The sequence below is a fragment of the Streptomyces sp. NPDC001502 genome (assembly GCF_042894785.1).
Lineage (GTDB): Bacteria > Actinomycetota > Actinomycetes > Streptomycetales > Streptomycetaceae > Streptomyces > Streptomyces kutzneri.
Map to the genome: position 1 here is coordinate 136,118 of NZ_JBIAVW010000005.1, position 53,143 is coordinate 189,260.

A 53,143-nucleotide genomic window follows, 5' to 3' on the forward strand; every position below is an offset into this window, starting at 1 on the left:
AATCGGTGTCACGCCATTGCCAAATTGGGGGTTCATGAGAGGACTTTAAGGAGCTACATTGAGCCACTCGCGTTCACCTGACAGCCGGTTGCCTTTCACTCGTGTTTTGCACGGGGGGCGACGTCATGGACGCAGACTGTGCAACCACCCCACCGCCCAGAAGGACCGAAGGCTCCGTGCCCGTACCCGTACACCTCGCGGGCCGCACCGTGCGGCTCGAGCCCCTCGCCCCCCACCACACCGAGGCTCTGGCCGTGGCCGGGGCCGAGGATCGTACGACTTACGCCTTCACTCCCGTTCCCCACGGGGTGCAGGCGTCACACGAGTACATCGAACGTGCCCTCGCCGATCAGGCAGCGGGTCGATCGCTCCCGTTCGCGGTGGTCAGAGCCACCGACGGGCGGGTCGTCGGTTCGACCCGGTTCCTGGAACTCGACTACTGGCAGGGGCCCCTGATCTGGCCCGCCGTGCCAGGGGTCCCGTTCGGCGATCCGGCGACGGCGATCCCCGATGCCGCCGAGATCGGCAATACCTGGCTGTCCCCGGGCGCCCAGGGAACCGGCATCAACACCGAGGCGAAGCTGCTCATGCTCCGCCATGCCTTCGAGACCTGGGGGGTACGGCGTATCTCGCTGCGCGCTGACGCGCGCAACGGCCGGTCGCGGGCCGCCATGGAACGTCTGGGCTTCACCTGCGAGGGGGTCCGCCGGGCCCATTCGCGGGGACTGGACGGCGCCGTCCGAAGTACGGCCTTCTACTCGATCCTCGACGAGGAGTGGCCGACCGTGCGGTCGGTCATCGAGCTGAGGCTGTCGGCGGGCGCGCAGCGCAAGCGGCGCCGCAAGACCCTGATCCCCGCGTAACCGCCCCGGCCGGACGGAAAAGCGGAAAAACGGTCCTGCCCCGGCGCTCGACCCGGCCCTCGCCGCTGCCTCCTCAGCCGAGGAAGGCCGGGGCGAGGGCCGAGTCCATGAGCCGGGCCGGAGCGCCGCTCCCGTCGGCCGGTACGGCGTACAGGTCGGCGCCGAAGTCCCCCGGCAAGGCGTAGACGACGGTCCGGTCGTCGGTCCACACCGCCTGGTCGTCCACGCTGCGCTCCTCGGCGAGCGGGGTTTCGGCTCCGGAGGCCAGGTCCAGGGCGTACAGCCGCCACGGCGCCTCGGCCGGCAGGCCCGGCACGCGCTTCTTGAAGACCACCCGGGTCCCGTCCGGTGACAGCGACGGGCACTCCGCGTTCTCGCGCAGGGTGGTCACGGTGCGCCGGCCCAGGTCCCCGCGGACCAGGTGGGTCCGGCCGCCGGTGGCGAGGGTCGCGTAGAAGGTCCGCTCGTCGGCGGCGAAGGTGACCCCCCAGAAGTTGACGTCGGCGCTGCGGTACGGCTTGCCGTCCTTCAGGATCGTGAAGTCCTCCAGCGAGGCGTCGAGCGTGCCGGTGCGCAGGTCGAGCACCGAGGTCCGCGTCGAGAAATTCGTCCCTGCGTACGAGTCCCCGCCGACGAAGACGGTCCAGGCGGCGAGGTGCCCGCCCGGCGAGACCCGGGCCCGGGTCGGGAGGCCGCCCAGCGGATGTGCGGAGACCTCCTTCAGGCGGGCGTCGAGTACGACGGCCCGGTAGCCCTCCTGGACCCCGCCGCGGTCCGCCTGGAGGCAGATCCCGGTGCCCTGGGCTGCATGGAAGCGCAGGCAGCTCACCCCGGACGCGGTACGGGCCCCCTCCGGCGCGGCGGCCGCGACCGTGGCGAGCTCGTCCCGGTGCGGCCCCCAGGCCATGTTGCGGAACACGATCCGCCGGCCGCCGTCGCCCGGCGCCAGCGAGACCGTGCCCGGACCGACCTGCGGGCCGCCCGCCCGGGCGTGGTCCTTCTCGTCGGCGCGGGAGGAGGCCCGTACGACGGCGAGTACGCCCACGGCCGCGAGCAGGGCCACGGCGGTGGCGAGGATCAGGATCCGGCGCTGGAGCGTCATGGCATGACTCCGGGGCGGGGTGGGGTTCCGGGGGCGGCGCGGGGGCACCATACCCAGCGGCCTGCACAAGAGCCAGGCATGGACGGGGGCGGGTCCGTGAACTCCACCGGGCGTACGGGCGCCAGGCAATGGCCTCCCCCAGGGCACCCCAAGAGTAGGAAAAATGCGGAACCCTGACATGCTTTCGTTCATCCTTCGAACGGAAGGACCCAGCAGTCAGACCACCCCGCCCCTCTGGGGGCAGCAGCAGCCGGAGAGCCACCGCACATGTCGTACGCACCCGACGGGCAGCAGTACCAGCCGTACCGGCCGGAAGGACAGATACCGCAGCCGCCCCAAGGCGACCAGTACGGCCGGCCGTACGGACAGCAGCCGCCGCCCGGCCGCCCCCCGCAGCCGTACGGGCAGCAGGAGCAGTACGGGCAGCAGTCGCAGTACGCACCGCAGGACCAGTACGGACAGCAGCCGCAGTACGGGCAGCAGGGGCAGTACCAGGAGCCCGAGCCGCCGCGGCGCAGGTCGCGGGGGCGCCGCTGGCTGATCGCGGGCGCCTCGGTGCTCGCACTCGCCGGCATAGCCGCGCTCGTGCTGAACCACTACGAGATACCCCCGTTCACCGACAAGGGCTCCTCGGTGTCCTTCGGGCAGACGCCCGCCGGTGGCGGCAAGAAGAACGACGCTCCGCCGCCGAACTCCAAGATGCTCATGCCGACCGGGCCGGCCTCCGAGTTCAAGAACACGATGACCCTCCCCGACGGCACGCACGTGGCCGTCACCACGCTGGACGGCAAGAAGTCCGGCTTCAAGGGCAAGGTCTGGGTCTGGGCCCCCAAGGAGTACAACGACCCGAAGTTCGCCAAGAGCGGCTTCCCGGTCATGATCGCCCTGCCGGGCGGCGCCGGTTACCCGAGCAACTACTGGATGGGCACCGACCTCGGCCTCCAGACCAGCATCAGCAAGTGGTACGCGGAGGGCAAGAGCAAGCCCTTCATCCTGGCCATGCCGGTCCTCAACCCGGGGCCGGACGACAAGGGCGTCTACTGGGACGGCTCCGACATCCCCGGCCAGCCCAAGATGGGCACCTGGCTGACCGAGGACGTCCCGGACCTGATGAAGGCGAACTTCCGCACCGTCAAGTCCCGTGACGGCTGGGCCTTCATGGGCTCCTCCACCGGCGGTTTCGCGGGTCTGAAGGCCGTGCTGAAGCACCCGGACAAGTTCAAGGCCGTGATCGCCTCCGGCCCGGACATCGTCCCGGACTCCTCCCTGTGGAAGGGCCACGACAAGGAGAAGGCAGAGAACAACCCGGAGCTGCTGGCGAAGCAGCTGATCGACACCAAGGGTCCGGAGGTCTACCTCGCCTTCCAGGTCGGCGACAGCGAGAACAACAAGAAGACACTGCCCGACGTGCAGAAGTTCATCGCCACCTACGGCAACAAGGGCCCCATCCACTCCGAGTTGAAGGTCATCAAGGGCGGCCAGCACAACGCCAAGACCTATGTGCCGAACATGGGCGAGGGGCCGGTCCAGTTCATCAGCAAGGTCATGGAAGGGCCCGTCGAGTAACGACCGGCTCCCCCGCACCATCGAGCTCCGGCCCGCCGAACACCTTCGGCGGGCCGTCGCCGTTCCAGGCCGCCCAGCCCGGATCGCCCGTCACCGCGAACCGCACCCAGGCCGCGTGCATCTCGTCCGCCAGCGCCTGCGGGGTGTGCGGCCCGGCCAGCCAGGCGGCCTCCGGTACCGTGAGCGTGTCGAACACGAAGCCCAGCTCCAGGGCGTGGCAGGAGCCGAGGCCCGGAACGCCGGAGGGCCAGGCGAACTCGTACAGGAAGCTCGGCGCCGCCCGCCGGGCCCCGGCGAGCCTGCGCAGCGGGTCGCGCAGCAGCCGGTCGGTGAGCAGCTGTCCGGCGAGTTCGGCAGGGCCCGCCGCGGGCAGCGCGGCGCGCAGCGCCCGTACGGCCGCCCGGTCCTTGCCGGAACGGGCGCGGGCCAGCGCCACGGCGAGCGGGCCGAGCCGGTCCAGCAGCCGCATCCCGCCGGTGGGGGCGAGCCACAGCCGGTACTCGTCACGGGTCCAGCCGAGGAGCAGCGGCACCCCGGCGGAGGCGGCCTGGGCGCAGAGGGTGTCGAGGGGGTCGGCCGGGACCGTGTCCGGGTCGGTGACCAGGCCGAAGGCGGGCCCGCCGACGAGCGGGCCGGATCGGCGCAGGACGGCCGCCTGCGCGGCGAGCAGGTCGGGCAGCGCGGTGGCCGTGAAGGCCGCGGCGGTGGCGTCCACCTTGAGCAGCGAGGCCATCCGCCGGACCATGGCGCGGACCCTGGGGCGCGGCAGGACCTCGGGGGCTCCGCTCTGCAGGACGGCCCGGGTGAAGAGCCCGGCGGCGCGCGGGACGGCCAGGAGGGCGCCGGTGCTGATGGCCCCGGCGGATTCGCCGAAGACGGTGACCCGGTCGGGGTCCCCTCCGAAGGCACCGATGTTGTCGCGGACCCATTCCAGGGCGGCGATCTGGTCCAGCAGGCCGCGGTTGGCGGGGGCGTCGGGGAAGAGGCCGTAACCGAGGACGCCGAGGCGGAAGTTGAAGGAGACGAGCACGACCCCGTCGCGGGCGAAGGCGGAGCCGTCGTAGACGGGGACGGCCGAGGAGCCACGGGTGTGGGCCCCGCCGTGGATCCAGACCATGACGGGCAGCCGGGCCCCGGGCGCCGGGTCGGGGGTCCACACGTTCAGGTTCAGGCAGTCGTCCCCGGGGATCACCGGGTCGGGGAGCAGGGCGGCGAAGGTGTCCGGGTAGGGCACCTTGGGCGCGGTCGGCCCGTGGGCGGCGGCATCGCGTACGCCGTCCCAGGCGGCCGGGGGCGCGGGCGCCGCGAAGCGCAGGGCTCCGACGGGCGGGGCCGCGTACGGGATGCCCAGGAAGACGGCGGTCCCCCCGGGCCCGGTCCGGCCCTCGACGACGCCGGCCGCCGTCCTGGCCTGCGGGCGGCGGCGGCCGTCGGCTGCGCCCTCTGCGCTCATCTCGTCCTCCTGCGATGCCGGTGCCGGTGCCGGTGCCGGTGCCGGTCGCACCGTCGCACAGCCGTCCAACGGGTGACAAGGCGTGACCGGGTCCGGGCCCGGCCCGGTTGGACGGGCATGCGATTCCTGCGTATCCACCATGCCGTGCCCGTCGCCCTGCTGCTCGCGGGGGCCACGCTCGTTTCCGGCCCGGCCCTGGCCGCCGGCCCGGACTTCCAGTACGTCGGCCAGGACGACCGGGTCCACGGCCTCACCGCGCCGAGGGGGTGCGTCGCGGCGGAGGGCGGCGGCGCCCGGGCGGTGACCAACGGGACCCGGAGCCCGGCGACCCTCTACGAGGGCCCCGGGTGCTCCGGCCGGGCCCTGCGGGTCCTGCGGCCCGGAGAGGTCGGCCAGGTGCGGCCGTACTTCGCCTCCGTCCGGTTTTCCGTCACCAGGTAGGCGCACGGGCCGTGACCCCTTGGCCTCCCCCGCGTTGTATGCCATGTCAAATGCCACAGGTTGTGTGGCGCCCCACATATCTCATGAGGAGATCTTGATGTCGCGTATCGCGAAGGCATTCGCCATCACCGCTGTCACCGGCAGCGCCGTGGTCGCCGGTGCGGGTCTGGCTGTCGCCGATGCCGGAGCGCACGGTGCGGCGGTCGGCTCCCCCGGTGTCCTGTCGGGCAACCTGCTCCAGGTTCCGGTGCACGTCCCGGTCAACGTCTGCGGCAACACCGTGAACGTGATCGCCCTGCTGAACCCGGCGTTCGGCAACACCTGCGTCAACGTCTCCGGCGGCGGCGACCACCACACCGAGGGTGGCGACTACGGCCACTGATCGCCTGATCGGCTGATCCACGGAAGGGCCCCCGCCACCCGGCGGGGGTCCTTTCCCGTGTGTCCCCGCGTCGCGGAGTGCGCGAACGGCAGGTACGCACGGGCCGCGCGCGTCATTCGTAGCGGTACAGGCCCTGGTGGCCGGACATCTCGCGCGGGGTGATGTTCCACGGCGGCATCGGCTCGTCGAGGGCGATCACCCGGCCGCGCTGGAGGTCGCCGACGGCGAGCGGGGCGGCGGGCAGGTAGCCGGAGCCGGGGTGCTTCTGCTGCCAGCGGTCCCAGATCAGATCGACGAAGGCGTGGTGCAGCCAGAACGCCGGGTCGTTGGGCGCCGTACCGCCGGTCATGTGGCCACCGATCCACTGGTGGACCTTGTTGTGGTTGCGCCAGCGCTCGCTCTTGGGGGCCGACCAGCCCTCCAGCTTGTTGCGGAAGCCGCCCGCGGTGGCCGTGGAGTCCCAGGGGGAGACGTCGTACGTCGGGTCGTCGATCGCCCACTGGAGCTCGGCCGCGGTGGGCAGGGTGATCGGATTCTGCGGCCGGCCGAGGTTGCGGGTGAGGAAGGCGGACTCGGTGATGCCCACGGTCACCGTCCAGTTGCCCGTGTCGTAGGCGAACGGCCCGGTCATCACCTTGCGGTCGCTCGCCCGGCCGGTGCCGCCGAGGAAGTCGTCGGCCCAGAGGGAGGAGACCGGGCTGGTGTCGGTGGTCCAGTCCCAGTACGGGACGCTCACGCCCGGGTCGATCTCCTGCAACCGCCGCTCGAACTCCAGCAGATAGCGCCGGTGCCACGGGAAGAACGACGGGGACATGTGCCCGACGCGCAGCTTGCGGTCGCGGTCGGGCACGAAGTACTTGTCGTGGGTGCGCACGAGGGCGTCGTAGGCGCCGTCGCGCTTGAGCTCCAGCACCGCCGCGGTGAACCGCTTCTTCTGGGCGCTGGTGAGGTTCTTCTGGTTCTGCCGGGTGTGCAATGCGGGGCTCCTCCCGTTCCCGTGCGTCAGTCAGCCGTGGTGCGGGGCCGCGAAGGCGAGCTGGGCGGTGCCCAGTTCGTCGACCGCGGCCCGGGCCAGTTCCAGTGGCGTGGAGTAGGACTGGAAGTGGTTGATCCCGCTGAGGTAGCTGCCGTCGGCCCGGCGCATCACGTGCAGCGGGCGGCCGTCGATCCGGACCCCGGCGACGTCGACGGCGATGTGCCGGCCGCGATAGGACTCCTCCTCGGCGAGCGGCGCCGGGGTGAGGGTCTGCCGGGGACGGCGGGCGCGCAGTACGGGGGCCAGGGCCGCGGCCGTGCCGGCGAGCACGGCCGCGGTGAAGGCCGTACGCAAGGCCGCACGGCGGGTCAGTGGTGCGGCGGGCGATGCTGTGGACATACGGTCTCCCTCGCTCGGTGGCCGGCGGCTACGGGTCTAACGCCGCGCGGCGGGCGAGGTCACCCGTGGGCGTCGCGGAGCTGCTTGTAGAAGAGGGTCGTGGGGTGGAGCCGGCCCGCCGGGTCGGTGGCGTAGTCGGGGATGGTGCCGGCCTCCGTCCAGCCCGCGGAACGGTAGACCCGCTCGGCTCCGCCGCCGGTCTCGGTGTCCAGGAACAGCAGCACCACCCCGGCCCGGGAGGCGGCCGACTCGGCTTCGGCGAGCAGGGCCCGGGCGGTGCCCCGGCCCCGGGCGGCCGGGTGGACCATGAGTTTGCGCAGCTCGGCGCGGTGACGGCCGTTCGCCTTGGTCTCCCGGTACCAGCTGACGGTGCCGTCGATCCGGCCCTCGCCGCCGGTGCGGGAGACCCACAGCGCGAGGGAGCCGTCCTCGACGGCGGGCAACAGGGAGTCCCACCAGGCGGCGGCGCCCTGGTGGTCGAGGCCGGTGAGGAAGCCGAGGGACGATCCGCCGTCGACCACGGCGAGCAGCAGGGCGGCGAGTTCGTCGCAGTGGGCGCGGAGTCCGGTGGCGGAGAGCGCGGTGATGGTGGCCGTCATGGGGCGAGGATAGGGATCAGCGCGGAGCCCGCCCGAGGCGGGGCAGGTGCAGGTGCAGGTCGGTGCCGCACCCCGCGCCGCGCCCGCACTCGGCCGTTCGGCCATGTCCCCGGCCGGCCCGGTGCGGGGCCGGCCGGCACCGGGGCCAGGGGGTGTCTTGTCGATCGGGGCGGATCAGGGAGCGGTGGCCGGTGCCATGGGGTCTCCCCAGGCCCGCCAGGACCGGGGGGAAGGATCGCACGGCGGACGAGGGAGGCGACGCGGAGCGTCGCCGGCCGAGGACGACGCGGCGAGGCGCGGTGCCGGCGCCGCGAGCCCGCCCTGACCGGCACGACACCCCCTACGGCGCGGGGAGTTCCGCGAAGTCCGCGACCAGGCCGCGGTGGTGGCCCGCCGTGCCGAGGGCCAGGGAGTCGGCCTTGGCCCGCTTGAGGTAGAGGTGGGCCGGGTGTTCCCAGGTCATGCCGATGCCGCCGTGCAGCTGTACGCACTCCTCGGCCGCGCGGACGGCCACGCCCGAGCAGTAGGCCTGGGCCACGGCGACCGTCAGCGGGGCGTCGGGGGCCGCGGTGGCCAGGGCGTCGGCCGCGGCCCTCGCCGCCGCGCGCGCGGACGCCACGTCGAGCCAGAGCCGGGCGAGGCGGTGCTTGAGGGCCTGGAAGGAGCCGACGGGCCGGTTGAACTGGTGCCGGCCCCGGACGTGGCCGACCGTCTCCGTCAGGCACCACTCGGCGAGCCCGAGCTGCTCGGAGGCGAGCAGTCCGGCCCCGGAGAGCAGGGCTCCGGCGACGGCCGCCCGGGCCGTTCCGGCATCGGCGAGACGGGTGCCGGCCGCGGCCTCCAGGGTGACGGTGGCGAGCGGGCGGGTCAGGTCCAGCGGGACCTGCGGGGTCAGGCGGGCCGAGGCGGCCGGGACGGCGTAGAGCCCGGTGTCGGCCAGGACCAGCAGGACGCCGGCGGCCACCGCGTCCGCCACGGAGGTGACCGTGCCGGTCAGGCTCCCGTCGCCGAGGTCCCGGACGGGGGCCGGCAGGGGCGCGCCCGGGGCGAGGGTCAGCGGCACGGCCGGGACGCACACCGTGCTGCCCGAGGCCAGCTCCCGCAGCAGCGGGGCGGCTTCCGCGGTGTCGCAGGCGAGCAGGATCTCCGTGGCGAGCACGGCGCTCGTCAGGTACGGGACGGGCGCCACGGCCCGGCCCAGCTCCTCCAGAACCACGGCCGCCTCGCGGTGGCTCGCGCCCTGTCCGCCCAGCTTCTCGGGCACGAGGAGACCGGCCGCGCCGATCTCGACGGCGAGGGTGTGCCAGAGCGCCGGGTCGTGCGGCCGGCCCGTCTCGGCCCGGTCGAGGACGCTCTTCGCGTCGCAGCGGTCGGTGAGCAGCGCGCGTACGGCGGAGCGGAGCTCCTCCTCGGTCCCGGAGTAGAGCAGGTCGGTCGGTGCCGCCGTGGTGGTCATCGGTTGAGGTCCTTCCAGGCGAGGTCCTTGTCGTCGCGCGGCTCGGGGGGCAGGCCGAGGACGCGTTCGGCGACGATGTTGAGGAGGATTTCGCTGGTGCCGCCCTCAATGCTGTTGCCCTTGGCGCGCAGATAGCGGTAGCCGGCCTCGCGGCCGGTGAAGTCGACGCCTTCGGGCCGGCGCATGGTCCAGTCGTCGTACAGCAGGCCCTCCTCCGCGAGGAGTTCGACCTCCAGCGCGCTGATCTCCTGGTTGAGCCGGGCGAAGGTGAGCTTCATGCCCGATCCTTCGGGGCCGGGCGCGCCGGCGACGAGCTGCTGGCGCAGCCGTTCCCCGGTGAGGCGGGCGACCTCGGCCTCGACCCACAGTTCCAGGAGCCGCTGGTGGAGGGCGTGGGTGCGCAGCTCGGGGCGTTCGCGCCAGGCGGCGGCGACGGGGGCGATCATGCCGCCCTCGCGCGGGATGCGCATGCCGCCGATGGAGACCCGCTCGTTCATCAGGGTGGTGCGGGCGACCGCCCAGCCCTCGCCGACGGCGCCGAGGCGGTGGGAGTCGGGGATGCGGACGCCGGTGAGGAAGACCTCGTTGAACTCGGCCTCGCCGGTGATCTGGCGCAGCGGCCGGACCTCGACGCCCGGGGCGTGCATGTCGCAGAGGAAGTAGGTGATGCCCTGGTGCTTGGGGAGCCCGGGGTCGGTGCGGGCGATCAGGATGGCCCAGCGGGCGGTGTGGGCGCTGGAGGTCCACACCTTCTGGCCGTCGACGATCCAGTCGCCGGAGCCCGTCTCGCGGACCGCGCGGGTGCCGAGGGCGGCCAGGTCGGATCCGGCGCCGGGCTCGCTGAAGAGCTGGCACCAGACCTCCTCGCCGGCCCACAGGGGTCGCAGGAAGCGCCGCTTCTGCTCCTCGGTGCCGTACGCGAGGATCGTGGGCGCGGCCATGCCGAGGCCGATGCCGATCCGGCGCGGGTCGTTGTCGGGTGCGCCGGCGGCTTCCAGTTCGGCGTCGACGACGGCCTGGAGGGAGCGGGGGGCGCCGAGGCCGCCGAGGCCCTCGGGGTAGTGGACCCAGGCGAGTCCGGCGTCGAAGCGGGCGCGCAGGAATGCGGCGCGGTCGGTGTCGGCGGGCGGGTGGGCGCGGAGCAGGTCCCGTACGCGCGCCACCAGTTCCTCGGTGGTGGTCATCGCGGGTCCCCTCCGTCCAGGGCCGGTACGACGACCAGCCGGCCGGTGGTGGTGCCGTCGGCGAGGCGCTGTACGGCGTCGGCGACGGCGGTCAGCGGGATGCGTTCGCTGATCAGTGGCCTGACGGCGCCTTCTGCGGCGAGCCGGGTGAGTTCGGTGTGGCAGGCGGCGATGGCGGCGGGGTCCTTGGTGGCGTACAGGCCCCAGTGCAGGCCGAGTACGGCGTAGTTCTTGACGAGGGCGTGGTTGAGGGCGGGCGCGGGGATGGTGCCGCTCGCGAATCCGACGACGACGATGCGGCCCTCGAAGGCCACGCACTTGGCGGAGGCGGTGTACGAGTCGCCGCCGACGGGGTCGTAGACCACGTCGGCGCCGCGCCCGCCGGTGAACTCCTTCACCCGGGTGACGACGTCCTCGGCCGTACGGTCGATCACCAGGTCGCAGCCGAGTTCCTCGGCGGTGCGCGCCTTGGCCTTGCCGCCGACGACCCCGATGACGGTGGCTCCGGCGGCCTTGCCGAGCTGGACGGCGGCGCTGCCGACCCCGCCGGCGGCGGCGTGCACGAGCAGGGTCTCGCCCGGCTGGAGGCGCGCCCGGCGGTGCAGGCCGAACCAGCCGGTCTGGTAGCCGATGTGCAGGGCCGCGGCCTCGGCGTCGTCGAGGCTCTCGGGGGCCGGGAGCAGGGCCCGTTCGGACGCGACCACGTACTCGGCGAAGCCGCCGTGGGGCAGGCTCGGGGTGGCGATGACGCGGCGGCCGTCGTCGGTGCGGCCGCAGATCTCGACACCGGGGGTGAAGGGCAGCGGCGGGCGGATCTGGTACTGGCCGCGGACGAGCAGCGCGTCGGGGAAGTTGAGGTTCGCCGCGAGGACCCGCAGCCGCACCTCGCCCTCGCCGGGTACCGGTTCGGGAATCTCTTCGAGGCGAAGGGCCTCTCGGGGTTCGCCGGGGGTATGTACTCGCCATGCCTGCATCCGGGGCCTCCAGCCGCCGTCGAGGAACCACGCTCCGCGGGCATACTAAGCAGTCGCTTGCCTCCCTGGGAACCACCGGTCAGGGTGGAGAACCCTCCGGAGCGCACCAACACGCGTCATTCAGGCCACACCCGCACCAAGATCAGGCAACATGTGGCGTGCACGTGTCATGACTCAACGGGGAACAGCACCTGTCCAGGGGGGACAACCACATGAGAAGAAGCATGTCCGCGGCCGGAGCCGCCATCGTTCTGGCGGGCCTGATCACCGCGGCCGGCCCGGCCGCGGCGGCCGACGCGAAGTGCGCACCGAAGATCCAGGTGCTCGGCTCGATCGGGGACGAGTCGTACGTCCGCGACATCCCGCCCAGCCAGGGTGTCTTCGGCCTCGGGACGGGCAACCTCGCCGTCGGCGTCTCCGGCCGCAAGCCCGTCTACTGGACCGGCACCACCGTGCACCGGGTCCCGCTGAGCGATCCGGACCAGACCGGGCAGGTGATCGCCGTCAACGCGCACGGCCTGATGGTGGGCGTCGTCCACGGGGTCGACCTCCACTCCCTGTTCACGTACCGGGTGGGCGACGCCGCGATCACCCTGCTGCCGGACAGCTACGGCCACGGCACCGAGGCCGACGTCAACGACGCCGGGTACGTGGTCTCCCGCTCCGACGGCGGGGTCGCCACCGTCTGGAAGGACGGCCGGAAGGTCCGCGAGCTGCCCCTCCCGGCCGAGGCCGGTCCGGGGTCCCGGATCGAGATGGTCACCGGCATCAACAACCGGGGCGACATCCTCGGCATGGCCGCCCAGGACTACGAGGTCCCCGAGACCGGGCAGCACCTGGAGGGCACCCACCCGGTGCTGTGGCCGGGAGACGGCTCCGCCGCCCGGCTGCTGGCCCCCACGGCGAACGACAGCTACGTCCAGGACATCGACGAGAGCGGCCGGGTCGTCGGCTACGACTGGTCCGGACCGTGGTACGAGTACACTCCGCTCGTCTGGGAACCCCCGCTCACCGGGAACCCCACCTCCCCGGTCGTGCTGAGCACGCACCCGTACGCCACGTTCGAGGCGATCAGTGCGACGACGAACCTCACCGTCGGCACGGCCAAGTTCCACCCGGACATGCTGACCCTGCCGGACCAGGCACTCCTGCGGTCCGGCTCCGGCCCGGTCAAGGCCCTGCCGCGGCTGGCTGCGGGCGGGGCGAGCATGGCCGAAGCGGTCTCGGACACCGACCGGGTCGGCGGCTCGGCCGTGAACGCGAAGGGCAAGCTCAAGCCGGTCGTCTGGACCTGCGCGACCAAGCAGGCGTACAACCCGGGGAGCTAGCGCTGTGACCGGCGAGGTTTGCCGGTCACAGCACGAGGGCGTGTCTTTCGGATCGCGCCGGGCCCGCACGGCCCGGGCCGCCCGGGGATGGTGATCTGAGCGCCCGCACGCTATCGATGGGCGCATGGAGAACCCTCTGCGCGGGCTGCCCGCGCCACCGGCGCTCGGCGCCGCCGCCCTGCCCCCCGGGACCTACGCGGGGCAGGTGGTCCTCGTGACCGGCGGCGGCACCGGGCTGGGCAAGGCCATCGCCGCCGAGTTCGCCCGGCTCGGCGCCGATCTGGTGATCGCGAGCCGGCGCGCCGAGCAGCTCAAGGCGGCGCGGGAGGAGTTGGCGGCCGTCCCCGGCGCGGGCGGGGTGACGGCCGCCGTCTGCGACATCAGGGATCCCGAACGGGTCGCCGAGGTCTTCGACGCCGCGCAGGCGGCCTTCGGCCTGCCGGACGTGCTGGTCAACAACGCGGCCGCGAACTTCCCCTCCCCCGCGGAGGACCTCTCGCCGAACGCCTGGCGGGCGGTCGTCGACATCACGCTGACGGGCACCTGGCTGATGACCCGCGAGTTCGGCCGCCGCCACCTCGCCGCGGGCACCGGCGGCTCGATCGTGAACATCGGTGCCTCGTACGCCTGGACGGGCGGGCCGGGCTTCGCCCACAGCGCCGCGGCCAAGGCGGGGGTGAAGAGCCTGGTGGAGACGCTCGCCGTCGAATGGGGCCCGTACGGCATCCAGATCAACGGGCTCGTCCCCGGGCTGTTCCCGCACGCCGACATGACCGAGGACATCCGGGGCGGCCTGGAGCGCGCCGCGCCCGGCGCGAAGGACGCCCGGCAGCCCGCTCTGCGGGTCGGCGCGCCGCGTGAACTGGGCTGGGCCGCCACCTTCCTGGCATCGCCGTACGCCCGGTTCATCACCGGGCACACGCTGGTGGTGGACGGCGCGAACTGGCAGCGCCGGTCGGTGGTCAGCCCCGAGGTGGTCCCGGTCCGCACCCAGCTGGGCCGCGGCCCCTTCACCCCCTCCCCCTGAACGCCGGTTGTCGGTGGGTGGTGCGAGGATCGGAGCATGTCTCTCGCCGAACTGACCCTTGACCGCTGGCGCTCGCTCAAGCCGGCCGCCGCCGAACGCCTCGCCCACGAGGCCGCCGGACAGGTGGGCGGCCGGGTGGTGCTGTTCGACGCCGTCGGACACCTGGGCGGGCCGCTGCACCGCGTACGCATCGAGCGCGAGGGGCGGGAGTTCGCGCTCGTACCGGGCGGCACGGTGCGGCTGGGGTTCGACCTGGACGCCTGGGAGCCGACGCCCGCACAGGCCGCCGACTTCGCGGCCGGCGTGGACGAGGGGTACGGGTACGGGCACGAGGACCTCAAGTCCTATCTCGCCGACGTGCTCAGCCCGCCGCGCACCGCGGCGCTGGCCACCGTGTTCATGGCCGTGGAGGACGAGGCCCTGACCGAGCCGGCGGCCGACATGCCGGCCGCGCTCGCGGCACACGGGCTGCGGATACCCGGCGCCGACGAGTGGGAGCACGCGTGCGGGGCCGGGGCGGGCACCCTGTTCCGGTGGGGGAACGAATGCCCCCTGGACGAGCCGTCGTACGGGAGCGGCCGCCTGCGCCACGAGCCGAACGCCTTCGGGCTGCACATCGCCTACGACAGCTACGGCACGGAGCTGAGCGGCGACCCGTCCGCGGTGCACGGCGGTGACGGCGGGGAGGCCGTCTGCGGCGGGTACGGCGATCTGCTCGGCTGGCTGCCGCTGGCCACCGCCAACCGCAATCCGTACGCGGCCGAGTTCACGTACGGCCCGGACGGCGAGGGCATGTACGAGGAGTTCTCGACCCGGCCGGTGCTCAGCCTCCGGTGAAGCGCGGGGGCCTGCGGGCCGCCTTGGCGGTGTAACCCTCCCGGCAGTCCTCCGAGGTGAGGGTGAGGGCGGCGGTCATCGCCACCCGGTCGAGGGCGGCGGGGAGGGCGGCATCGGCGTAGCCGTCGATCGCGCGCTTGATGCCCTGGACGGCGAGCGGCGCGTTGGCGGCGATCTCCTGCGCCACGGCGCGGGCGGCGGCCTCCAGGTCCTCGCCGGGGACGACCAGCTGGACGAGGTTGAGCCGCTGCGCCGTCGCGGCGTCGACGCGCCGGCCCGTCAGGGCCAGGTACTTGGCCCAGCCCGCACCCGCCTCGCGGGCGACGCGCAGGTCGCCGCCCGCGTCCACCGCCACACCGAGCCCGGCTTCCGGGAGCGCGAAGACGGCGTCCTCGGCCGCCACCCGGACATCGGCCATCAGCGCCAGCTCGAAGCCGAAGCCGAGGCAGTAGCCCTGGACGGCGGCCACCACCGGCTGGGGGAGGCGGGCGAGGACCGCGAACCGCTCGTGCACCCAGCGGATGCCCTCGTAGTAGTTGCGGGTGCGCTCGGCCGGGGTGGCGCCCGTGATGGCGCCGCCCGGGGCGCTCACGTCGATGCCCGCGCAGAAGGCCCGGCCCTCGGCCCGCAGCAGCACCGCCCGTACGGACGCGTCGAAGCGGATCCGGTCCGCGAGCAGGCCGAGCTGGCGGGTGGACTCCCAGCTCCAGCCGTTGAGCCGGTCCGGGCGGCACAGGGTGAGGACCGCGAGACCGTCCGCGACCTCCAGCCTGATCCGCTCCTCACCCTCCGCGATCTCCGTGGAGATGGTGTCGATCACCGTGTCCCGCACCCCCGGCCCGATGGCTGACGACCCGCCGAACTGACGGATCGTCAGACTAGAGGTGGCCGGTCAGCGGGGGAAGACCTCGAACGCCACGGCCGGACGCCCGCCGAACCGGGCCGCGGCCTGCTGGGCGTTCCCGGTGAGGAAGGTGCGGACGTACTCCTCGGGGTCCTGGTCCGTGAGCACCTCGATGTACGCCTTGTGCTCCAGGAGGGAGGCGATCGAACGCTCCAGCCCGGGGCCGGCGTCGACCGCGTGCGTCGGGGTGGCGGATCCGGCCACCGCGACCCAGCGCACGCCGTTCCACGGCTCCAGCCCCTGCTCGGTCAGCTCGGGGAAGATCCAGCGGTTCCCGGCATCACCGGCCGCGTCCAGCACGGCCCGGCCGACGGCCTTGTGGTCGGGGGTGTTCCAGTAGCCGCCGCCCTGCGCACCGCCCCACGTGTCACGGTGGTTGAGGGTGACGATCAGCTCGGGCCGGTGCCGCCTGATGGCGGCGGCGATGTCCCGGCGCAGGCCGAGGCCGTACTCGACGACGCCGTCGTGGTAGTCCAGGAACTCCACCTCGGACACGCCGACGACCGCCGCGCTCGCCCGCTGCTCCGCCTCGCGCAGGGGACCGCAGTCGGCGGGGGCGATGCTGTCGATGCCCGCCTCGCCGCGCGTGGCGAGCAGGTAGACGAACTCCCGGCCCCCGTCCGTCCAGTGCGCGATCGCCGCGGCGCACCCGTACTCGAGGTCGTCGGGGTGCGCGACCACCGCGAGGGCGCGCGTCCAGTCGGTGGGCATGGGCTGCAAGGCGGGCTGCTGATCAGGCTGTTCGGTCATGTCTCGCACAATAGGCGAATGGACCGACACGGGCAGGTGGTGGCGCTGCTCGACGCCACGGGGATCTTCTTCGAGCCGGCCCGTACCGCCTTCCCGGGGGCGAGCGAGGCGGCGTGGGAGCGGGCCGGCCGGCTGGATCCGGGCGCGATCGGGCCGGACGGGAGCTGGGCGCTCGATTTCCGGTGCTTCGCGATCGCCCGGCCCGGCGGCCGCTGGGTGCTGGTGGACGCCGGGGTCGGGCCGGCGGGGTCCCCCGCCGCCGCCTGGGCGCCGGTCCCGGGGCGGCTGCCGGACGCCCTCGCTGCGGCCGGCATCGCTCCGGCCGACGTGGAGGCCGTGGCCCTGACCCATCTTCACGAGGACAACGCGGGCTGGTCGTCGGGGTCCGACGGGGAGCCGTTCTTCCCGGCGGCCCGGTACGTGGTGCAGCGCGCGGAGGTGGCCGGGCTGGACCGGGCGGACCCGGTGTGGGACTGGACGGTGGCGCCGCTGCGGGCGAGCGGGCAGCTGCACGAGGTGGACGGGATCCATCGGATGGCCCCCGGCATCACCCTGCTGCCGACGCCCGGGCACACCCCGGGGCACCAGTCGGTGCTGGTGGACCAGGGCGCCGGGGCCCGGGACGTGGTGGTCACCGGGGACGTACTGGTGCATGCGGTGCAGCTGGGCGACCCGACGGTGCCGTACTCCCACGAGCGAGACCGGGAGACCGCCCGGGCCTCCCGGGAGGACCTGCTGGCGCGGGCCCGGCGGCGCGGCGCCCTGCTGGCCACCGCGCACCTGACCCGCGCGTTCGTGGAGCCGCCCCCGGAAACGACAGTGGGCCGGCGCCCCTGAACGGGGACGCCGGCCCGGCGCGTCGAGGTGAGATCAGCCGACCGGCCGCGGGGTCGCGTCGATCCCGGTGACCGTCGCCCGGAACCAGACGGCCTTGCCGTCGGCTCCGACGGCGGCCAGGTCGGCCCGCCCGTCGCGGTCGAAGTCGCCCGCCGAGACCAAGGTCGGGTACGCCGTCCGGCCGAGGCCCGAGCCGATCTTCACGCGCTGCGCCGTGCCCCAGCTCGTGGGGTCGAGGTGCCCGGCGGCGTTCTTGGTCCCCTTCACGGCGAACAGGTCGCCCGAGGCGTCGTCGCGCACCCACAGGTCGGCCGCGCCGTCGCCGTCGGTGTCGCCCGGGACGAGGACCGAGACGGTGTCCCAGCCGCCGTTGCCGACGAGGACCGGGCCGCCGCTCATGTCGAGGTAGCCGGAGCGGCTGCCCATGTACGCCCAGAGTCGCGCGCCCTGCTTGACCAGCAGGTCGGGCTCGCCGTCGCCGTTCAGGTCACCCGCGTCGGCGGTGTCCTCGGCCTGGGACCAGTGGTCGTCTCCGGTCCACGCCGGGTCGTCGTTGACGCACCCCGCGTCCGGATCCGCGACCGGGCAGAAGACGCTCAGCACGATGCCGTCGTGCGGACGGACGCTGCCGAGGCCGTCGTTGGGGAGGATCCGGAGCTGCTTGGCCCCCAGCCCTTCGACCCGCTCCAGGACCAGCAGGTCGTTGTAGCCGTCCTCGCCCCAGTCCCCGCCGGCGGCGATCCGGGTTCCCGGGGTGAAGGACGCCCCGCCGTCGGTGGCCGGGGCGAAGGTGCCGTCGGCCCGGCCGGCCGAGAAGCGGAGCCTGCCGGCCGCGTCCAGGGTCCACAGGTCGCGCAGGCCGTCGCCGTTCAGGTCACCGGCGGCGTCGCGGACCCCACCGTTGCCGAGGGCCCAGATCTGGTATGCGGCCTGGTCGGAGCGGTATCCGGCCTGGTCGACGCTGTAGGCGTAGATCGTGTGGGGGCCGGAGCCGGTCGGCGTGATCACGACCGCGGCGCCCGGCGCCACGGTGACCTGGCGGGAGTCGAAGTCCGACCAGTAGACGATCTTTTCGAGGTTGGCGGCGCCACCGGTGCCGAAGGTGAAGGTGCCGGGGGTGCGGGCCTTGCCGGTGCCGGCGGGGGCGCCGTTCGAGGCGTCGGGGAACTCAGGGGAGCCGATCACCGGCGGCACGGGGCGGCCGATGGTGGTCTCCAGCTTCGCGCTGGCCGGGGCGAAGCGCTTCCAGGCCGAGGAGTCGGACTCGTTCGAGGCGAACAGACCGACGGTGACGGAGGCCTGGGACCTGGCCGCCGCCTCCTTCACCAACGCGGTGGCGTCGAAGACGAGGTCGCCCGCCGCGCAGCCCTCACGGCCCTTGGCGTCCGTGACCGTCGCCAGCCGCACACCCTTGACGGGCTGGTTCTTCCACGTGGTCTTCGCCGAGACGGCGCCGACGCTCCACAGCTCCACCGGACGGCCCGTGCAGGACGCGGCCCCCGTGTTGGTGATCCGGAAGGTCGCCTTGGAGACCGTGGCGCCCCCGAGCGCGGTGGTGTCCAGGCGGAGGTAGGCGCGGGACAGGCCCTCGGCGGCGCCCTCGTTGCCGACGCGCAGGTCGTCGGCGGTGTTCCAGGAGGAGCGGTTCGGGTTCTTCTTGGACACGCGCGTCCAGGCCTGCGCGCCGGCGGGGGTCTCCCCCGCCCCCGCGGCGCTGACGGCGGGTGCGGCGACGGCGGTCGTCGCCGTTCCTGCCACCACGCCGGTCACGGCCAGTCCGCCGGCCAGGGCCAGCGAGACGGCGCTCGACATCCTTCTCAGCATGCACGCTCCACACATCGGTCGGTTCCTCGGGTAGGAGGCCCCACCCTAACCGTGTGATCAACTTCTGCCGGAACGATTTATCGAGGCCCCCATCACATCCCTGACCTGCACGGATACCGGTTACGCCGCGTCGCGGACCAGGGCCAGCAGCCGGTCCAGGACGCGGGTGCCGCCGGCGCGGACGCCGTCGTGCTCGAACTCGTCCGTCACCCAGGTCCGCAGGCCCCGGACGGACCGGGCCGTCTCCAGCGAGTGCGCGGTGTCCACGTACATGTCGTCGTGGTAGACGGCGGCGGCCACCGGCACCTCGTTGGCGGCCAGGCGCGCGGGGTCGTAGAGCGGCTGCCAGCCGGTACGGGCGGCCAGCAGATCCGCGGTCTCGCGCAGCGGGGCGAGGGACGGGTCGGTGGTGAAGTGCCAGGGGTGGATGGTCTCGCCGGTGAAGAGCAGCGGCTCGTCGCCCGCGAGCGTCTTGCCGGCGTCGAAGCGGGGGTGGCCGGCGCGCACCCGTTCGGCGGCCCAGCCGGTGGGCGTGGCGGGGTCCTGGGCGTAGATCGCCTCGTGGACCAGTGCGTAGAGGGGGTGCCCGGCGAAGGAGAGCTGGGCCCGGACGGCCTCCAGGAAGGCGTCGGAGAGGACGGGTCCCGCGGGGGTCGGCACGAAGGCGTCCTCCAGCAGGTAGTGGAGCTGGTGGCTGCCGTCGCCCCCGCCGAGGAGGATGCCGAGGGACTGGAAGCCCTCGACGGTGAGGCGGTGGCCGCCGGGGAGTTCGGCCGGGTGCTCCGCGAGGTGGGCGGCGATCCGGCGGGCGCGCTCGACGTCCATCGGGTACCGGGCGTAGTGGGCCAGGTTCTTGCGCTCGGTGCGGGGGTACGCGGCCTCGTACACCTCGTCGGCGGTGGCGGTCAGCGACGGGAGGCCGCCGGTGATCAGGGCGGCGGTGAGGCCTTCGGGGGCGGTGGAGAGGTAGTGGGTGGCGCAGAAGCCGCCGAAGCTCTGGCCGAGCACGGTCCAGGGCGCGCCGCCGGTCAGGCCGGGGCGGATGGCCTCGGCGTCGCGCACGATGGAGTCGGCGCGGAAGTGGGCGAGGTACTCCGCCTGCTCCGCGGGGGTGCCGCGCAGGGGCAGGGTCTGCCGGTTCACCGGGGTGGAGCGGCCGGTTCCGCGCTGGTCGAGGAGCAGCACCCGGTATTCGGTCAGCGCGCGCTCCAGCCAGGCCTGGCGGCCGATGAAGCGGCGGGCGCCGAAGCCGGGACCGCCCTCCAGGTAGAGCAGCCACGGCAGCCCCTCGGGGTCCCTGCCGGCGGCCACGACCTCCCGGGCGTACAGCTCGATCCGCTCCCCGTCCGGGCGCGCGTGGTCCAGGGGGACGGAGAACCGGTGGTCGGTGAGGACCGTGCCGGGCTGGCGGTAGCTGTGTGCGATGGTCACGGACGCCCCCAGGGGTACGAGGAGATGAAGGACCGCGCCCCGGCCGGGTGGCGGCGGGGGCGCGGGGGTTGTGGCGGTCCGAGTCTAGGCAGGGCCTGACCGGACCGGCCGGACCGGCCTGGCGTGACGGGCGGGCCGGTCCGGTCCGGACGGGGTGTCAGAACTCGACGACCGAGCGGAGGACCTCGCCGCGTTCCATCCGGGCGAAGGCGTCCTCGACGCCGTCGAGCGGAATGGTCTCGGAGACGAAGGCGTCCAGATCGAGCCGGCCTTGCAGGTAGAGGTCGATGAGCAGCGGGAAGTCGCGCTCGGGCAGGCAGTCCCCGTACCAGGAGGACTTCAGGGCGCCGCCGCGGCCGAAGACGTCGAGGAGCGGGAGTTCGAGCTTCATCTCCGGGGTCGGTACGCCCACCAGGACCACCGTCCCGGCCAGGTCGCGCGCGTAGAAGGCCTGCTGGTAGGTCTCGGGGCGGCCCACGGCGTCGATGACCACGTCCGCGCCATTGCCGCCGGTCAGGGCCTGGACGGCCTTGACCACGTCCTCCGTGCGCCCGTTGACGGTGTGGGTCGCGCCCAGACCCCGGGCCCACTCCAGCTTCCGGTCGTCCAGGTCCACCGCGATGATCCGCGAGGCGCCCGCGAGGCGGGCTCCGGCCACGGCCGCGTTGCCCACTCCCCCGCAGCCGATGACGGCGACGGAGTCGCCCCGCCCGACGTTGCCGGTGTTCAGGGCGGCGCCGAGACCGGCCATCACGCCGCAGCCGAGGAGTCCGGCGGCGGCCGGGGCGGCCGCCGGGTCCACCTTGGTGCACTGGCCGGCCGCGACCAGGGTCTTCTCGGCGAACGCACCGATGCCGAGGGCCGGGGAGAGCGGGGTGCCGTCCTCCAGGGTCATGGGCTGGGTGGCGTTGTGCGTGGCGAAGCAGTACCAGGGGCGACCGCGCTTGCAGGCGCGACAGGTGCCGCACACCGCACGCCAGTTCAGGATCACGAAGTCCCCGGGGGCCACGGAGGTGACGTCAGGGCCGACCGATTCGACGACTCCGGCGGCCTCGTGGCCGAGCAGGAAGGGGAATTCGTCGTTGATGCCGCCCTCACGGTAGTGCAGGTCGGTGTGGCAGACCCCGCAGGCCTGCACCCGGACGAGGGCCTCGCCGGGTCCCGGGTCGGGCACGAGGATCGTCGTCGTCTCCACCGGTGCGCCCTTGCTCCGGGCGATGACCCCTCGTACGCGATGTGTCACGTCGTACCCCGCTCTGATCGAATCCGTCTGGATCAACGAACGTACACGGACGGCACGCGGTAAGGGAGTTGTGTCACGTTCCGGCGCGCGACCCGGCCAGATCCGGTGGTACGGCGGCCCGAAGTGCCGCGCCGAAGGCCGCCACGGCCGGGTGCGCGCCGGCTCCGCCGCGGAAGGCGAGGTTGGTACGGCGCTCCATGAGCAGTCGGGTGAGGCGTACGGCCGGATCGGCCGGTCCCGTGACCCCGAGCTGCGGTACGACGGCCACCCCCTGGCCCGCCGCGACGAGGGCGAGCACGGTGGCGAACTCGTCGACCTGGTGGCGGACCCGCGGGGTGAAACCGGCTGCCTGGCAGGCCCGGACGGTCATGGCATGGCAGAGGGTGCCGGGGGTGGCGGTGATCCAGGGCGCCCGGGCGTGCGTCCGCAGGACCGCGCCCTGGTCGGGTTCGCCGGACGGGGCGGATTCACGGCAGGGGGCGGGGCCTCCGGGTGGGGCGGGGGCCCCGGCGGCGGGCGCGGCCAGATACATCGCCTCGCCGTAGAGCGGTTCGGTGGCCAGTCCCGGCTCGGGCTCGGCGGGTACGAAGTCGTACTCGTGCACCAGGGCCACGTCCAGGTCCCCGGCCCGCAGGGCGTGTGCCACCGCGGCCGGGTCCGTCTCCGAGACCATCGGCTCCAGCCCCGGGTGGCGCCGGGCGAGGGCGATCAGCGCGGCCGGGACGATGGCCCGGGTGGCGGTGGGGAAGGCGCCGATCCGCAGGGCTCCGGCGAGGCCCCCGCGCGCTTCGGCGAGGTCGGCGTCGGCCTGTTCCAGCCGTTCGAGGACCGCCTCGGCGTGTCCGACCAGGTTCTGGCCGGCCGGGGTGAGCCGGACCCCGCGGCCGGTGCGCTCCAGCAGGGGCAGGCCGGCCTCCCGTTCGAGGACGCTCAGCTGCTGGGAGACCGCCGAAGGGCTGAAGCTGAGCGCCTCGGCGACGGCGGCGATGGTGCCGCGGCGGGCGAGTTCGCGCAGCAGGCGCAGGCGTCGTACATCGAGCATCGGCTCAGCTTACGGGTCGGGTAAGGAACGCGAACTGGATTTGATCCTTTGGACGGGCAAGGCTCTTGGGCATGGCACAGGACATCGCAGAGAACCTCCCGCTGCACGGGATCCACGTACCGCTCGTCACTCCCTTCACCCGCACCGGGGAGGTCGCCGCCGAGGCACTGGAGGCACTCGCCCACGAGGTGCTGGACGCCGGCGCCGCCGGCATCGTCGCGCTCGGCACCACCGCGGAGGCGGCCGGTCTCGACGAGGCGGAGCGCGACCTCGTCACCGGGGTGTGCGCCCGGGTCTGCGGGGAGCGGGGCGCGCCGCTGGCCGTCGGTGCGGGGGCCGGCGGCACCCGGGCCGCCGAGGCCTCGCTGGCCCGGCTGACCCGGTGGCCCGAGGTGCGGGCGGCGCTGGTGACCGTGCCGCCGTTCGTCCGGCCCTCGGCGGCCGGGGTGCTGGCGCACTTCGCGCGGCTGGCCGAGGTGAGCCCGGTCCCGCTGATCGTCTATCACATCCCGTACCGGACCGGGCAGCCCCTGGACGCGGCCGCGCTGCGGGCGCTCGGGGCGCTGCCGGGGGTCGCCGGCATGAAGTTCGCGGGCGGCGGCATCGGCGAGGACGCGATCGCGCTGCTCGGTGACCTGCCGGCCGGGTTCGAGGTGCTGGCCGGTGACGACGCGTACCTTTCCCCGCTGCTGGCGCTGGGTGCGGTGGGCGGGATCCTGGCCTTGGCACATCTGGCGACGGACCGCTTCGCGGAGCTCGCCGCGGCCTGGCGGGCGGGCGACGTGGCCCGGGCGCGGCCCCTGGGGCACGCGCTGGCCCGGATGTCGGCGGCGGCCTTCGCCGAGCCCAATCCGGCGGTGCTCAAGGGCGTCCTGCACGCCCAGGGGCGGATCCCGACCCCGGACGTCCGGCTGCCGCTGCTGCCGTCCTCGCAGAGGGCGGTGACGGCCGTGACGGCCGCCCTGGAGCGGCTGGAGTGACCCTGGGGGCGCACCGGCCGGCAATCCGCCGGAAAGAGTCCTGAATGGGCGATTCGCCGCCTACAGGCAAGTCGCCCTGATGAGGCACCCGGAGGGCGGACTTGCCCGTATTGGCCATCGGGTCGGCGACCCGTGATGTGAGCCACACCGGACACCTCAACATCATTTCCGCACAACAGCCGATTCCCTTTTCCCGGAAAGGGAATCGGCTATTGCACGGATACCCCTTCAAGGTCATTTACCCGACCGATAGCGAGATGTCGATCTATCGGTGGAATTCGGGTCTTGTTCCCGCGTGGCGGGCTCGCCTACGGTCACCTCGTTCCTGGTGGTCAGCTGCCGAATCCGGCCCCCGCCCGGGATCTCCCGTCCCCCCACGTGAGGAATTCCGCCATGCCTGGAAAAGGTAAGCACCGTCGGCCGAAGCACCACCGGATCACCCGCAAGCTCGCTCTCGCCGGCACCGGTGGCGCGGCCCTCACTCTGCCGCTGATCAGCGCGACCACCGCCGGGGCGGCGGAGACGGCCGCCGCCCCCACGACGTATTCCGTGGTCGCGGGCGACACCCTTTCGGAGATCGCGGCGGATCATTCCGTGAGCGGCGGCTGGCAGCAGCTCTACGCGGCGAACCGGAGCGTCATCGGCGACAACCCGTCGATCATCCGGCCCGGCATCAAACTGAAGCTCGGCACCCAGGCGGAGACCGAACGTGCGAGCAGGTCCGCCGCCCGGACCGCCCTCAAGCCCGCCGCCCAGCCCGCCGCCCAGCCCGCTGCCAAGCCCGCCGCGAAGCCCGCCACCGCCTACCCGAACAATCTCGACGGGTGGATCCGCGAGTCCCTCGCCGTCATGGCCAAGCACGGTATTCCCGGCTCCTACAACGGAATTCACCGCAATGTGATCCGGGAGTCCTCGGGCAATCCGCTGGCGATCAACAACTGGGACATCAACGCCCGGAACGGGATCCCGTCCAAGGGGCTGCTCCAGGTCATCGATCCGACCTTCCGCGCCTACCACGTGCCCGGCACCTCGCAGAACTCCTACGACCCGGTCGCCAACATCACCGCCGCCTGCAACTACGCGGCCGCGCGCTACGGCTCGATCGACAACGTCAACGGGGCCTACTAGAAACCGGGAAACTCCCCGCGCCGGTTCACACCGGGCGACGCCGGGCGGCGCGGACGAGGATCCGCAGGGGCGCCGCCGGACCGTAGCCGATGTCCCGGCGCAGGGCGGTGACCCCCGCCCGCTCCACGGCGGTCAGCTGGTGCGCCATCAGCTCCGTCATGGTCGCGACGACGGGACGCAGACCGGGTTCGGCGAGACCGGGGATCCCGTGGGCGGCGTCCAGGGCCGTACGGGCACGCCGGCACTCGGCGGCCAGCAGAGCGCGCACAGCCGGGGTGTCGCGGGCCTGTTCCAGGTCGGCGCGGGTCACCGAATGCTCGTCGAGCCGGGCGCGCGGGATGCAGAGCCGGCCGTCCGCGAGGTCCTCGCGGAGATCGGCGAGGAAGTCCACGCGCTGGGCGGCGTCGACGAACCGCCGCCAGCCCGCGGCCTGTTCGGGGTCGGGGCCGCCCTGGTACTGCAGTCCGGTGAAGACCAGCACCCCGGGCCACGCGTAGGCGTCGAGGTAGGCCTGGAAGTCCTCCTCCGCGGCGAAGCCGTCGAAGCCCGCCTCGGCGGTGGCGGCGCCCTCCAGGAAGCGGAAGACCCAGTGCGGGGGCAGGCCCCGGGAGTCCACCGCGTGCGCGTAGGCCCGCAGGAGGGGGTCGGGGCTGTCCCCGGACTTCAGGGCCGCCGCCACCCGCTCGGACAACGCGGCGAGACCGGCGGCCCGTTGCTGCGGGGTCCCGGTCTCGGCGACGTCGTCGACCAGGTTCATGAAGGCGAGACCCGCGGCGAGGGCGGGCACCAGCGGCGGCGCGGCGAGGAGCCGCAGCGCCAGGTACGGGGCGGGCTCGCGGCGGAGCACCCGGCGCGCGGCGTGGGTGTAGTCGTCGCGCAGCCGGGGGCCGGATATGCCGGCCGCAGTGAGAGTGGTGCGCCAGCTGGGCATCGTGGTCGTACTCCTGAACGCGTCGGTCCGCACGTGCGTACGTACGCACGCACGGGTAGACGATGTCAGAACTTGGTGACCTTCTTGACCTTGCCGTCGACACCGGCGAGCGCATAGCCGCCGCGTCCGTACTCGTCGATGAGGTAGGGCCGCATGCAGGGGACCTGGTCCATCATCCAGGGCTCGACGATCACATAGGTCGAGGTCGGCTTCTCGATGCCCACCTCCTTCTTGGTCTGCTCCAACAGGCCGGGCAGCGCGTCCCAGTTGACGGCGGCCATGTCGATGAGCGGCTTGCCCTCCTCGACCGTGCCGTCCGGGCCCGTGCGCTTGGCGGCGCCGTCGCGGTACTGCCAGGCGTCGACGGTATCGGCGCCGGGAGCGGTGGGGATCTTGGCGAGGACGTAGCCCTCGTAGACCTTGAGGTCCACGAAGGTGGTGGTGCCGGTCTTCTCCTTGAGCGCGTCCAGGGCGATCCGGATGTTCTCCGGGGTGAGCATGCTGCCGCGGGCCGTGGCGGCCTTGGAGGTACTCGCCTTCGCGCCGGGGGTGGAGACCGGGGTACCGCCCGGGGTGGCGACGGCGGGCCGGGTGGCGCGGGAGTCGGCCGCGTCGTCGTCCCCGGAGTTCCCGTCGGGCATCAACTGGACGATGCCGACCACCGCGGCCGCCAGCACCACGGTCAGCGCAGCGCCGATCAGGGCCGGGCGCCTGCGCGGTGCGGGCGTCAGCGCGACGGGCGTGGTGGGGGCCGCGTAGGGGGAGGCTCCCTGGCCGAACGGCGGCGGGGTCGGCGAGCCGTACGGGCCGCCGTACGGGCCGTACTGACCCGGGACGGCAGGTGCGGCCGGCGCGGAGACGGCCGGCGCGGCGGCGACCGGACCGGCGCCCGCCCCGTGGCCGGATCCGAGAGCCGCGCTCGCGTCCCGGAGCAGTTGTTCCAGCTGCGCCCCGTCGGGCCGCGCGGCCGGGTCCCGTACGAGCAGCCGTTCCAGTACCGGCGCCAGCGGGCCGGAGCGCACGGGCGCCGGGATCGGCTCGTCGAGCACCGCGACGACCGTGGCCAGGCTGGTGGCCCGGCGCAGCGGATGGACCCCCTCCGCGGCCACGTAGAGCAGCATGCCCAGCGACCACAGGTCGGAGGCGGCCAGCCCCTCCTCCCCGCGGACGCGTTCGGGCGCGATGTACTCGGGCGAGCCGATCAGCACCCCGGTCGAGGTGAGCGCGGTCGATCCGTGCAGGGCCGCGATGCCGAAGTCGGTGAGCACGGCGGACCCGCTGGGGCGCAGCAGCACGTTGGCCGGCTTCACGTCGCGGTGGAGCACCCCCTCGGCGTGTGCGGCGCGCAGCGCGGAGAGCACGTCGAGGCCGAGCCGCAGCACGTCGGCGGTCGGCATCGGCCCGGACGCCAGCCGGTCGTACAGGGAGCCGCCCTGGACCAGCTCCATGACGATCCACGGGTGTCCGTCCGCGCCCTCGGGCGGCTCGACGATGTGGTGGATCGTCACCACGTGGGGGTGGGCGAGGCGGGCGAGGGCGCGGGCCTCGCGGATGGCCCGTTGGCGCAGCTGGTCGGCGAGGTCGGGTTGGGCCGCGGCGGTCGCCGGGTCCGGCGGGCGCACCTCCTTGAGCGCGACCTCGCGGTGCAGGGCGATGTCGCGGGCGCGCCACACCGTACCCATGCCCCCGCTGCCTAGCGGTGCGACCAGCTCGAAACGGCCGTCGATCAGCTGTCTGCCGGCCTCACTCGTATCCATGGGCGCTCATCGTAGGGGGCGTCCGGCTCAGCAGTGTCGGCGGTCCACCGTGAGCGTGCCCTGGACGGTGGCGACCGTCCGGTCGTAACAGCCGCCGGGCGCTGCGGTCCCGTACAACCGGTAGCGGGCGGTCGTGGTGGCGACCGCGTGACGCTGGTCGCGCGGGACGTTCGCGGTGTAGGTGGCGTCGCCCATGTACCGGTCGTCGAGCCGGGAGCTGTCGACGGCTTTGCCGCCGCGCAGGGTGACGGTGTCGGCGCGGTCGCCGAGCGAGAGGACGGTACGCAGCCGGTCGCCGTCGCCGAGGGTGGTCTCGCCGTCCATCGTGTAGGTGCGGTCGGTCCGGGTGGTGGCCGGCCCGCGCGTCACGCTCTCCTCGTCGGTCCAGGTGGCGGTGAGCGCGTCCTGGTTCTCGCCGTCGGTCCAGCGGTGCACGGAGGTGCCCCGCACGGCGCGGGTGACGGTGGTGGCCACGCGGCCGTGGGAGGTGTTCAGGTGCCCGGCGACGGTCAGCCGGTGTCCGTCCTCGGTGTCCAGGCGGTGCTGTCCACCGGGGGACGCGGGCGTCCAGCGGGAGTGGCCGGCCGGATCGCTCCGCTCGTACCGGGTCAGGGCGCCGGTGACGACCTCCCGGGCCCCGTCCTGCCAGAGCAGCAGGTTGGTGGGGGTGCTCCAGCCGGTCTGCCCGGCGGGAACCCCGGCGACGGAGACCTCGATCCGGTGCGGACGGCCGTCGTTGAGGAGGGCGGCGTAGGGGGTGAGGTCGTAGCGGATCGGCTGGACGTCGAAGGCGCGCGGGCCGGGGGTGACGTACCAGAGGAAGGGGTTGGACCAGCCGCCGGTCCAGACGGTGGGGAAGGGCGCGGCGATGCCGGCGAGCTGTCCGTCGACCGAGACCCGGACCTCGCGGTAGGGGCCGTCGGCGGCCTTGCAGGAGTACGGGGCCGCGTCCGGGGTGGTCATGTACCAGTACTCCTCGCAGCCGCCGCCCGAGCCGGTGGCGTACACCTCGGCGAGGAGGCGCTCCGTGTTGCGCGGGGTGGTGACCGAGGGGGAGGTGAGGGGCAGGACGCGGTCGGGGGTGTCCGGGGCCGGGTTGCGGCCGTCGGCGGCGTAGAAGGTCAGGGTCACCTTGACGTCGATGACACCGGTGTAGGTGTCGTCGACGACGTTGCCGATGAGCATCTCGACGGGCTGCGGGCGGGCGAGGGTGTCGCGGTAGCGGGTGACGTCCTTCTCGACGGACCAGGTGATGCCGTCGGGCGAGGGCTGCGGGGTGGAGGTGCGCAGGATTTCGACCCCGCCGAGGGAGAGGTGGCCGAGGCGGTCGTACTGGCGGCCCTTGACCTTGCCGTCGAGGCGCAGGACCACCTTGGCCCAGCTGCCGGTGCCGCAGGCGGCGGGCGGTGTGTAGCTGCCCCGGTAGGGCGTGAAGTCGCGGAACTGTGCCTCCGCGAGGGTCACCTGGCAGGACCGGCTCGTGGGCCGGGCGACGGGCGGGGCCGCGGTGAGCGGGTCGTGCCAGTCGGTGCCGAACTCGGCGGGCGGCGGGTCCGCGGCCGGGGTCCCGGCGGCGTACGCGGGTCCCGCGGCGGCCAGGGTGGCGGCGGTCAGCGCGATCGCGCCGAGCAGGCCGGTGATCCTGTGTCGTCGTCTCATGGGCCCGCAGTGAAACCCGGCCCGCCGGGGCCGGGCCAGGGCCCGTGCTCGGGCCCTGGCCGGTTCTGAACCGCCCCGGTTCCGGTCCCGCCGGCACCGGTCCGGACGTCAGCGGGGCAGGACGACCACGCCGTCGTCGTCCGCGTGGACGGTGTCCCCAGTGCGGAAGGTGACGTCGCCGATGGTGACGGGCTCGTCGACCGCGCCGTCGCCGGTCTTGCCGCTCTTGCGGGGGACCGTGCCGAGCGCCTTGATGCCGAGGTCGAGCCCGCCGAGCGCGACGCTGTCGCGGACCGAGCCGTTGATGATCAGGCCGGCCCAGCCGTTGGCCTCGGCCGCGCCGGCGATGAGGTCGCCGACGAGGGCGGTACGCGGCGAGCCGCCGCCGTCCACGACGAGGACCGCGCCCTCGCCCGGCGTGTGGAGGAGGGTGCGCAGCAGCGCGTTGTCCTCGTGGCAGCGCACGGTGCGTACGGGGCCGGCGAACAGCCGACGGCCGCCGAACTGACGGAACCCGGTTGCACAGATGGCCAGGGACTCGCCGTACTCGTCGTACAGGTCGGCTGTGGGGACGGGGGTGACACTCATCTGGCTACCGGTTTCCTCGCTGCTCGTGCGCGTACGTCGCGGTGGTGCGGCCAGCGTAATCGGCCGGTCGTCCGGCGCGGCCGGGGCCTGCCCTCCAGCGGATGGGCCGGCACAGCCGGTCCTCGCGGCCGAGGAGTTGGGCGGTGGCCCGGGCGAGGTGCTGGTCGCCGGTGGCGATCTGGAAGCCGTCGCCGGACATCGGCTGGAACGTGACGGGAGACGTACGAGCGGCCGGGGCCCGGACCGCGTGGGGCCGGGTCAGTTGCGGGAGTTGCCGAACAGAATGCGGTAGCCGATCAGCAGGACCAGTGAGCCCGCGATGGCGGAGCCCCAGGTGGCGAGGTCGAAGAACTCGGTCTGGATGGGCTTGTCCAGGAGCTTCGCCGACAGCCAGCCGCCGATGAAGGCTCCGGCGACGCCGATGAGGGTGGTCCCGATGAGGCCGCCGGGATCCCGGCCGGGCAGCAGGACCTTGGCGATGCCCCCGGCCAGCAGTCCCAGGATGATCCAGCTGACGATCCCCATGTCCAGTCACTCCGCTTCGGTCGTTCGGTCGTTCGGGCGTTCTGCTGGGAGGACGCGCCCGGGGGCGGATCGGTTCTCCGCCGCTCAGACCGCCACGCGGCCGGCCGGTACGGGGAGCTCGGCACCGGTGACGGGGCCGATGCCCGGGCCCGCGCCGGTGGAGGGCGTCCGGGTGAGCAGGACCACCCCGCGCGCCGCCAGGAAGGCTCCGGCGCCGGCCAGCAGCAGCCCCGGCACTCCGCCCTGCAGCCGTTCGCCGAGCAGGACCATGCCGATGGCGGCCGCGGCCAGTGGGTTGGCGAGGTTCACCACGGCCAGCGGGGCGCCCAGTCCGCCGCGGTAGGCCCGCTGCGACAGCAGCATCCCGCCGACGGCGAACACCATGACGAGCAGGGCCACGGAGACGACCCGGACGCTGAGCAGGGCTCCGCCGCGACCGGCCGCCACGGCGACCGTCTGGGTCAGGGCCGAGGCCGCCGCGGAGGCCAGCCCGGAGGCGGTCGCGTGGCGCAGGCCCGAGCGCGGGTCCTTGTCCGCGGTCAGCATCAGGATGACGGCGATGGTCGCGCCGGAGACGGCCAGCGCCTCGATCAGCGTGAGGGTGTCGTCGGGGGCCGGCCCGGAGGCCGGGAGCAGCAACAGGCCGAGCCCGGTCACGGTGGCCAGGGTGCCCCGCCATTCGGTGGCCGCCACCCGGCGGCCGGACCTGCGCGCCCCCAGCGGGACGGCGGCCACCAGGGTGAGCGCGCCGAGCGGCTGCACCAGGGTGAGGGGGCCGTACCGCAGGGCCGCCGCGTGCAGCAGCGCGGCGGCGGCGTTCAGCCCGGCCGACCACCACCAGGCACCGGAGCCCAGCAGGGCCTTGGCGGTGCGCGCGACGGCGGCCCGGGCGAGCCGTTCCTGGGCGACGGCGGCGGCCGCGTAGGCCACGGCCGAAGCCAGGCAGAGTCCGACGGCGAGGGTGGTGTCGTTCATTGTCCGGCTCCTACGGCCGCGTCCGCGCTCCGCGGGCGTGGCAGGCTTCGTACGGGGATGTCCTGGCCGGGCTCCGAGCCCGTTCCCTGGCCCGCACCCGGGCCCGGGCGTGTGCCCCGGTCCGGATCCGGCTCGCTCGTTCGCGGCTTCGGGATGAGCAGCAGGGCCGCTCCGAGCAGGACGGCGGCCACGGCGGCGTCGAGCCAGTAGTGGTTGGCGGTGCCGACTATCACGAGCAGGGTCAGCAGCGGGTGCAGCAGCCACAGGAAGCGCCACCGCGAGGAGGTGGCGGCGATCATGCCGAGCGCGAGCATCAGCGCCCAGCCGAAGTGCAGTGAGGGCATGGCGGCGAACTGGTTCGCCAGGGTGTCCTCGGCCGGTGCGGCCTTGTAGACGGTGGGTCCGTAGACCTGTGCGGTGTCGATGAGCCGCGTGGCGTCGAGCAGGCGCGGGGGCGCGAGCGGGAAGGCCAGGTGCAGGGCGAGGGCGGCTCCGGTGAGTCCGGCGAGCACGCGGCGCGTCCACAGGTAGTGGGCGGGGCGCCGGATGTAGAGCCAGATCAGGAAGAGTGCGGTCGCGGGGAAGTGGACACCCGCGTAGTAGGTGTTCGCGGTGGTGACGAGGGCGTCCCCGTGCAGCAGCAGCCGCTGTATCGCACCCTCGCCGGGCAGGTGCAGGAAGCGCTCGGCGTCCCATGTGCGCGCCGCGTTGCGGAAGGCCTCGTCGGTGCGGTCGGTCGAGAGCAGCCGGCCCGCCTTGTAGACGGTGAAGAAGCCCGCGACGAGCAGCAGCTCGCGTATGAGGCGGCGGCGCGCGGCTCTCGGTCCGGCTGCCGGCCCGGCAGGTGTGGTGTGGGAGCTCATCCCCCGGTCTCTCTTCCTGTTTACGCGCACAGCGACACGCCAGTGTATCGATACATTGGCGTATCGATACGCTGGTGTACCGATACGGTCGCGTTCCCGTACACTTCCGTAGTGGAACCTGCCGCCGAGGCGCCCCCGAGGAGAGCCGCATCCATGACGTCGACACCGTCCCCCGCGCGCCGCTCCAAGATCACCCCGGAGCGTGAGCAGGAGTTCTACGACGCCGTCCTGGAGCAGCTGCGCGAGTACGGCTACGAGGCCCTGACCATGGAGGGCGTCGCCGCCCGGGCCAGCTGTGGCAAGTCGACGCTCTACCGGCAGTGGAAGACCAAGCCCCGGCTCGTCGCCGCGGCCCTGCGCGCGGGCCGCCGCGGCACCCTCGTCACGGTGGACACCGGGTCACTGGCCGGCGATCTGCGCGAGGCGGCCCGGATCGCGGCCGGGACCTCCGGCAGGGACACCCGGCTGACGCAGGCCCTCGGGCACGCCGTCCTCAGCGACGAGGAACTCCAGGCCGCCCTGCGCGAGGCGCTGGTCGAGCCGGAGCTGGCCGCGTTCGCCGAGATGGTCGGACGGGCCGTGGCGCGCGGCGAGATCGCCGCGGACCATCCGGCCGTGGAGTTCCTGCCCGCCCAGCTGATGGGCGTGCTCCGGATCCGGCCGGTGCTGGAGGGGCGGTACGCGGACGCCGACTACCTGGTCCGGTTCGTCGACGCCGTGATGCTCCCGTCCCTGGGCCTCACGCCTTCCCGCCCCGCCGGACCCCCGGCCGACCAGGCCCCCTGAACCGGCGGGCCGCCGTCCTGATGACCTGACGGCGATCCGCCCGCGCTGCCTCGTGGGGACGGCGGCAGCGCGCCACCCGGACCGGGCGGCGACCACTCACCCCAGGAGTGGCCGCCGCCCGGTCCGCGCGGCTCCGCACCGGCCCGGACAGCCCCGCACGGGCCCGGCCGGCCTCAGCGGAGCCCGCCCATGGTCCGGGCGAACACCTCCGGGTCGGCATCGAAGCCGTGCAGCCGCAGGTCGAAGGACCAGGGGCCGGACGCGTCGCGGGTGAACTCGGCGACGGTGGCCGCGGTGGCGGCGGCCAGGGCCGCGAAGTCCCCCTGGGCGAGGTCGGTGTGCCCCTCGCGGATCCGGAATCCGGCGCCGCCGATGTCGGCGAAGGTCTTCGTACGGCCCGCGCCGCCGGCGTCGGCGTTCTGGATGACCACGCCGACCACCACCCGGCTCGACTCCGGCGCCATCCGGTCCAGCTCGAAGGTCATCACCTCGTCGAAGCCGAAGCCCTGGCCGGTGTGGCTGTCCCGGTTCAAGGTGATGGTCCCGTCGGGCGACCGGCTGCCGAAGTGCACGAGCTGGACGGGCGTCCCGTGGAGGTCCGCGGCGCCGTAGACCGCGGCCACTATGTCGAGGTCGTTCGCGGGCGCGCCCGTCGGGCTGGGGTCCCACCGCAGCGCGAACTCCACCTTGGCCAGCCCCTTGCGTACACCGGTCACCGAACTCCCCCTTCGCTCACGGGCATTGCGCGTCCATGATCCCACGTGCCCCCGGGCCCGGTGCGAACGATCGTGCGTTTCCGGCCATTTCGGCCGGTTCGGCCACCCGGCCCGGTCGCCGCCGTCCGCCGTGTGCGCGCCGCACCGGCATGCGGGCGGTTTCGCGGGACGGACACAACAGATTTGCCCCTGTTCGCCCAAGAGTGATGTATTTCCGTCCCATCACGCCGGACCCCCTCCCGCGCCCGCCCCTATCCCCCACTCCGACCTGCGCCAACCGCATGATCTGCGGCTGACCGGATCGTTATCCTCAAGTTTTGCTCAAATCTAGTGACGGTGAGCCGTTCCGCTTCCTAGCTTCCTCGTACACGCGTCCCGACATCCCCCACATTCGCGCGGTTCCACACGCCCCCGGCGATCCCGGTGACGCGTCCCGCGTTCCCCCAGGAAAGAGTGCAGCATGAAGGTTCCCCAGGCCGGTGCGGTCGCCGCAGTGATCGCGATCGCCCTGACCGCCTCCGGGTGCGTCTTCGACGATGGGGACCAGGGGGACGGGACCCTCGCCATCGGCATCAAGTTCGACCAGCCCGGCATAGGCATGCGGGAGACCGACGGCACCTTCTCCGGATTCGACGTCGATGTCGCCACCTACGTGGCCAAGGAACTCGGCTACAAGTCGGACAAGATCGAATTCAAGCAGGTCTACAGCAACGACCGCGAGCTGCTGCTCCAGTACAACGAGGTCAAGTTCGTCGTCGCGAGCTATTCGATCAACGACAAGCGCAAGGAGAAGGTCGACTTCGCCGGACCGTACTTCGTCGCGCACCAGGACCTGCTGACGCGCGCCGGCGACAGTTCGATCACCAAGGCCGAGGACCTCAATTCGAAGAGCCTGTGCTCGGTCTCCGGCTCCACCTCGGCCGAGAACCTCCGCAAGAACCTCGCCCCCAAGGCGGGCCTGCTGGAGATGGCCGGCTACGCGGACTGCGTCGTCGCGCTCCAGGAGAGCCGGGTCGACGCCATGACCACCGACAACTCCATCCTGGCCGGGTACGCCGCCCGGAAGGGCAACGAGAACAAGTTCAAGCTGCTCGGCCAGAGCCTGAGCAACGAGAACTACGGCATCGGCGTCAAGAAGGGCAACAAGGAGCTCCAGCGCAAGATCAACGACGCGCTGAAGAAGATGGTCGCGGACGGCTCCTGGGAGACGGCCGTCAAGAAGAACTTCGGCGAGAACTACCGGTACGAGCCGGCCCCGGCGATCACGCCCGTGAGCTGACCTCCGGCGCGGCGGTGGCGCCCCGGCCCCCGGGCGGTGGCGCGCCCCCGTCCGGCCCGAAAGCGCCGGCCGCCGACACGACCCGACGGCCGTGACCCCTCGCACGGGGTCACGGCCGCCCGTGTGATCCGTCATGCGCGACGCGTGGTGCGTGATGCGTGATGCCGCTCAGGCCACCGGAGCCTTGCCGCGCAGCACCGTCAGGAACTCCCGCATCCAGCGCGAGTGGTCCGGCCAGGCCCGGGCCGAGACCAGGGTGCCGTCGACCACGGTCTCGGAGTCCTCGAACTCGGCCCCGGCCGCCTTCATGTCCAGCTCCAGCGCCGGGTACGCGGTCACCCGGCGGCCGGCCAGGCCCCCGGCCGCGGCCGTGATGAGCGGGCCGTGGCAGATCTGGGCGATCGGCTTGTCGGATTCCGCGAAGGCGGCCAGGATCCGGCGCACTTCGGGGTCGTTGCGCAGGTATTCCGGCGCCCGGCCGCCCGGGACGACCAGGGCCGCGTAGTCCTCGGTGACGACGTCCGCGAAGGCCAGGTCGGCGGGCCAGGTGTAGCCGGGCTTCTCGGTGTAGGTGTCGAAGCCCTCCTCGAAGTCGTGGACCACGAACCGCAGTTTCTTCACCTGCGGCGCCGCGATGTGGACCTCGTACCCCTCCTCGCGCAGGCGCTGGTACGGATACAGGACCTCCAGCGACTCGGCCGCGTCGCCGGTCACGATGAGGATCTTCACTGCCATGGGCTGCTCCCGATGCGGGCTGGTCATGGTCGCTCCGGCCCCACCGGGGGCCACCGCTACCCTGCCCGCGGCGCGCGGTCGGCACACACGAAGATCCCCCACTCCCGACACGTGGTTTTCACCTGTTCGGCACATGACAATGTGACCCTCGCTCTGCCACTGACACTCCGCCAATTCCCCGGGCGGGGACGGTGCGTATGGAGAGGTACCCCCCACCCGATGAGAATCTCCCGCCTGACCCCCTGGGCGGCCGGCCTCGCCGCCGCCCTGTTCGCCGTACCGGCGGCCGCGGCCGCCGGCCAGCAGCGCCCGACCGCCACGCAGAACCCGACGGCCGCCGCCGCGGACCCGTACGCGGACTACTACGCGAGCGCCCAGGGCAAGACCGGGCCCGCGCTGAAGACCGCCCTGCACGGCATCATCAAGAACCAGTCGAAGGTGACCTACGAGGGTGTGTGGAACGCCCTGAAGGTGACCGACCAGGACCCGGCGAACTCCAACAACGTCATCCTGGTCTACTCCGGCCGCTCGCAGTCCAAGGCAACGAACGGCGGCGGGGTCAACGACTGGAACCGCGAGCACGTCTGGGCCAAGAGCCACGGCGACTTCGGCACCGCCACCGGCCCGGGCACCGACCTGCACCACCTGCGCCCGGAGGACGTCACCGTCAACAGCACCCGCGGCAACAAGGACTTCGACAAGGGCGGCAGCCCGGTGAGCGAGGCACCGGGCAGCCTGACCGACGCCGACTCCTTCGAGCCGCGTGACGCCGTCAAGGGCGACGTGGCGCGGATGCTGCTGTACATGGCCGTCCGCTACGACGGTGGTGACGGCTTCGCGAACCTGGAGCTGAACGACAAGGTCAACAATGGTTCCGCGCCCCTCTTCGGGCGGATCAGCCTGCTGAAGCAGTGGAACCAGATGGACCCGCCGGACGCCTTCGAGCAGCGCCGGAACCAGGTCATATTCGACCAGTTCCAGCACAACCGCAACCCGTTCATCGACCACCCGGAGTGGGTCGACTCCATCTGGTGACCGGGGCCCGCAGTCACGGCGTCCTCCGGGGGTTGGGCCGCGTCAGGCAGGGTATTCCCCGGCCAGAGGCTGCGACCCGCGCCCGACGGCAGCAGCCGGCGGAGGTACGTCGTGATGGACGGAGCCGGACTCTCCGATCGCGAGCAGCGCGCCCTCTCCGCGATCGAGGCCGAACTCAAGGGTGACCGTTCCCTCGACCGGATCCTGCGGTCCACGTCGCACCGGCGTCACCGCACCGTGGCCGCCTGGCTGCTCGGCGTGGTGGCGGCGGTGCTGTTCGTGGCTGCCTCGGTCACCGTCTCGCGGCTTCTGATCTGGGTTTTCGCCGCCGTCTGGACGTCGGCGGTGGTCCTGGCGCTGCCGCTGGTCGGCCAGTGGCTCCAGCGCCGCCGACAGCGCGTCGACCGTACGGCGCGGCCGTAGGCACCGTAGGCAGAACCGCGGAGCCGCAGAGCCGCAGGGAGACCGGGGGCCGGTCAGAGTCGGTCGGCGAGGGCCTTGAAGTCGGTCCAGGGCAGCTGGGGGGTGCGCGCGTCCCACACCTTCTGGGAGAGCGCGGCCAGCGGAGCCTGGATGCCCGCAGCCACCTGGGCCTGGGTCTGGGCGCCGGACAGGTCGCTCCAGATCGCGAGGCGCCCGCCCAGGATCTGCGGCCCGTACGAGGCCGGGACGGGGGTCGTGCCGCGCAGGACGAGCGGGGTCCACTGTTCGTAGATCCGCTTCCCGGTGGGGTACGTGAACTGGTTGGGCTCCCCCAGCACGTAGTAGAGGAACTCGTCGTTGAGGTTGACGAGCTTGCGGCCCTCGCGCAGGTACTCCAGCGGCGGCCGGGCGCCGTTCTCCTTGCCGGTCCAGTACTCGACCTGGATGTCCTTGGCGGCGCTCGTCACCCCGCCCGCGAAGAACCCGTCGTTCCACGCCTTGAGCGCCTTCCCCGACGGCCGGACCACGTCGGCGCGGTCGTTCAGCCAGCCCGTCGCCAGGTCCTGGACCCGGGCCGAGGGCCCGTACCGCTGCTGGGCGGCACGGGCGAGCTGGGGGAAGGAGGCCTGCGGGTCGCGGTAGACCAGCGCCTGGTACTCGTCGGCGCCCAGGTGCCAGGCCCCGCCGGGGAAGAGCGGAATGTACTCGCGCAGCAGCTCGTCCACCAGCTTGGCGGACGCCGGGTTCGATATGTCCACGGCCCCCTTGACCGCCCGCCCCTGCGTGTCGCGCAGCTGGAGGTCGGGGTGGGCTCGCAGGACCGCGCCGAGGTGGCCGGGCGAGTCGATCTCGGGGACGACCGTGATGTGCAGCCGGGCGGCGAGCGCCTTGATCTCGCGCACCTGGGCCTTGGTGAGGTGCGGGGTGGAGACGATCTCGGGGTGCGTGTCGGACTGGATGCGGAAGGCCTGATCGTCGGAGAAGTGCAGGCCGAGCTGGTTGAGCTTGAGATCGGCCATCTCGCGCAGCCGGTCCTCGATCCAGTCCGGGGAGAAGTACTTGCGGGCTATGTCGAGGTTGAGGCCGCGCTGCGGCTTGGCGGGGGCGTCGCGCACCGTGCCCTCGGGAGCCGACCCGGCCCTCTTGACCGCCTGCTTGAGGGTGCGCGTGCCGTAGAAGACCCCGGCCTGGTCGGGGCCGTTGATCCGGACGCGGCCGTCCTTGACGTCGAGGGTGTACGACTCGGGCCCTCCCGCGGCCCCGGCGTCCAGGGACAGCTCCACGTCCCCGGCCCGCGGCGCCGCCGATTCCCCGTATCCGATGCGCAGTTCACCGGCAAGCAGCTTGGCCTCGTCGGCGAGCGCGGCAGTGTCGTCCGGGGCGACGACCACCCGGGCGTCGGGGGTGGGCTTCCAGCCGGGGCCGCGGGCGGGTACGTGCTCCCGTACCGCCGGGATGGTGCGCGGGGCGGTGGACAGGGGGTAGGACGGGGTCGGTGTGGGGGTGGGGGCGGCTTCGGCCGGGCGCGCCGCCGTCGCGGAGGAGGCGGCGGAGGAGTCGGCGGGGCCGCGGGCGCGCGCCTCGTCCGAGGCGGCCGTGCAGCCCGGGAGGGCAAGGGTGACCAGCGCGGCGACCGTTGCCGTCGCGATGGTGCGGACCCTCGTGTGCCGTCTCGGTGTGCTCATCATGTGCCCGTGTCCCCCGTACCAACGTGGCACGGGGGACACGGGCGCGCGACCCGGCGGCCTCGGGCGGTCTCAGACGAGGGCGTCCCGCGCGGCGGCGGCGAAGCCGTGGTCCTGGTCGGGGGCGCCGCCGCCGACGCCGATGGCGCCGACGAGGCGGCCGTCGCGGTGGACGGGCAGGCCGCCCGCGATGAAGAGCAGGGGCCGGTCGAGGGCCGTGGGCAGGGTGTGGAAGGGGCCGCCGGGCCGGACGGCTTCGACGAGGTCGGCGGTGGGCGCGTTCAGCTGGAGCGCGGTGTAGGCCTTGCGGGTGCTGGTCTCGCCGGAGATCAGGACGGCGCGGTCGTCGCGGCGGAAGGCGAGCAGGTGGCCGCCGGCGTCGAGGACGGTGACGCTGACCGTGACCCCGGCCGCTTCGGCGGCAGCGTTGGCGGTGGCGACGAGCAGCTCGGCGTCCTCCGTGGTCAGGGGGGCGACGGCGGTGCGGGTGGGGGTGGAGGCGGGGGCGGACATGCGGTGTTTCTCCTTGCGGGCGGGGGTGCGTGCGTACGGGGGAAGGGGGTGGGTCAGTGGTGGGCGGGGACGGCCACGGCGGCCTCGGATGCCTCGGATGCGCCGGCCGCCACCACGGCCGTGCCCCGGACGCCGCGGGCCGCGCGCCGCGTCGTACGGCGTTCCAGCGCGCCGGAGACGAGGGCGAGCACCAGGGCGGAGGCGGCCAGCGCCGCGCCGACCCAGTTGGGGGCGGTCCAGCCGAGTCCGGCGGCGATCACCAGCCCGCCGAGCCAGGCGGCGAGGGCATTGCCGAGGTTGAAGGCGCCGATGTTGACGGCCGAGGCCAGGGTGGGCGCCCCCGCGGCCTGGTCCAGGACGCGCTTCTGGAGCGGCGGCACGGTGGCGAAGCCGAGGGCGCCGATCAGCACGAGGGTGACGGCCGCGCCGGCCTTGGTGTGGGCGGTGAGCGTGAAGACGGCGAGGGTGACGGCCAGGGCGCCCAGGGCCACGTACAGCATCGGCATCAGCGCGCGGTCGGCGTAGCGGCCGCCGATGAGGTTGCCGGCGACCATGCCCAGGCCGAACAGGACGAGGAGCCAGGTGACGGAGGAGTCGGCGAAGCCGGCCACGTTGGTCATCATCGGGGTGACGTAGGTGATCGCGGCGAAGACGCCGCCGAAGCCGAGGACGGTCATCGCCATCGCCAGCAGTACCTGGACGTTGCGGAAGGCGGCGAGCTCGCGGCGGATCCGTACCCCGCCCTCGGGCCGGGGCAGCTCGGGTACCAGCCGGGCGATACCGAGCAGGCCGGCGACGCCGAGCGCGGCGACGATCAGGAAGGTGACGCGCCAGCCGAGGGTCTGCCCGACGAACGTGCCGAGGGGGACGCCGACGACGTTGGCGACCGTCAGTCCGGTGAACATCATGGCGATCGCGCCGGCCTTCTTCTCGGGGGCGACGAGTCCGGCGGCGACGACCGCGCCGATGCCGAAGAAGGCGCCGTGGGCGAGCGAGGCGACGACGCGGCCGGCGAGCATGACGCCGAAGGCGGGGGCGAGGGCGGAGAGCACGTTGCCCGCGATGAAGAAGCCCATGAGCAGCATCAGCATGCGCTTGCGGGGAATGCGGGTGCCGAGCACGGTCATGAGGGGCGCGCCGAGGACGACGCCGAGGGCGTAGCCGGTGACCAGGAAGCCCGCGGTGGGGATCGAGACCCCGTACGTGCCGGCGACCTCGGGGAGCAGGCCCATGATCACGAATTCGGTGGTGCCGATCCCGAAGGCCCCGACGGCGAGGGCGAGGAGTGCGAGTGGCATGGGGGGAGGTGTCCTTCAGGGGAGGGGGTGGTGCGGGGTGCGCGGGCGACGGCGTGATCGCGATCGAGGGCGATGGAGAGCGATCGGGGGCGATCCGGGGCGATTGATTGCTATCGCCGCTTGCATGCGTCCACATTAATTGCAGACGCGGGATATTTGCAAGCGCGGGCTATTGCGCATGTGGACTATCCTGGTGGTCAGACACCCCAGCCCGGGACGCTTCGACGGAGGAGCCCATGACGGCCGCGGACAGCGCGCTCACCGCCCTCTCCCAGGGCTGGTGCGCCCTCTCCCTCCTGCACGGACGGATCGAGGCGCACATCGAACGGGCCCTGCAGGCCGGCCACGGCCTCAGCGTGCGCGAGTACTCACTGCTCGACGTCCTCAGCCGCCAGCACAACGGCCCGGGCGGGCACCTGCGGATGCACCAGGTCGCCGACTCGGTGGTGCTCAGCCAGAGCGCGACGACCCGGCTGGTGAGCAGGCTGGAGGACCGCGGCCTGCTGAACCGCTACATCTGCGACACCGACCGGCGGGGCATCTACACCGACGTCAGCGAGGCGGGCCTGACCCTCCTGGCCGCGGCCCGCCCCACCAATGACACCGCCCTGCGCGAGGCCTTGGACGAGGCCTCGCGCACACCCGAACTCGCCCCGCTGGTCACGGCGGTGGAGAACCTCCGGGGCTGACCACCTGGGACGTGCATGCCGACTCCACCATCCGCCGGCGGTTGCCGGCCGTACGACGGTGCCGCGTACGGCCGGGGCGTGGCGGCCAAGTACGAGGAGGGGAAGCCGACTTCGGCGCTGCGGTAAGAGGTGAGGGCTCGCGGCGCGCGCAGAACGCAGCCCGGTACGGCCAGCGCGGCCAGATGGTCTTCGAAGAGGGCGTCGACGGCTACGTGCCTACGCCGGCAGCCTGTACGACAACGTGGAGCGGACCCGGACGAAGCTCACCTCGACGATGATCAGCTGCGGGTCGACCAACCTGCGGGACTTCCACCGTGATGCGCTGCTCGTACCGGTGTCCGCAGAGTCGTTCAAGCAGACAGGTGCCGAGGTGCAGCTGCGCCGGCCCACCATCGACTCCGGAGAGTGATCCGACCGGCTGCGGGCCGCGACCCTGATGAGGGTCGGGGCACGGGGCCGCGTCGCGAGGCTTCCCCCAAGCCCTGCGGGCCTGGGGACAAGACACCCCCTGGTGCTGTGACCGGCAGGGTTTGCCGGTCACAGCACTAGCGCGGGGCGGAGCTCGACGGTGGCGAGGGCGTGACGATGCCTCCCCGCGCGGCGGACGGGCTCGCCGACGGGCTCGCCGACGGGGGCTGCGACCCCGAAGCCGTCGGTGAGACCGGGACGGACGGGCTCACCGACCCGCTGGGGGGCGAGGACACGGATGGGGTCGGGCGCCCGGATCCGGAGGGGCGCGGGCCGGGTGACGTCGGGTCCTGCGGGGACGGGCCGGGGGCCGTGATCCGCGGCGGGGTGGCCGGCAGCCCCGGGCCGGGCGACGGATCCGGGGCGAGCAGCAGATAGCCGATCCCGGCGGCCGCCGCGGCCGCCGCGGCCGCCGCCAGGCCCGCCAGCGGCAGCGCGAACCGCCGCAGCCCGGCCATCGGCAGCCGTCCCGGGTGCGCCCCCGGCGGCTCCGCGGGCCGCAGCCGGCGGACGTCGATGCTGTCCGCGCGCGCGTCGAGGGCCTGCCGCAGCCGCCGCTCGACGGGGCGCTCGGTGAGGCGTTCGCCGTCACGCGTCATATCCGTCCCTCCAGAATCCGTTCCAGGGCGTCCAGACCGCGGCTCGCGTTGGACTTCACCGCTCCCCGGCTGATCCCGAGGGTGGCCGCGATCTCCGCCTCGCTGAGATCGGCCCAGTACCGCAGCACCAGCACCTGGCGGCGGCGCGGCGTGAGCCGGCCGAGCGCGGCGAGCACCTCGCGGTGGGCCTCGTCCAGGACCACGTGGTCCTCGGCGGACGGTATGTCGGCCGCCGCCGGCGGGGTCCAGGCCCGGACGGTACGCCGGCGGCGCAGCACCGAGCGCGAGGTGTTGACCACCGCGGTGCGCAGGTAGCCCAGCGCGTTGTCGACCTCGGTGATCTGCTCCCCGTGCCGCCGGTAGAGGGCGGTGAAGGCGTCCTGGACCACGTCCTCGGCGGTGGCCAGGTCGTCGACGAGCAGCACCGCGAGCCGGACCATCCGCAGCCGGTGCGCGTGGTAGAGCTCGGTGACGGTGGGTGGCCGCTGGTCGCCGTGGGCCGTGTGGTCGTACGGGGACGAGGAGCCGTACGGGGACGAGGAGCCGTACGGGGAGCCGTACGAGCCGTACGAGCCGTACGACCGCGGGGAGACGGGCGGGGCGGAACGCTCCCCGCGCAGCAACGACCAAAGGCCCCGCCACGCCCGGCCGAAGCCGGGCGTGAGGGGGCCGACGGGTGATGCGAGTCGGAGCACGGGATTCCTCAGCTGTTCGCGCGGCGCCGCACGGCGTACAGGGCCCCCGCGCCGGCGAGGACCAGACCCGTGGCCCCCGCCCCCATGGCGATGGTCGTCGCCGAGGAGCCAGTATGCGCGAGCTCCGCCGCACCGGGTGCGGCGGCGGGCTCGGAGGGCGACGCGCTGGGCCTGGTGCTCGAACCCGGAGCCGGCGTGACGACGCCGGGGGCCGCGCTCGGGGACGCGCTGGGGGCCGCGCTCGGGGACGCGCTCGGCGGGGTGCTCACCGACGGGGAGGGCTTGGGCCCGCCCGCCGTGGGCGAGGCGCCGGCGGGCACGCTGACCGACGGGGAGGGCGTGGCCGAGCTGCCGCTCGCGGCGAAGGCGGGACCGGCGAGGGCGACGGCCACTGCGGCGGCGGCAGCGGTGAAGGCCGTCCGGCGGAAGGCCAGGGGGACACGCTTCAGGTTCTTCACGGTGGTTCTCCACGGTCAGGTCGGGGACGCGGGACTGCGCCCTTCACCCCCGCACGACGCGCGACCCCCGGGGAGGTTGCCGCCGTTCCCGAAAAACTTTCCGACCGGTTTGCGGGAGCCCGCCCACGACCCTCTCCAAAGCCGTGGCCAGGGTGGCGATGCCCTCCTCGATCTCTCCGGCCGAGCCGGCCGCGTAGCCGAGGATCAGGCCTGGCGGGCCGGGGCGGACGCGGTGCCAGGACAGCGGGTGGGTCTTGACCCCCAGGGCCAGGGCCGCCGAGGCCAGGGCCGTGTCGTCGAAGCCGGCGCCGTCGAAGGTGACCATCAGGTGCGGCCCGGCCGCCGCGCCGTGCACCCGGGCGCCGGGCAGCAGCTCGGCGACGGCCCCGAGCATGGCGTCGCGGCGGCGGCGGTGGCGGCGCCGGACGTAGCACAGGTGCCGTTCCAGTTCGCCCAAGTCCATCAGCCGGGCGAGGACCAGCTGGGCGAGGACCGGATTGCCGAGGTCGGCGTAGCGCTTGGCGGCGGTCACGGCGTCGCGCAGGCGCGGCGGGACCAGCAGCCAGCACAGGCGCAGGGCGGGGGCGAAAAGCTTGGACACGCTGCCGGCGTAGCAGACCGCCTCGGGCAGCAGGGCGCGCGGGGCGGGGACGGGGGCCCGGTCGTAGCGGTGCTCGGCGTCGTAGTCGTCCTCGATGACCAGTCCCCCGGCGGCCGCCCGGCCGAGCAGGTCGCGGCGGCGCTCGCCGTCGAGGACGACCCTGCCTGGGCGGCGCTCGCGCTGGGCTGCGAGGCCGCCTTCACCCTGCTCGCGGTGCCGGTGCTGCGCCAGCACGGGGCGTGGGGGGGGTGTCCGTGCACGCGGTGTGGCTGGGCGCGCTGATGCTGGCGGGGCTCGCGGTCGCCTTCGAGAACCCCGCCGGGCTGTCGTCGCTGGGTGGGGCCCAGTGGGCGGCCGCAGGCTACCTCGCCGTCCTGGTGACGGCGGTGGCCTTCCTGCTCCGGTACCGCACGGTGGCCACCGTGGGCGCCGGCCGCGCCGGCCTGCCGGCCGGGATCGCGCCCCTGGGCCGCGGCCGGTGCGGGTGTCCTCACGGGCAGCGGGGTCCCGGGCCCGGCGGTGTGGCTGGGCCTGCTGGTGGTGATCGCGGGGGCGGCGGCGGCCTGCGTCCGGACCGTGCACCGCGGGAAGGCGCACGGGCACCGCGGACCGGGCGGGACTTCGCCGACAGGCCCTGAGCCCGACGTCGCGACGCGGGCCCGTCGGACGGCGTCCCGGTCACGCCTGCTCCGCCGGCGTGAAGTCTGCGGTCAGCCGCTCCCGCTCGCGTACCGCGGCCTGGACGTCGTAGGTCCGCAGGACGGGCTTGCGCAACCGGTCCTGCTGCCAGACGTCCCAGACCCGGTACTCCGGTCTGCGGTCTTGGGCCTTGCAGTCGTCGTAGCAGTAGGCGATGCAAGGGCCCACGTACGCGGCGGTCGCGAAATCGGAGCTCGTCGCGAGACGTGGGGAGTTGTGGCTGGAGACGGGGAAAGAAGCGCACGAGCGTACTGGCTCGCGCCGTGCGCCACGGCAGCTCCTCGACCGGAGGAACCCAGGAGTTGATGGACCGGCCATGGCTGTCGGCCTCCGGAGCGTGCCGGACGCCCGCGTCCCACGCGAGGTCCGTCTCCGTCATGAGCCCGGTGTGACCACCAGTCCGTGAAGAGGGAACCCGTCCACGGCCCGCGCCGAGCGGCCGTCGCTCGCCCGGGGCAGCGGCACATTCGCCGGCCCGGTCCGCAGACCCCTCACACGCTCCGGCGCGCGTAGCAGAAGAGGTGCTCCTCCGGGCCCGCCCGGTCGTCGGCGGGCTGGAAGTGCGCGGTGTGGTGGTGCAGCACCTCCAGGCCCAGGCCGGCGAGTCTGGCCAGGTGGTCCGCCGTGGAGAGGCTGCTGACGGTGACTTCGTGGCCCATCCACTCGATGTCCAGACCTCGGATGTCCCCCGGCACCGTGGCCATCACGAAGTACCCGCCCGGCGCGACCCAGGACGCCATGCGGTCCAGCGCCCCCGCGACCTCCGGCTGGTCCATCACCAGCAGCGGGAAGAAGGAGCACACCGCGTCGAAGCCGGCCCGCTCGGGGGTGTAGGTCCGGACGTCGGCCTGCTCGAAGCGGGCCTGCGGGACTCTGGCGCGGGCCAGTTCGACCATGGACGCCGAGACGTCGATGCCGGTGACGGCGCAGCCGGCCCGGACCAGCGTCTCGGCGGTGGGCCGCCCTGTGCCGCTGCCCACGTCCAACACCCTTGCTCCGGCGGGCAGTCGGCCGGTGAGCCAGTCCAGGGCCGCCAGTTGGCCGGGAACCCGCCCGAACACCTCCTCGTAGCGCTCCCCCAGATCGTCGAACACCTCTGCCGCCGACTTGCGTTGACTCATCGGGCCGCCCCTTCGCCTCCGGAGCACCACCGTACCGGCGCGGTGCCGTGGCAGGCGACGGTCCCCGTTAGGATCTGAGATCAGTGATCATCAAGGGGGAGCCCATGTCCAACACCGACGACGCCGTACTGAGACCGCTCGGTCCGGGGGATCCGCAGGAGATCGCCGGTTACCGGCTGCTCGCGAAGATCGGCGAAGGCGGTATGGGTTCCGTCTACCTCTCGCGGACCCGCGGGAACCAGCCGGTCGCCCTGAAGGTCATCCGCCGCGAGTTCGCCCAGGAGCAGGACTTCCGGGTCCGCTTCGAGCGCGAGGTGCAGGCGGCCCGCCGCGTGCAGGGCTACCACATCGTGCCGGTGCTCGACCACGACACCAGTGGTGAACAGCCTTGGCTGGCCACCGCGTTCGTGCCGGGCCTGGCGCTCGACGACGCCCTCGCCACGCACGGCCCGCTGCCGCTGCCCGCGGTGTTCCAGCTGATCGGCTGCACGGCGCAGGCCCTGCACTCCATCCACGCCGCCTCGGTGGTGCACCGCGACCTCAAGCCGAGCAACATCCTGCTCGGTTCGAACGGCCCGTGGGTGATCGACTTCGGTATCGCGCGGGCCACCGACACCACCCAGCTGACGCGCAGCGGCGGATTCATCGGGACGCCGCAGTACATGTCCCCCGAGCACGCGCTCGGCCGGACGGTCACCGCGGCGACCGACGTCTTCGCACTGGGTCTGATCGCGGCGGTCGTCGCCACCGGCCGCCACCCGTACGGCGACGGAGGGGGCCTCTCGATCGCCGCCGCGATAGCCAATACCCCGCAGCAGGCGCCGGACCTGAGCGGCTACCCGGAGCCGCTGCGCCAGCTGCTGGAGCGCTGCCTGCACTCCGACGCCGCACAGCGGCCCACCCCGGCCGAGCTCGCCGAGTGGTGCGGCCGGGCGGCAGGCCGGGAACTGCGTGACTTCGACGGCTGGCTGCCCGCGCCGCTGGCCGCGGAGATCGCCCGGCGCGAGCGGTCCGCGCAGGCACAGGCCCAGACGCCGACTCCGTCCCCGACGCACGCCCCGGCACCCGCGCACGCCCCGGCTCCGCCCGCCTACGCGCCCACGCAGGCGTCCGGGCCGGTCCCCCCGGCGTACGCGCCGACGCAGGGCCCGGGCCCGGCGGGCGGCCCGCACCCGCCGCTGTACGGCGCGCCCACCGCCGCGCCCGCCTACGCCGCCCCGGCCTACGGCGCACCGGCCGGACCGGCCGTCCCCGCCCCGGCGGCGGCGCGGCGCAGCCGTGTGCCGCTGGTCGTCGGCGCGGGTGTCCTGGCCGTCGCCCTCGCCGCGGGCGGGACCTGGTATCTCACGCGTGAGGACGGCGGCGGCGCGAAGCAGACCGCGGGCGACAGCAAGGAGAAGACGGCGGACGCCCCGAAGGACGCGGCGCCGGCGGCGCAGTCCGGTGGCTCGACACCCTCCGCCTCGTCCTCGTCCTCGCCCAACGCCTCGCCCTCCGGGCGCACCTACACCGCGGTCTTCAAGGACAAGCCGTTGAAGCTCCTGGCGCCCAGGGAGTTCGGCAAGTACAACGACGTGGACCTGGACTTCCCCAAGGTGGCCACGACCGGCGAGATCAACTCGTCGGACCAGGAGCTGACGATGGGTTACGACGGGGTCCGCACCTCGACCTCCTTCGGCAAGAGCAAGGGGCCCACCCCCGAACAGTGCGAGACCGGGGCCGCCACCGACCCCATCCCCAACCGGCTGCGGGAGGCGGACGTCACCGGCGCGGACAGCACCATCGTCCAGGGCGACCTGTTGTGCACCGTCACGTCCAAGGGCAACCTGGCCATGGTGAAGATCGTCAGCCTGGAGCCCTCGACCGACAAGAACTACACGGTCCCGACCTACATCACCGAAGTGACCCTCTGGAAGCGGTAGGGCCCGGCCGCGGGCCGGCGTGAGCCGGGTGTGAGCCGGGTGTGAGCCGGGTGTGAGCCGGGTGTGAGCCCGACGGGCCGGCCCGGCCCACCTGCAGCGGCGTGTTCCCCTCACACGGAACGTTCCATGCAGACCAGCCGGTCCCGCTCGTCCCACGAACCGGTGACGGTGAACCCGAGCCGTTCGTACAGGGCGATCGCGCCTGCCCGCCACTGCCACACCGAGAGCCGGACCGCATCGAGGCCGCACTCCTCGGCATGCGCCAGCGCGGCGCCGACGAGGCGGCGCGCTATGCCCAGCCCGCGGAACTCCGGGGCCGTCCAGAGCCTCTTGACCTCGGACCGCCCGTCCACGGGGGCGGCCACCACCAGGCAGCTCACCGCGGTGTCCCCGATCGATGCCAGCAGCACGGCATCGCGGGCGAAGGCCAGCTGCGGATCCGTGATCTCCGCGCGGTAGCGGTCGGGCAGTGCGTCCGCGCCGGCGACGGCCTCGCCCTTCTCCTCCTGCGTCCGCAGGTGGTAGGCGGTCAGCAGCCCGGCCAACCCGTCCTGGGCACAAAGGTCACGACCCGGCCGGCGGACGATGACAACCTCACGTGGTTCGCTCACGCGGGGAGCATCGCATCCCCGTGCACACCCTCGGGCGGCGGGGCCGAGGGCGGGGCCGCGGGCGGGGTCAGGTGGAGGCGGGTACGAGGACGACGGCCGTCCCGTACGCGCACACCTCGGTCCCGACGTCCTGGGCGTCGGTGACGTCGAAGCGCATCATCAGCACGGCGTTGCCGCCGCGCGCCTTCGCCTGCTCGATGAGCCGGTCCATCGCCTGGTTCCGGGTCTCCACCAGGGTCTTGGTGAGGCCCTTCAGTTCGCCGCCGATCATCGACTTCAGGCCCGCGCCGATCTGGCTGCCCAGGTGGCGGGAGCGGACGGTGAGGCCGAAGACCTCGCCGATGACGCGCTCGACCCGGTAGCCGGGGACGTCGTTGGTTGTCACGACGAGGACGCCGCTCTCGTGTGCGCCGGCGCCGCCGCCGTAGTCATCGATACCCATGGCACCCACTCTCGCGCGGGCCGCCACCGCCCGCACCCTGGGGCGCACGGCCGCGCACTCCGATAGGACAAATTGGTCATATCGGGTTAAACGACGGTGAGCCACCGGGGCTACCCTCCCCGCCCTCGTCATAGTCGTCCCTGGCAACCGCCTGGTTGCCGCCCCGTGCCGCGCGTCGCGGCCGGGTGGATGTCTTCGTAGAGGAGCCGGCTCATGCTGAAGCCCACCAGAACCACCCTCGCTCTCGCCACCGGCAGCCTGGTTCTCGGTCTGGTCGGAGCGGGCGCCGCCGTCGCCGACGACGGTCCGGAGAACCTGCCGCCGCGGGAGATCGTCGTCGGCGGAGGGTCCGCGGAGCCCGGTGTGTATCCCGAGAAGTACGTCATCGGCAAGGTCGTGTCGAAGGGCCCGCTGACGGTCCGCAGCAAGCCGAGCACCCACTCGCAGTCCCTCGGCCACGTGTACCCGCACAGCAAGGTCGAGATCGAGTGCAAGAAGTACGGTGACAAGGTCGACGGCAACCGCATCTGGTACCGCCTGGCCGAGAAGAACGGCGACTGGGAGCACGACGCCCAGGCACCCAAGCGCGCCTACGACAAGGAGCGCTGGGTCTCCGCCCGCTACGTCAAGAACCTCTCCGAGGTGAAGTACTGCCGCTGACCCGGTCCCGGTCGGTCGGCCGGTAGCCAGGCAGGCGGGTAGTCAGCCAGGTCAGCAGTCAGTCCACCGGGCGTACGGCACGCGGACCCACGCACTCGACGCCGTACGCCCGGACCCGTTCCCGCAGTTCGCGGTCGGCCGTGACCACGACGCAGCCGCGCTCGGCATACGCGGCGGCCAGCTCCACGATCCGGTCGTCACCGCTCCCGGGCGCCGAGTCCACCCGTACACCGGGGACGGACTCGACGCTCCGGGCGGCGCCTTCGACGACGAGGACGATCTCCTCGTCCCCGCCCCGGCCGGCCAGCAGGTCGCGCAGCCGGACGGCCGCGCCCCGCCGGTCCCGCCACCAGCCGTCCGGCACCGAGCCGACGACGTTCGCGCCGTCCACGATCAGCACGTTCCGCACGGCATTCACGGCATTCACGGCGGCCGGGCCCTCAGAAGTCGCCGTAGTTGACCTGCCAGGTGGGCAGGCCCATCCGGCGCCAGATCGCGACCACCCGGTCCCGGTCGTCGAGCGAGACCCGTACCGCGTACCGGTGGCGCACATGCGTGTCGAACAGCTCCGCCTTCACCACGTCGTCGCGGCGTGTGTCGCCCGCCGCGCGCATCCACAGCTCGTCGTACGGCACCTCGTGGCGCCGCAGCCAGGACTCCGTCTGCGGACGGTGCTCCTCGCCGCGCCCCGACAGCAGCACGATCACGTCGCCGTCGGCACGCCGGAAGGCGTCGAGCGCGTGCCGCACGGACTCGTTGAGCAGGTCGAGCTCGCAGCGCGAGAAGTCGTACGGGCCCCGGTCGCCGGTCAGCGCCAGCGTGCCGTCGATGTCGCACATCACCGCCGCCGGCAGGGCCGGGTCGGGGACGTACTCCGTCACGGGCGGCGCGGCCACCCCGCTCGCCCCGCCGTTCATCCACTCCGACGTCAGCCGCCAGCCTCCCCGCCGGGCCTTCTCGTGCTTCTCGGCAAGGACGCGGATGATCTCCTCGCCGACCTGGCGCTCGCGCGCGGCGTCCCGGCGCAGGCACTCCTCCAGCGGGACGTCGGTGAAGTCGTGCACGACGAAGGTCGCGAGACCGCCGACCGCCGCCTTGAGCCGCTTGGGGATGTTCTTGGTCAGGTGGGTGTTGTCGACGACCACGTCGAAACCGCCGTCGACCGCCGCGCGGACCGCCGCGTCCTGGACGGCCAGCACGGTCTGCTCGTGCTTGAAGCTACGGCCCCGCGCGGGGTCCGGGAGGTCGAGCATGAGCCGCAGGTCGTCGAGGTTGACGCGGCGCATGCGGCCGCCGGCCGCGGCCTGCAGGGCGCGCGCGGCCGTCGTCTTGCCGGAGGCCGGCAGGCCCGTCATGACGTGCACGACGGGCAGCGGGGCCTCCTCGGCGGCGGCCACGGCCGCGTTCGCCTCCTCGGTCGCGTCTGCGGTCACTTCCTCGGTCGCGTCTGCGGTCACTTCCTCGGTCGCGTCTGCGGTCACTTCCGCGGTCACTTCCGCGGTCACCTCCGCGGTCGCGACCGTGTTCTCGGGTGTCTCTTCGGACACGGGTCAGTTCTCCTCGTCGTTCGTGAAGGGGTCGGACGTCTCCGGCCGCACGTTGCGCCATACGGCGAGCTCCGTGGACCGTCCGTCCAGGCGCAGGAACATCGCGGCCCGGACCTCCCGGTCGGGCAGTGCCTTCACGGCCCGGGCGAAGGCACCCCGGTCGGCGGCCAGGTGCGCGAGTCCCGCGTACGCCTCGTCGTTGGCGCGCTCGCGCCGCGCGGCCTCGCTCTCGATCCGCTCGATCACCTCGCGCACCCACGCGTCGAACTCGTCGGGCACCTGGTCCAGCAGCGCGTCGAGCGGCTTGCCGCCCGAGGCCTCGATCTCGGCGGCCGTGGTGCCGAGCCCCTGGGCGAGCTGCTTGACGGGCAGGCCGGCGAACCGCTGGATGCCGTGGGCGCGCCAGATGTCCCGCTCGGTGACCTTGGTGAGCACGCGGTGGAGCCGTACGTACTCGGCCAGCTTGGCCTTCGCACGCACACCGGAGGCGAAACGCAGCACGAAGCCCTCCGCCTGGGTGCCGGTCGCCGGGGCGCCGCCGGGCAGGGTGTTGGACTCGGTGAGCGCGATCAGCTCGCCGATGGGCATGGCGGGCCAGACCGTGACGACGGAGCCGATTCCCTCCCAGTGGGACGCGGCCTCGGTGAGCGGGACCTCGGTACCGTCCCGGCCGAAGGCCGCGAGGAGGACGAGGTCCCGGCGGTCGCCGTAGTCGACGACGATGCGGTTCTGCGGGTACAGGATCTCGGCGAGGTAGGTGGTGCCGGGGCGCAGGGCCGCGGTGTCCCGGCCGTCGAGCAGGCGCTGCGCCCAGGTCGCCTGGGCGCTGATGAAGGAACCCTTGGAGGCGACCCGCCAGCGGTCCGCGTAGTGGAAGACGACGGCGAGGCTGCCGTCGACCTTGTCGTAGACCTCGAACGGCTCGTCCGGGAGGGCGGGGGCGTACGGCTGACCCGACTCGTGCTCGCCGACGTTGAAGAACTTCGGCAGTGGCAGAGCGACGATCGCGCCGGTTTCGTCGTCGGCGACGAGTCCGCGGCAGCGTGTGGTGACGTCGTTCCAAACGCGTTCGTACTGGGCCGTCCGTGTGTAGGTGTAGATGGACAGCGGCAGTTCGGGGTGCGACTTGCGGGTCACGTACCCTGCGTCGATCGAGTCCGCCAGCGCCTGTGCGGGCAGCAGGTCATGCAGAGTCAGGGTCTCCTGGCTCATGGGGTCCTCCCGGTTTGAGATGGCTCATTCTCACGCGCGGGAGGGTGTGCCCGGTAGTCAATTATGCCTGGTCGGCGCCGTGCCCAGGCGGTTGATGTCGGCGGGCCGCAGGATGTGGCCGGGGATCTCGGTGCCGGGGGTGGCGACGGCGATCATGGCGCGGCCGAAGGCCTCGGAGGTGATGACGAGGTTCGGGGCGACCCGCCGCACGAGGGGGACCAGGGGGCCGAGGACGGCGTAGAACACCCGGGACAGACGGGCCTTGGAGGGCACGCCGCGCACCGGCTGGACGATGCCGGGGCGGAACATGTAGGCGCGGAAGGGGAGTTCCAGCAGGTCGTTCTCGGTCTTCCCCTTGACCCGGGCCCACATGGAACGGCCCTGCTCGGAGCTGTCCGTGCCCTCGCCGGAGACGTAGACGAAGGTCATGCCGGGATTGGCGGCTGCCAGCGGCCGGGCCACGGCGAGCGTCAGGTCGTAGGTGACGCGCCGGTACGCCTCCTCCTTCATGCCGACGGAGGAGACCCCGAGGCAGAAGAAGCAGGCGTCGTACGCGGCCGGGTCGATGCCGGCGGCGGCCAGGTCGGAGGGATCGTCCTGGACGCACTCGCGCAGCTTGGGGTGGCTGACGCCGAGCGGGGTGCGTCCGACGGCGACGACGCTCTCGACCGCGTCGTCACGCAGGCACTCACGCAGGACGCCCCGGCCGAGCATGCCGGTCGCGCCGAAGAGGATGACGTTCACGGCGGGCAGCCCCCTGGGTGTGTTCGGTGCGCGCTAGTGCGAGACACAGAGCTCGTTGCCCTCCGGGTCGGCGAGTGTCGTCCATACGCTGGGGCCCTGGCGGCCCTCGTGGAGGTGTGTGGCGCCGTTGGCGATGAGGCGTTCGACCAGTGCCTTCGGGTCGTCGGAGCCGGTACGGACG

The 53,143-nt window shown here is 73.3% G+C and carries 58 protein-coding genes and 1 pseudogene (1 of these 59 only partly in view); 19 read left to right on the top strand and 40 right to left on the bottom strand.

The genetic code is table 11. The features are described from left to right. The first annotated feature begins 176 nt into the window (after nucleotides 1-176). Nucleotides 177-863: a GNAT family N-acetyltransferase gene (locus tag ACFY0D_RS10175; RefSeq protein ID WP_390797880.1), complete on the top strand. Its 687-nt coding sequence runs from the start codon at nucleotides 177-179 to the stop codon at nucleotides 861-863. Between the two features lie 73 nt (nucleotides 864-936). On the opposite strand, the gene ACFY0D_RS10180 is transcribed toward ACFY0D_RS10175, so the two are convergent. After that, on the bottom strand, nucleotides 937-1,965 hold the full coding sequence (locus tag ACFY0D_RS10180; protein WP_390797881.1) for a TolB family protein: 1,029 nt from the start codon (nucleotides 1,963-1,965) through the stop codon (nucleotides 937-939). Nucleotides 1,966-2,232: 267 nt separating this feature from the next. Between ACFY0D_RS10180 and ACFY0D_RS10185 the strand changes: the two genes are divergently transcribed. Further along, on the top strand, nucleotides 2,233-3,531 hold the full coding sequence (locus ACFY0D_RS10185) for an alpha/beta hydrolase (RefSeq protein ID WP_390797882.1): 1,299 nt from the start codon (nucleotides 2,233-2,235) through the stop codon (nucleotides 3,529-3,531). Here ACFY0D_RS10185 and ACFY0D_RS10190 read toward each other — a convergent pair. After that, nucleotides 3,509-4,984 (bottom strand): carboxylesterase/lipase family protein, encoded by a 1,476-nt coding sequence (locus ACFY0D_RS10190; RefSeq protein WP_390797883.1) that lies wholly within the window; start codon nucleotides 4,982-4,984, stop codon nucleotides 3,509-3,511. The genes ACFY0D_RS10185 and ACFY0D_RS10190 overlap by 23 nt on opposite strands. 117 nt (nucleotides 4,985-5,101) lie before the next feature. Here ACFY0D_RS10190 and ACFY0D_RS10195 point away from each other — a divergent pair, with 117 nt between their 5' ends. Both ACFY0D_RS10195 and ACFY0D_RS10200 read left to right on the top strand, forming a co-directional pair. Beyond that, the gene (locus ACFY0D_RS10195) at nucleotides 5,102-5,425 is read left to right on the top strand and encodes a hypothetical protein (protein ID WP_390797884.1); all 324 of its coding nucleotides are present in this window, start codon (nucleotides 5,102-5,104) and stop codon (nucleotides 5,423-5,425) included. A 97-nt stretch (nucleotides 5,426-5,522) separates the two neighbouring features. Next, on the top strand, nucleotides 5,523-5,807 hold the full coding sequence (locus tag ACFY0D_RS10200; protein ID WP_390797885.1) for a chaplin: 285 nt from the start codon (nucleotides 5,523-5,525) through the stop codon (nucleotides 5,805-5,807). Between the two features lie 112 nt (nucleotides 5,808-5,919). On the opposite strand, the gene ACFY0D_RS10205 is transcribed toward ACFY0D_RS10200, so the two are convergent. From ACFY0D_RS10205 to ACFY0D_RS10230, 6 genes are all read right to left on the bottom strand, one after another. Further along, on the bottom strand, nucleotides 5,920-6,783 hold the full coding sequence (locus ACFY0D_RS10205; protein ID WP_390797886.1) for a tyrosinase family protein: 864 nt from the start codon (nucleotides 6,781-6,783) through the stop codon (nucleotides 5,920-5,922). Nucleotides 6,784-6,813: 30 nt separating this feature from the next. Then, nucleotides 6,814-7,182 (bottom strand): tyrosinase family oxidase copper chaperone, encoded by a 369-nt coding sequence (locus ACFY0D_RS10210; RefSeq protein WP_390797887.1) that lies wholly within the window; start codon nucleotides 7,180-7,182, stop codon nucleotides 6,814-6,816. A 59-nt stretch (nucleotides 7,183-7,241) separates the two neighbouring features. Beyond that, nucleotides 7,242-7,781 (bottom strand): GNAT family N-acetyltransferase, encoded by a 540-nt coding sequence (locus ACFY0D_RS10215; RefSeq protein WP_390797888.1) that lies wholly within the window; start codon nucleotides 7,779-7,781, stop codon nucleotides 7,242-7,244. A 340-nt stretch (nucleotides 7,782-8,121) separates the two neighbouring features. Beyond that, nucleotides 8,122-9,237, bottom strand: a complete 1,116-nt coding sequence (locus ACFY0D_RS10220; protein WP_390797889.1) for an acyl-CoA dehydrogenase family protein — start codon at nucleotides 9,235-9,237, stop codon at nucleotides 8,122-8,124. Then, nucleotides 9,234-10,421, bottom strand: coding sequence for an acyl-CoA dehydrogenase family protein (locus ACFY0D_RS10225; RefSeq protein ID WP_390797890.1), 1,188 nt, complete (start codon nucleotides 10,419-10,421; stop codon nucleotides 9,234-9,236). Before ACFY0D_RS10225 ends, ACFY0D_RS10220 begins: the two co-directional genes overlap by 4 nt. Further along, nucleotides 10,418-11,395, bottom strand: coding sequence for an NADPH:quinone oxidoreductase family protein (locus tag ACFY0D_RS10230; RefSeq protein WP_390797891.1), 978 nt, complete (start codon nucleotides 11,393-11,395; stop codon nucleotides 10,418-10,420). The genes ACFY0D_RS10225 and ACFY0D_RS10230 overlap by 4 nt, the downstream gene beginning before the upstream one ends. 212 nt (nucleotides 11,396-11,607) lie before the next feature. Between ACFY0D_RS10230 and ACFY0D_RS10235 the strand changes: the two genes are divergently transcribed. The 3 genes from ACFY0D_RS10235 (at nucleotide 11,608) to ACFY0D_RS10245 (ending at nucleotide 14,587) form a co-directional block, all read left to right on the top strand. Next, the gene (locus tag ACFY0D_RS10235) at nucleotides 11,608-12,723 is read left to right on the top strand and encodes a hypothetical protein (RefSeq protein ID WP_390797892.1); all 1,116 of its coding nucleotides are present in this window, start codon (nucleotides 11,608-11,610) and stop codon (nucleotides 12,721-12,723) included. Between the two features lie 124 nt (nucleotides 12,724-12,847). After that, entirely contained in the window at nucleotides 12,848-13,750 is a 903-nt protein-coding gene (locus tag ACFY0D_RS10240) for an SDR family oxidoreductase (protein ID WP_390797893.1), read from the top strand. A 36-nt stretch (nucleotides 13,751-13,786) separates the two neighbouring features. After that, nucleotides 13,787-14,587, top strand: coding sequence for a hypothetical protein (locus ACFY0D_RS10245; RefSeq protein ID WP_390797894.1), 801 nt, complete (start codon nucleotides 13,787-13,789; stop codon nucleotides 14,585-14,587). Here ACFY0D_RS10245 and ACFY0D_RS10250 read toward each other — a convergent pair. Continuing rightward, nucleotides 14,574-15,407, bottom strand: coding sequence for an enoyl-CoA hydratase/isomerase family protein (locus ACFY0D_RS10250; protein ID WP_390797895.1), 834 nt, complete (start codon nucleotides 15,405-15,407; stop codon nucleotides 14,574-14,576). The genes ACFY0D_RS10245 and ACFY0D_RS10250 overlap by 14 nt on opposite strands. 72 nt (nucleotides 15,408-15,479) lie before the next feature. Further along, complete coding sequence (locus ACFY0D_RS10255; RefSeq protein WP_390797896.1) at nucleotides 15,480-16,241, bottom strand: PIG-L deacetylase family protein; 762 nt, start codon at nucleotides 16,239-16,241, stop codon at nucleotides 15,480-15,482. Nucleotides 16,242-16,259: 18 nt separating this feature from the next. On the opposite strand from ACFY0D_RS10255, the gene ACFY0D_RS10260 reads away from it, so the two are divergent. Continuing rightward, complete coding sequence (locus ACFY0D_RS10260) at nucleotides 16,260-17,078, top strand: MBL fold metallo-hydrolase (RefSeq protein WP_390797897.1); 819 nt, start codon at nucleotides 16,260-16,262, stop codon at nucleotides 17,076-17,078. 33 nt (nucleotides 17,079-17,111) lie between these two features. Here ACFY0D_RS10260 and ACFY0D_RS10265 read toward each other — a convergent pair whose 3' ends face one another. The 4 genes from ACFY0D_RS10265 to ACFY0D_RS10280 all read right to left on the bottom strand — a co-directional run bounded on the left by ACFY0D_RS10265 (nucleotide 17,112) and on the right by ACFY0D_RS10280 (nucleotide 22,618). After that, on the bottom strand, nucleotides 17,112-18,890 hold the full coding sequence (locus ACFY0D_RS10265) for a DNRLRE domain-containing protein (protein WP_390797898.1): 1,779 nt from the start codon (nucleotides 18,888-18,890) through the stop codon (nucleotides 17,112-17,114). A 132-nt stretch (nucleotides 18,891-19,022) separates the two neighbouring features. Then, nucleotides 19,023-20,327 (bottom strand): alpha/beta fold hydrolase, encoded by a 1,305-nt coding sequence (locus tag ACFY0D_RS10270; protein ID WP_390798170.1) that lies wholly within the window; start codon nucleotides 20,325-20,327, stop codon nucleotides 19,023-19,025. 163 nt (nucleotides 20,328-20,490) lie between these two features. Continuing rightward, nucleotides 20,491-21,576 carry an S-(hydroxymethyl)mycothiol dehydrogenase gene (locus ACFY0D_RS10275; protein ID WP_314247657.1) on the bottom strand — a complete coding sequence of 362 codons (1,086 nt, stop codon included), beginning with the start codon at nucleotides 21,574-21,576 and terminating at the stop codon, nucleotides 20,491-20,493. Between the two features lie 73 nt (nucleotides 21,577-21,649). Further along, nucleotides 21,650-22,618: a LysR substrate-binding domain-containing protein gene (locus ACFY0D_RS10280; protein WP_390797899.1), complete on the bottom strand. Its 969-nt coding sequence runs from the start codon at nucleotides 22,616-22,618 to the stop codon at nucleotides 21,650-21,652. Between the two features lie 71 nt (nucleotides 22,619-22,689). On the opposite strand from ACFY0D_RS10280, the gene ACFY0D_RS10285 reads away from it, so the two are divergent. Together ACFY0D_RS10285 and ACFY0D_RS10290 are read left to right on the top strand one after the other, a co-directional pair. After that, a complete protein-coding gene (locus ACFY0D_RS10285; RefSeq protein WP_390797900.1) occupies nucleotides 22,690-23,598 on the top strand; it encodes a dihydrodipicolinate synthase family protein in 909 nt (302 codons plus the stop codon). 393 nt (nucleotides 23,599-23,991) lie between these two features. Beyond that, entirely contained in the window at nucleotides 23,992-24,726 is a 735-nt protein-coding gene (locus ACFY0D_RS10290) for a transglycosylase SLT domain-containing protein (protein WP_390797901.1), read from the top strand. Nucleotides 24,727-24,751: 25 nt separating this feature from the next. Here the strand turns inward: ACFY0D_RS10290 and ACFY0D_RS10295 are convergent, their stop codons facing one another. The 8 genes from ACFY0D_RS10295 to ACFY0D_RS10330 form a co-directional block, all read right to left on the bottom strand. Further along, the gene (locus ACFY0D_RS10295) at nucleotides 24,752-25,657 is read right to left on the bottom strand and encodes a phytoene/squalene synthase family protein (protein WP_390797902.1); all 906 of its coding nucleotides are present in this window, start codon (nucleotides 25,655-25,657) and stop codon (nucleotides 24,752-24,754) included. Between the two features lie 65 nt (nucleotides 25,658-25,722). Beyond that, nucleotides 25,723-27,414, bottom strand: coding sequence for a serine/threonine-protein kinase (locus tag ACFY0D_RS10300; protein ID WP_390797903.1), 1,692 nt, complete (start codon nucleotides 27,412-27,414; stop codon nucleotides 25,723-25,725). A gap of 27 nt (nucleotides 27,415-27,441) precedes the next feature. Continuing rightward, entirely contained in the window at nucleotides 27,442-29,073 is a 1,632-nt protein-coding gene (locus ACFY0D_RS10305) for a peptide-N4-asparagine amidase (protein ID WP_390797904.1), read from the bottom strand. A gap of 108 nt (nucleotides 29,074-29,181) precedes the next feature. Beyond that, a complete protein-coding gene (gene rraA / locus ACFY0D_RS10310) occupies nucleotides 29,182-29,661 on the bottom strand; it encodes a ribonuclease E activity regulator RraA (RefSeq protein WP_390797905.1) in 480 nt (159 codons plus the stop codon). Nucleotides 29,662-29,665: 4 nt separating this feature from the next. Further along, on the bottom strand, nucleotides 29,666-29,860 hold the full coding sequence (locus ACFY0D_RS10315; protein WP_390797906.1) for a hypothetical protein: 195 nt from the start codon (nucleotides 29,858-29,860) through the stop codon (nucleotides 29,666-29,668). A gap of 59 nt (nucleotides 29,861-29,919) precedes the next feature. Further along, on the bottom strand, nucleotides 29,920-30,186 hold the full coding sequence (locus ACFY0D_RS10320) for a GlsB/YeaQ/YmgE family stress response membrane protein (RefSeq protein WP_376167778.1): 267 nt from the start codon (nucleotides 30,184-30,186) through the stop codon (nucleotides 29,920-29,922). 84 nt (nucleotides 30,187-30,270) lie between these two features. After that, nucleotides 30,271-31,161, bottom strand: coding sequence for a hypothetical protein (locus ACFY0D_RS10325; protein ID WP_390797907.1), 891 nt, complete (start codon nucleotides 31,159-31,161; stop codon nucleotides 30,271-30,273). Next, complete coding sequence (locus tag ACFY0D_RS10330; RefSeq protein WP_390797908.1) at nucleotides 31,158-32,024, bottom strand: phosphatase PAP2 family protein; 867 nt, start codon at nucleotides 32,022-32,024, stop codon at nucleotides 31,158-31,160. The genes ACFY0D_RS10325 and ACFY0D_RS10330 overlap by 4 nt, the downstream gene beginning before the upstream one ends. A gap of 153 nt (nucleotides 32,025-32,177) precedes the next feature. Between ACFY0D_RS10330 and ACFY0D_RS10335 the strand changes: the two genes are divergently transcribed. Next, nucleotides 32,178-32,810: a TetR/AcrR family transcriptional regulator gene (locus ACFY0D_RS10335; protein WP_390797909.1), complete on the top strand. Its 633-nt coding sequence runs from the start codon at nucleotides 32,178-32,180 to the stop codon at nucleotides 32,808-32,810. A 173-nt stretch (nucleotides 32,811-32,983) separates the two neighbouring features. On the opposite strand, the gene ACFY0D_RS10340 is transcribed toward ACFY0D_RS10335, so the two are convergent. Next, a complete protein-coding gene (locus ACFY0D_RS10340; protein WP_390797910.1) occupies nucleotides 32,984-33,526 on the bottom strand; it encodes a TerD family protein in 543 nt (180 codons plus the stop codon). Nucleotides 33,527-33,986: 460 nt separating this feature from the next. Here ACFY0D_RS10340 and ACFY0D_RS10345 point away from each other — a divergent pair, with 460 nt between their 5' ends. Continuing rightward, a complete protein-coding gene (locus ACFY0D_RS10345) occupies nucleotides 33,987-34,805 on the top strand; it encodes a glutamate ABC transporter substrate-binding protein (protein WP_390797911.1) in 819 nt (272 codons plus the stop codon). A gap of 168 nt (nucleotides 34,806-34,973) precedes the next feature. Here ACFY0D_RS10345 and ACFY0D_RS10350 read toward each other — a convergent pair whose 3' ends face one another. Then, the gene (locus ACFY0D_RS10350; protein ID WP_202197863.1) at nucleotides 34,974-35,540 is read right to left on the bottom strand and encodes a DJ-1/PfpI family protein; all 567 of its coding nucleotides are present in this window, start codon (nucleotides 35,538-35,540) and stop codon (nucleotides 34,974-34,976) included. A 219-nt stretch (nucleotides 35,541-35,759) separates the two neighbouring features. Between ACFY0D_RS10350 and ACFY0D_RS10355 the strand changes: the two genes are divergently transcribed. After that, complete coding sequence (locus tag ACFY0D_RS10355) at nucleotides 35,760-36,575, top strand: endonuclease I family protein (RefSeq protein WP_390797912.1); 816 nt, start codon at nucleotides 35,760-35,762, stop codon at nucleotides 36,573-36,575. A 114-nt stretch (nucleotides 36,576-36,689) separates the two neighbouring features. After that, the gene (locus ACFY0D_RS10360; protein WP_390797913.1) at nucleotides 36,690-36,998 is read left to right on the top strand and encodes a DUF3040 domain-containing protein; all 309 of its coding nucleotides are present in this window, start codon (nucleotides 36,690-36,692) and stop codon (nucleotides 36,996-36,998) included. Nucleotides 36,999-37,051: 53 nt separating this feature from the next. On the opposite strand, the gene ACFY0D_RS10365 is transcribed toward ACFY0D_RS10360, so the two are convergent. The 3 genes from ACFY0D_RS10365 to ACFY0D_RS10375 all read right to left on the bottom strand — a co-directional run bounded on the left by ACFY0D_RS10365 (nucleotide 37,052) and on the right by ACFY0D_RS10375 (nucleotide 40,494). Then, the gene (locus ACFY0D_RS10365) at nucleotides 37,052-38,683 is read right to left on the bottom strand and encodes a glycoside hydrolase family 20 protein (RefSeq protein ID WP_390797914.1); all 1,632 of its coding nucleotides are present in this window, start codon (nucleotides 38,681-38,683) and stop codon (nucleotides 37,052-37,054) included. 72 nt (nucleotides 38,684-38,755) lie between these two features. Further along, nucleotides 38,756-39,196: a heme-binding protein gene (locus ACFY0D_RS10370; protein WP_390797915.1), complete on the bottom strand. Its 441-nt coding sequence runs from the start codon at nucleotides 39,194-39,196 to the stop codon at nucleotides 38,756-38,758. A gap of 53 nt (nucleotides 39,197-39,249) precedes the next feature. Beyond that, complete coding sequence (locus tag ACFY0D_RS10375; protein WP_390797916.1) at nucleotides 39,250-40,494, bottom strand: MFS transporter; 1,245 nt, start codon at nucleotides 40,492-40,494, stop codon at nucleotides 39,250-39,252. Between the two features lie 236 nt (nucleotides 40,495-40,730). Between ACFY0D_RS10375 and ACFY0D_RS10380 the strand changes: the two genes are divergently transcribed. Together ACFY0D_RS10380 and ACFY0D_RS10385 are read left to right on the top strand one after the other, a co-directional pair. Beyond that, the gene (locus ACFY0D_RS10380; protein WP_390797917.1) at nucleotides 40,731-41,183 is read left to right on the top strand and encodes a MarR family winged helix-turn-helix transcriptional regulator; all 453 of its coding nucleotides are present in this window, start codon (nucleotides 40,731-40,733) and stop codon (nucleotides 41,181-41,183) included. A gap of 241 nt (nucleotides 41,184-41,424) precedes the next feature. Then, the gene (locus tag ACFY0D_RS10385; RefSeq protein ID WP_390797918.1) at nucleotides 41,425-41,592 is read left to right on the top strand and encodes a hypothetical protein; all 168 of its coding nucleotides are present in this window, start codon (nucleotides 41,425-41,427) and stop codon (nucleotides 41,590-41,592) included. A 136-nt stretch (nucleotides 41,593-41,728) separates the two neighbouring features. On the opposite strand, the gene ACFY0D_RS10390 is transcribed toward ACFY0D_RS10385, so the two are convergent. From ACFY0D_RS10390 to ACFY0D_RS10405, 4 genes and pseudogenes are all read right to left on the bottom strand, one after another. Continuing rightward, nucleotides 41,729-42,250, bottom strand: a complete 522-nt coding sequence (locus ACFY0D_RS10390; protein ID WP_390797919.1) for a hypothetical protein — start codon at nucleotides 42,248-42,250, stop codon at nucleotides 41,729-41,731. After that, entirely contained in the window at nucleotides 42,247-42,945 is a 699-nt protein-coding gene (locus ACFY0D_RS10395) for an RNA polymerase sigma factor (protein WP_390797920.1), read from the bottom strand. Before ACFY0D_RS10395 ends, ACFY0D_RS10390 begins: the two co-directional genes overlap by 4 nt. An 8-nt stretch (nucleotides 42,946-42,953) precedes the next feature. Continuing rightward, nucleotides 42,954-43,403 (bottom strand): LPXTG cell wall anchor domain-containing protein, encoded by a 450-nt coding sequence (locus ACFY0D_RS10400; RefSeq protein ID WP_382544197.1) that lies wholly within the window; start codon nucleotides 43,401-43,403, stop codon nucleotides 42,954-42,956. 136 nt (nucleotides 43,404-43,539) lie between these two features. Then, a pseudogene (locus ACFY0D_RS10405) lies at nucleotides 43,540-44,172 on the bottom strand (PLP-dependent aminotransferase family protein); the annotation flags it as partial. Nucleotides 44,173-44,252: 80 nt separating this feature from the next. Here ACFY0D_RS10405 and ACFY0D_RS10410 point away from each other — a divergent pair. Next, nucleotides 44,253-44,642, top strand: a complete 390-nt coding sequence (locus tag ACFY0D_RS10410; protein ID WP_390797921.1) for a hypothetical protein — start codon at nucleotides 44,253-44,255, stop codon at nucleotides 44,640-44,642. 40 nt (nucleotides 44,643-44,682) lie between these two features. On the opposite strand, the gene ACFY0D_RS10415 is transcribed toward ACFY0D_RS10410, so the two are convergent. Together ACFY0D_RS10415 and ACFY0D_RS10420 are read right to left on the bottom strand one after the other, a co-directional pair. Further along, nucleotides 44,683-44,871, bottom strand: a complete 189-nt coding sequence (locus ACFY0D_RS10415; RefSeq protein ID WP_390797922.1) for a hypothetical protein — start codon at nucleotides 44,869-44,871, stop codon at nucleotides 44,683-44,685. Between the two features lie 323 nt (nucleotides 44,872-45,194). Next, nucleotides 45,195-45,824: a class I SAM-dependent methyltransferase gene (locus ACFY0D_RS10420; protein ID WP_390797923.1), complete on the bottom strand. Its 630-nt coding sequence runs from the start codon at nucleotides 45,822-45,824 to the stop codon at nucleotides 45,195-45,197. A gap of 104 nt (nucleotides 45,825-45,928) precedes the next feature. Here ACFY0D_RS10420 and ACFY0D_RS10425 point away from each other — a divergent pair, with 104 nt between their 5' ends. Then, complete coding sequence (locus ACFY0D_RS10425; RefSeq protein WP_390797924.1) at nucleotides 45,929-47,746, top strand: serine/threonine-protein kinase; 1,818 nt, start codon at nucleotides 45,929-45,931, stop codon at nucleotides 47,744-47,746. 110 nt (nucleotides 47,747-47,856) lie between these two features. Here ACFY0D_RS10425 and ACFY0D_RS10430 read toward each other — a convergent pair whose 3' ends face one another. Both ACFY0D_RS10430 and ACFY0D_RS10435 read right to left on the bottom strand, forming a co-directional pair. Then, nucleotides 47,857-48,357, bottom strand: a complete 501-nt coding sequence (locus ACFY0D_RS10430) for a GNAT family N-acetyltransferase (protein WP_390797925.1) — start codon at nucleotides 48,355-48,357, stop codon at nucleotides 47,857-47,859. Nucleotides 48,358-48,424: 67 nt separating this feature from the next. Beyond that, on the bottom strand, nucleotides 48,425-48,799 hold the full coding sequence (locus tag ACFY0D_RS10435; protein ID WP_030717675.1) for a YbjQ family protein: 375 nt from the start codon (nucleotides 48,797-48,799) through the stop codon (nucleotides 48,425-48,427). A 213-nt stretch (nucleotides 48,800-49,012) separates the two neighbouring features. Between ACFY0D_RS10435 and ACFY0D_RS10440 the strand changes: the two genes are divergently transcribed. Beyond that, entirely contained in the window at nucleotides 49,013-49,459 is a 447-nt protein-coding gene (locus ACFY0D_RS10440; protein ID WP_390797926.1) for an SH3 domain-containing protein, read from the top strand. Nucleotides 49,460-49,517: 58 nt separating this feature from the next. On the opposite strand, the gene ACFY0D_RS10445 is transcribed toward ACFY0D_RS10440, so the two are convergent. The 5 genes in view from ACFY0D_RS10445 to ACFY0D_RS10465 are tightly spaced (at most 57 nt apart) and all read right to left on the bottom strand, a layout consistent with a single transcriptional unit that may run on beyond the window. After that, nucleotides 49,518-49,868 carry an NTP pyrophosphohydrolase gene (locus ACFY0D_RS10445; protein ID WP_390797927.1) on the bottom strand — a complete coding sequence of 117 codons (351 nt, stop codon included), beginning with the start codon at nucleotides 49,866-49,868 and terminating at the stop codon, nucleotides 49,518-49,520. Between the two features lie 31 nt (nucleotides 49,869-49,899). Further along, nucleotides 49,900-51,006, bottom strand: a complete 1,107-nt coding sequence (locus ACFY0D_RS10450; RefSeq protein WP_390797928.1) for an AAA family ATPase — start codon at nucleotides 51,004-51,006, stop codon at nucleotides 49,900-49,902. A 3-nt stretch (nucleotides 51,007-51,009) separates the two neighbouring features. Then, a complete protein-coding gene (locus ACFY0D_RS10455; protein WP_390797929.1) occupies nucleotides 51,010-52,218 on the bottom strand; it encodes an RNA ligase in 1,209 nt (402 codons plus the stop codon). Between the two features lie 57 nt (nucleotides 52,219-52,275). Beyond that, nucleotides 52,276-52,962 (bottom strand): epimerase, encoded by a 687-nt coding sequence (locus ACFY0D_RS10460; RefSeq protein WP_390797930.1) that lies wholly within the window; start codon nucleotides 52,960-52,962, stop codon nucleotides 52,276-52,278. A gap of 33 nt (nucleotides 52,963-52,995) precedes the next feature. Next, a protein-coding gene (locus ACFY0D_RS10465) for a VOC family protein (protein WP_351158991.1) crosses the window boundary here: on the bottom strand, nucleotides 52,996-53,143 show its 3' portion. It continues 287 nt past the right edge of the window; 148 of the gene's 435 nt are visible here — the last part of the coding sequence; its start codon lies beyond the right edge, outside the window — the gene reads right to left on this strand; its stop codon occupies nucleotides 52,996-52,998.

Bases quoted from the DNA above. Each gene is read 5' to 3' on its own strand.
- ACFY0D_RS10180 (WP_390797881.1), bottom strand. From the start codon at position 1,965: ATGACGCTCCAGCGCCGGATCCTGATCCTCGCCACCGCCGTGGCCCTG.
- ACFY0D_RS10185 (WP_390797882.1), top strand. From the start codon at position 2,233: ATGTCGTACGCACCCGACGGGCAGCAGTACCAGCCGTACCGGCCGGAA.
- ACFY0D_RS10190 (WP_390797883.1), bottom strand. From the start codon at position 4,984: ATGAGCGCAGAGGGCGCAGCCGACGGCCGCCGCCGCCCGCAGGCCAGG.
- ACFY0D_RS10195 (WP_390797884.1), top strand. From the start codon at position 5,102: ATGCGATTCCTGCGTATCCACCATGCCGTGCCCGTCGCCCTGCTGCTC.
- ACFY0D_RS10200 (WP_390797885.1), top strand. From the start codon at position 5,523: ATGTCGCGTATCGCGAAGGCATTCGCCATCACCGCTGTCACCGGCAGC.
- ACFY0D_RS10210 (WP_390797887.1), bottom strand. From the start codon at position 7,182: ATGTCCACAGCATCGCCCGCCGCACCACTGACCCGCCGTGCGGCCTTG.
- ACFY0D_RS10215 (WP_390797888.1), bottom strand. From the start codon at position 7,781: ATGACGGCCACCATCACCGCGCTCTCCGCCACCGGACTCCGCGCCCAC.
- ACFY0D_RS10220 (WP_390797889.1), bottom strand. From the start codon at position 9,237: ATGACCACCACGGCGGCACCGACCGACCTGCTCTACTCCGGGACCGAG.
- ACFY0D_RS10225 (WP_390797890.1), bottom strand. From the start codon at position 10,421: ATGACCACCACCGAGGAACTGGTGGCGCGCGTACGGGACCTGCTCCGC.
- ACFY0D_RS10230 (WP_390797891.1), bottom strand. From the start codon at position 11,395: ATGCAGGCATGGCGAGTACATACCCCCGGCGAACCCCGAGAGGCCCTT.
- ACFY0D_RS10235 (WP_390797892.1), top strand. From the start codon at position 11,608: ATGAGAAGAAGCATGTCCGCGGCCGGAGCCGCCATCGTTCTGGCGGGC.
- ACFY0D_RS10240 (WP_390797893.1), top strand. From the start codon at position 12,848: ATGGAGAACCCTCTGCGCGGGCTGCCCGCGCCACCGGCGCTCGGCGCC.
- ACFY0D_RS10245 (WP_390797894.1), top strand. From the start codon at position 13,787: ATGTCTCTCGCCGAACTGACCCTTGACCGCTGGCGCTCGCTCAAGCCG.
- ACFY0D_RS10255 (WP_390797896.1), bottom strand. From the start codon at position 16,241: ATGACCGAACAGCCTGATCAGCAGCCCGCCTTGCAGCCCATGCCCACC.
- ACFY0D_RS10260 (WP_390797897.1), top strand. From the start codon at position 16,260: ATGGACCGACACGGGCAGGTGGTGGCGCTGCTCGACGCCACGGGGATC.
- ACFY0D_RS10265 (WP_390797898.1), bottom strand. From the start codon at position 18,890: ATGTCGAGCGCCGTCTCGCTGGCCCTGGCCGGCGGACTGGCCGTGACC.
- ACFY0D_RS10280 (WP_390797899.1), bottom strand. From the start codon at position 22,618: ATGCTCGATGTACGACGCCTGCGCCTGCTGCGCGAACTCGCCCGCCGC.
- ACFY0D_RS10285 (WP_390797900.1), top strand. From the start codon at position 22,690: ATGGCACAGGACATCGCAGAGAACCTCCCGCTGCACGGGATCCACGTA.
- ACFY0D_RS10290 (WP_390797901.1), top strand. From the start codon at position 23,992: ATGCCTGGAAAAGGTAAGCACCGTCGGCCGAAGCACCACCGGATCACC.
- ACFY0D_RS10295 (WP_390797902.1), bottom strand. From the start codon at position 25,657: ATGCCCAGCTGGCGCACCACTCTCACTGCGGCCGGCATATCCGGCCCC.
- ACFY0D_RS10300 (WP_390797903.1), bottom strand. From the start codon at position 27,414: ATGGATACGAGTGAGGCCGGCAGACAGCTGATCGACGGCCGTTTCGAG.
- ACFY0D_RS10305 (WP_390797904.1), bottom strand. From the start codon at position 29,073: ATGAGACGACGACACAGGATCACCGGCCTGCTCGGCGCGATCGCGCTG.
- rraA (WP_390797905.1), bottom strand. From the start codon at position 29,661: ATGAGTGTCACCCCCGTCCCCACAGCCGACCTGTACGACGAGTACGGC.
- ACFY0D_RS10315 (WP_390797906.1), bottom strand. From the start codon at position 29,860: ATGTCCGGCGACGGCTTCCAGATCGCCACCGGCGACCAGCACCTCGCC.
- ACFY0D_RS10320 (WP_376167778.1), bottom strand. From the start codon at position 30,186: ATGGGGATCGTCAGCTGGATCATCCTGGGACTGCTGGCCGGGGGCATC.
- ACFY0D_RS10325 (WP_390797907.1), bottom strand. From the start codon at position 31,161: ATGAACGACACCACCCTCGCCGTCGGACTCTGCCTGGCTTCGGCCGTG.
- ACFY0D_RS10330 (WP_390797908.1), bottom strand. From the start codon at position 32,024: ATGAGCTCCCACACCACACCTGCCGGGCCGGCAGCCGGACCGAGAGCC.
- ACFY0D_RS10335 (WP_390797909.1), top strand. From the start codon at position 32,178: ATGACGTCGACACCGTCCCCCGCGCGCCGCTCCAAGATCACCCCGGAG.
- ACFY0D_RS10345 (WP_390797911.1), top strand. From the start codon at position 33,987: ATGAAGGTTCCCCAGGCCGGTGCGGTCGCCGCAGTGATCGCGATCGCC.
- ACFY0D_RS10350 (WP_202197863.1), bottom strand. From the start codon at position 35,540: ATGGCAGTGAAGATCCTCATCGTGACCGGCGACGCGGCCGAGTCGCTG.
- ACFY0D_RS10355 (WP_390797912.1), top strand. From the start codon at position 35,760: ATGAGAATCTCCCGCCTGACCCCCTGGGCGGCCGGCCTCGCCGCCGCC.
- ACFY0D_RS10360 (WP_390797913.1), top strand. From the start codon at position 36,690: ATGGACGGAGCCGGACTCTCCGATCGCGAGCAGCGCGCCCTCTCCGCG.
- ACFY0D_RS10365 (WP_390797914.1), bottom strand. From the start codon at position 38,683: ATGAGCACACCGAGACGGCACACGAGGGTCCGCACCATCGCGACGGCA.
- ACFY0D_RS10370 (WP_390797915.1), bottom strand. From the start codon at position 39,196: ATGTCCGCCCCCGCCTCCACCCCCACCCGCACCGCCGTCGCCCCCCTG.
- ACFY0D_RS10375 (WP_390797916.1), bottom strand. From the start codon at position 40,494: ATGCCACTCGCACTCCTCGCCCTCGCCGTCGGGGCCTTCGGGATCGGC.
- ACFY0D_RS10380 (WP_390797917.1), top strand. From the start codon at position 40,731: ATGACGGCCGCGGACAGCGCGCTCACCGCCCTCTCCCAGGGCTGGTGC.
- ACFY0D_RS10390 (WP_390797919.1), bottom strand. From the start codon at position 42,250: ATGACGCGTGACGGCGAACGCCTCACCGAGCGCCCCGTCGAGCGGCGG.
- ACFY0D_RS10420 (WP_390797923.1), bottom strand. From the start codon at position 45,824: ATGAGTCAACGCAAGTCGGCGGCAGAGGTGTTCGACGATCTGGGGGAG.
- ACFY0D_RS10425 (WP_390797924.1), top strand. From the start codon at position 45,929: ATGTCCAACACCGACGACGCCGTACTGAGACCGCTCGGTCCGGGGGAT.
- ACFY0D_RS10435 (WP_030717675.1), bottom strand. From the start codon at position 48,799: ATGGGTATCGATGACTACGGCGGCGGCGCCGGCGCACACGAGAGCGGC.
- ACFY0D_RS10440 (WP_390797926.1), top strand. From the start codon at position 49,013: ATGCTGAAGCCCACCAGAACCACCCTCGCTCTCGCCACCGGCAGCCTG.
- ACFY0D_RS10455 (WP_390797929.1), bottom strand. From the start codon at position 52,218: ATGAGCCAGGAGACCCTGACTCTGCATGACCTGCTGCCCGCACAGGCG.